Here is a 57,671-nt window from a genome sequence, read left to right as displayed (position 1 = left end):
TGGTGAAAGAAGTGGGTTCAGAACGTGCAATTGTTCACAAATTAGCACCACACTTGGTATTGCCAGAAAAAATGTTGTTGCCTTTAATGGAAAATGGTTCGTATGGAAAATGGTTAACTTCAATTGGGCTAAAAGTGTATGATATTTTGGCACAAGTTACTGATGAAGATAAACGCCAAATGTTAGAGAAAGAAGATGCACTTATATTAGAACCATTACTTCCTACAAAAAACTTGAACGGTGCAGGTTATTACGCCGAATATAGAACTGATGATGCTCGTTTGACTATAGAAAATATCAAAACGAGTTTAAATTACGATACTACAGCTTTAAATTACGCATCAGTAGAAGAATTTATTTATACAGATAAAAAAATTACAGGTGTTGTCGTAAAAGATGCAGTTTCAGGTAGTGAGTTCAAAATAAAATCAAAATATGTGGTAAGCGCCACAGGCCCTTGGGTTGATGATTTAAGAGCAGTAAATAACTCTAATAAAGGCAAACATTTATACCTAACAAAAGGGGTGCATTTGGTTTTTCCGTATGAAAAATTACCAGTACAACAGTCTGTTTATTTTGATATCCCTGATGGTAGAATGATGTTTGCTATTCCTCGTGGAAATACTACGTATGTGGGTACTACTGATACGCATTATACTGAAAATAAAGACAAGGTTAAAACAGATTTAGCTGATGCGATGTATTTAATTTCAGCAGTAAATAATATGTTCCCGACTATAGAATTGAGTTTAGATGATATAGTTTCTTCATGGGCTGGTTTAAGACCTTTGATTCATGAAGAAGGAAAATCTGCTTCCGAGTTATCACGAAAAGATGAGATTTTCACTTCTGATACAGGGTTGATTAGCATTGCAGGTGGCAAACTCACAGGTTACCGTAAAATGGCAGAGCGTGTGGTTGATAGAGTTGTGAAATTAGTCGAAGAGGCAGATTCAACTAAAGAATTAAAATCTTGCCATACAGATGAAATTCCGTTGTGTAAGAATGCTTTTAAAAATGCAAAAGAAGTAAAAGAGTACATTTTAGAAATTACAAGCCGAATACAAGCAGATGGTTTTAAAGCTCATGATGCTTGGTTTTTAGTAACAAATTATGCTAAACAAACTGAAGTTGTTTTAGAAACATATGCTTTAATAAATGATAAAGACATAAAAGTTAGACTAGCAAAAGCAGAACTTTTATTCTGTATTCATTATGAAATGATACAAAATCCGATGGATTTCTTTATTAGAAGAACTGGACGTTTGTATTTTGATATTGAAAGCATTCGTTATTTAATGGATCCTATTCTAGAAGAATTTAAAAAAGTTTTTAAACTCTCAGATAATAAAATAGAAGACTATCGACAAGAATTAGAACATGAGATAGATGAACATTCTAATTTTTCATTAAATCGTGATTAATCTAACTTATCCGTCAAATCTTTAAAAACTCTTTTTGGGTTTTTATCATTGTAGAGTACCTCATAAACTGCGTTTAATATTGGTGTTTTAGATTTGTTTTTTCGACCATTGTTTAGCTTATGTGCACTTTTGGTAGCATAATATCCTTCTGCAACCATTTTCATTTCCATCATCGCACTTTTTACTGTGTAGCCTTTACCAATCATATTCCCAAACATACGATTACGACTAAAAGTAGAATAACCAGTTACTAATAAATCACCTAAATATGCAGAGTTATTAATATTACGTTTCATGTTATGTATTTTTTTAATGTAACGCTTCATTTCTCTAATCGCGTTACTCATTAATACACTTTGAAAGTTATCTCCATACCCTAGACCATGAGCAATACCAGCAGCAATTGCATAAATATTTTTAAGCATAGCTGCATATTCAGTACCAATAATATCGTCAGAAGTTTTAGTTTTAATGTACTCACTACTTAAATGCTCAGCCATTATTTCAGCTTTATGAGTGTCACCACAAGCAATGGTTAAATAAGATAAACGTTCAAGTGCAACCTCTTCAGCATGGCAAGGCCCAGTAATTACACCAATTTTTTTAAACGGAATATCATATTTCTCATGAAAATGTTCACCAACAATTAATCCGGTTTCTGGTACAATACCTTTTATAGCAGAAAATAAACATTTGTTTTCAAGTGAAACAGTAAGTTTAGAAAGTTCAGTTTCTAAAAATGCAGATGGAATAACAAAAATTAATAAATCGGCATTAGTAACTGCGGTATTTATATCATCCGTTAAAATTAATTGCTCTGTATTAAACTCTACAGAACTCAAATAATTGGGGTTATGACCTTGAGTTCTAATGTGTTCAATTGCATCAGAATTTCGCATAAACCAGTGTACGGTATCAACATTTTCAGTCAACATTTTTACGATTGCTGTTGCCCAACTTCCGCCTCCTAAAACTGCAAATTTTAAATCTCTGTTCATAGTTTGTTTTCAAAAAAAAGAAAGGTAATCATTTCTTTTTTTGTTTACCAAAAACTTTATTAGTTTACAAAATTACTTAAAATTGATACATTATAAAACCCTAGTATTCAGAGTCATAAGTTTTTGGCATAAGAATTGCTATTATAAAAAGTGTATTTAAGATATATAAACTTTTAAGTTTTGGTCTTAAATATATTGAGTGATAAGTTAGTAAATGAATAATTAGAGAAAAGTTTTTTAGGTTGGTTGTTGAGACCGCTGTAAGTATTAGTGCTTACAGCGGTTTTTTTATAAAAAATAAGTATATATTTTTTAAGAGATTGGTAAAATTTTAGGGCTAAACTATTAATTACGTTATAATTTAGGTTCATGTTAACAGTACGAATGAAAAATGGTACTTTTGCAACTTGAAAAATGAATATAAATAATGAGCTTTTTTAAAAACTTTACCTCAAACCCTAAAAACGATTTTTTTGCAGGTGTAACAGTTTCATTAGCAATGATTCCTGAAGTGGTAGCATTTGCTTTTGTAGCAAATATCGATCCATTAGTAGCGCTATCTGGAGCATTTATAATTGGTTTAATTACTGCTATTTTTGGTGGTAGGCCAGGTTTAATATCTGGAGCAGCAGGTGCCGTTGCAGTAATTTTTGTAAACCTTATTAGAGAAGGCCATATTAAAGGACTAGAAATGGATATTCCGGTTGATAATATGGGTTACTATTATTTATTAGGTGCTGTAATTTTAATGGGAATAATTCAAATATTTGCTGGAGTTCTAAAATTAGGTCGTTTTGTTCGTTTGATTCCACACTCTGTAATGATGGGGTTTGTTAACGGTTTAGCAATTGTAATTTTTATCGCTCAAGTAAAGATGTTTAGTCATAAAATACCTAATCCTGATCCAAATTCTGTAGATAAATACTTAAGTGTATTTATGCAAGGTTCTGAATTATTTATAATGATTGGTTTAGTATTATTTACTATGGCAATTATTTACTTTTTGCCTAAGTTGACAACTAAAGTTCCTGCAGCTCTAACAGCAATCTTAATTACAACATTTGGCGTTATTTTATTTGATATTGACGTAACAACAGTTGGTTCATACATTAGAGAGGGTGGTGGTGATGGTTTAAAAGGTGAATTTCCAACACCCAATCAAGAACTGTGGCAATTTTTACCTTTTAATTTAGAGACTTTTACATTTATACTTCCTTATGCATTTTTAGCAGCTAGTGTTGGTCTAATTGAAAGTTTAATGACGATGAATTTGGTTGATGAATTAACGGATACTAGAGGTCAAGGAAATAGAGAATGTGTTGCTCAAGGTATGGGTAATATTGCAAGTGGTTTACTTGGCGGTACTGGTGGTTGTGGTATGATTGGGCAAACAGTTATTAATATTAATGCAAAAGGTAGAGGCAGATTATCAGGTGTGGTAATGGCATTAACTTTATTAACTTTTATCTTATTTGCTGATACATATATTGAACAAGTACCTATTGCGGCATTAATAGGTGTAATGTTTATGATGGTTATTGAAACATTTGCTTGGTCAAGTTTCAGAATATTAAAAAAAATACCAAGATCAGATGCTTTTGTTTTAATCGCAGTATCTGCAATTACAGTATTTTTCGATTTAGCAATTGCGGTATTTATTGGCGTAATTATATCAGCTCTTGCATTCTCTTGGGAAAACGCAAAACGTATTCGTGCACGTAAAAGCGTTGATGCTAATGGCGTGAAAACGTATGAAATATTTGGCCCATTATTTTTTGGATCTACAACAGGTTTTAGTGAAAAATTTGAAGTTGCAACAGATCCTGAGGAAGTAGTAATTGATTTTAAAGACAGCCGTATTGCTGATATGTCTGGTATTGAAGCTATTAATAAACTCTCTGAAAGATATCAAAAAGCAGGTAAAAAATTGCACTTAAAACATTTGAGTAAAGATTGTATCAACCTACTAAAAATAGCGGATGATATTGTTGATGTAAATGTGTTAGAAGATCCAACATATAAAGTTGTAGCTGACGGCTTTAATTATGAAGATGAGGATTAATTAATCCCAAAAATTATAAAAATGATGTAGTGGACCATGCCCTTTCCCAAGGGTGTAGTTCACACTTTTATGTATAGCACTTTCTAAATATTCTTTACCTTTTATTACGGCTTTTTGCAATGAAAATCCTTGAGCTAAAAATGCTGTAATAGCTGATGATAAGGTGCAACCTGTGCCATGTGTGTTATTAGTTTTTACTCTTTTTGAAGTAAGCTCTAAAAATTCGTTAGTTTCCTTATTATAAAAAATATCAGTTAATGCATCATTATTAAAATGGCCAGCTTTTAATAAAACAGAAGTATTGTACTTTGTTGCCAATTCATAAGTGAAGAACTTTAATTCAGATTGATTGTTGATTTTTTTGTTTAACAATAATTCACACTCATATTTATTGGGTGTTATAAGTCGTGCAATGGGTAGTAATTCATTTCCAATATGATTAATTGCTTCATTTAGTAAGAGTTTATCTCCTGATGTTGCAACCATAACAGGGTCAACTACTATATTTTTTACTTTGTATTTCTTTAGTGTTTGTACTACACTTGTTATTGTTTCACAAGAATGAAGCATACCTATTTTTACAGCATCTGTTCCAATATCATCTAAAACAGCTTCCATCTGCTTTTCTAAATGAGTAATAGGTATTGGGTGAATATCAATTACACCTACAGTATTTTGTGCGGTTAATGCTGTTATTGCAGATGTTCCGTAACAACCACAGGCACTAAATGTTTTTAAATCTGCTTGTATGCCTGCTCCTCCGCCAGAATCACTTCCTGCAATTGTGAGTGCTCTTGAATAGTTCTTATTTATATTTTCCATGATTCTAAATTATAAGCACTATCCCAAAAAAGCCATTCCATTTTTGAAGCCATTAAGAAGGCATCAGTCATTTTTTTTCTAGTTTCAGTTGTTGATTTATCTGCATAATAATCACAAATTTCAATCGCGTTTTTAACTGCTATACCAAATTCTTCTCCTGCATAGGTAGCTATCCAGTTTTGATAAGGGTTTTCTGATGTGGTTTGAATCTTTAAAATATAATCACCAACTTTTTTATAAATCCAGAAGCAAGGCAATACCGCAGCTAATGTTTCTTCTATAGTAGATAAATTGAATATTTTATTTAAAAAACCTACATACAATAAACATGATGGTGAGATAGGCACATCTTTATTAAAATTAAACTGTTGTAAATAACTGCTGTGAAGTATTTGTTCTACTTGAATGGTATTTGTTGCGAAGCTTAAAAAAGCTTCAACATGCGCAGGTTTCTCTAGTTTAGTGCCGATACCTGCTAATACTTTCCCAAAGTCAGCTAAATAATAAGCATCTTGTTGAATGTAATATTCGAATTTTTCTTGTGGTAAACTACCGTTAGATAGTTCTTCAATAAAAGGGTGTTTGGTGATTTTTTCATAAGTAGGAATCATTTGATTCCAAGTATTCTCACTCCATTTCATAATTATGTGTAGTTTACACAACTGAAAAACGAATGCGAATAAAACAAAAACATTAGTAATGTTTTTAGAAGATAGGCAATTCTCGTTTCCCTTCGTTGCAATTAAACAAATCAGGTTCAAAGGGTAAAATCTCAGCCCAATTAAGAGCTCCCCTAACGATTATTATATTTTATTTATAATGTTCTTAAATATTCAGCAATAGCTCTGGTTTCTTGGTCAGATAGTTTATTGTCGAGCATAACAGCATTATTATATTCTTTTAATAAAGCCTTTGCAATTGGATCTTTTCTCAACATTTCCGTTGGATTTTTCATCATATTCATTACCCAAGTAGCATTTCTTCTTTCGTAAACACCAGATAAAGCAGGTCCAATCAGTTTTTTGTCAGCCATATGGCAAGCTGTACAGACATTTTTGTACTTTGCTTCCCCCTCAGAGGCCAAACCGGAATCAATATCACTTGGAAAAGAAAAATCTTTGTAAGGGCCAATACCTTCATTACTCATGTCAATAGGAGTCTTTTCAACGACTTTTTCCTCTTTTTTTTCGGTTTTAGCACGGTTCATCTCAAAACCACCTTTTTTCTCTTCTTTTTTTTCGCCACAATTTGCTAAAAGTAGGCAAAGAGATAAAGCACCAACTAGTTTTTTCATTATTATAAATAATTTAAGTTACTAAGATAAACAATCTGCTAATTTAATGAAATTCCTTTAAAAAATTAATAGTTCTATGCTCCGTATATGTCATATTGTTTTTGCCAATAAAGCCAACGTGTCCGCCATAATTTGGCATCTCTAAATATAAATTAGAATTTTCTTCTGCTTCTTTTTTAGGGTAACATTCTTTACCTAAAAAAGAATCATTTTTACTGTTGATAATCAGCGTAGGAATTTTAATAGAAGGTAAGAATTGCAAGCAACTAGATTGTGTGTAATAGTCAATAGCATCTTTAAAACCATGTGCTCTACTTGTGTATACATCGTCAAAATCTTTTAATGTTTTTATTTGTGCGATGTCTTCATTTGTAATTTTACTAGGAAAGAGTTGTTGTTTAGCTCTTAATTTATCAATCAAATGCTTTTTAAATCTATTTGCGTAAATTTTATTTCTAGTCGCTAATAATTCTCTTAATGAGCTGTGCAAATCACAAGGTACAGATATTGCAACAGCGGCTTTAATTTCTTTTGGAATCATTCGTTTTTCACCTAAATACTTTAATATCAAATTCCCTCCTAAGCTAAAACCATTTAAATATAACTCTGAGTATTCTTTTTTTTGAAGAATATTTTGAATTACAGCATTTAAATCTCCTGTTGCACCTGAATGGTATGATTTAAATAAAAGATTGGGCTCACCACTACAACTTCTTAAATTAACTGCACAAACATTGTAATTGTTTGCTACAAATTGCTTCGCAATTCCTGTTATATAGGGGCGTTGAGCACTACCTTCTAGGCCATGAATAACAATAGCAACTTTATTTGATTTTTGATCGGTATAACTCCAATCTAAATCTAAAAAATCATTATCAGGTAATATAATACGCTCCCTTTTTTGTATTAGTCCATCAACTTTACGAATTACTCCTGAGTAAATAGTTGATATGTGACCATTCTTAAACAAAAATGGGGGATTGTAATCGGACAAAATTATAGGCATTCTGAACTACTATTTTGGGAAATTTTCTAAAACTTTTATTTGCTCTTCAATTGAACTTTTAAACTCAGTTTTTAAATTTTCAACTAATGTTGAAACAGGTACAATGTCGTCAATTAAAGCAACACCTTGCCCTGCGGACCAAATTGTTTTCCAAGCTTTAGCTTCAGTATCTAATTCTTTACCAAAATCTATTTTTACATCTTTTTTTAAATCCTCTTCAGTAATACCTGCTGCTTTTAAGCTTGCACTCAGAAAGTTTGCGTGTACACCTGATATTGATGCTGTATACGTAACATCACTTGCGCCAGCTTCCACAATCATTTTTCTATATTCATCGGTAGCTCTACTTTCTTCAGTATTTATAAAACGAGTTCCCATATATGCTAGATCGGCACCCATTTGTAATGCAGATGCAACATCTCTACCGGTACTAATACAACCCGATAAAATAATTGTTTTATCATAGAATTTTTTAATTTCAGCAACTAAAGTCATGGGGTTAATTGTACCTGCATGACCACCAGCACCAGCTGCTACTAAAATTAAACCATCAACTCCTGCTTCAGCAGCTTTTTCAGCATGCCTTTTCTTTATAATATCATGAAATACCAATCCGCCATAACTATGTATAGCATCTACAACTTGTGATACTGCACCTAGTGATGTAATAATTAGTGGTACTTTATGTTTTACACATAATTTTAAATCGGCTTCAAGTCTCGGGTTTGTTGGGTGTACTATTAAATTTACACCAAACGGAGCTGCTTTTTTACCTGTAGTATCTTCAAACTCTTTTAAAGTTGTTTTTATTTCAATTAACCATTCTTCAAATCCTTCACTTGAACGTTGATTTAAAGCGGGGAAAGTTCCAACAATTCCATTTTTGCAACATTCGATTACCAAATTTGGACCAGAAATTAAAAACATTGGTGCGGTAACTATAGGTAATGCCAGTTCATTTATAAAAGGTGCTTTATTTTTCATGGTAAAAATTGTTTATATGATAAAAATAACGATATTTTTCTGAGTACTTTGACTTATTATTCAAATCTATAGTATTTTTACAATTATTATGCGTGCATAGCAAAAAAATGTTTTTATGTATTTAAAAGAGTTTGAAATTCGTTGGAGTGATGTTGATGCTAATCGTCATTTGGCCAATAGTGCTTACCTAAATTTTATGAGTCATACACGTATGTCTTTTTTAATGGAAAATGGTTTTTCTCATAAAACAATGGCGGCGCATAATTTAGGGCCAGTAGTATTTCATGAGCATGTGTATTATTTTAAAGAAGCATTCCCTGGTAAGCCTATTAGAGTTTCAATGGAAATAATGGGTATGAGTGAAGATTATAAGTTTTTTGAATTTCACCACAATTTTTATGATTACAAAGGCAGGCATATAGCACATTGTGAGATGATGGGAGCATGGATAGATCTAAACACACGTAAATTAGTTGGAGTATCAGATGAGTTTTTAGAGACTTTTAAAAATATTGAAAAAGCAGAAGGCTATAAAGTATTAACAAAAGAAGATACTCGTAAATTTGCTAAAATACCTAAAGACTTGGCTTAAGTTTCGGTTTTTTACTTACTAAATAAACACCTAAAAGTACGAGCAACATTGCTATTAGTTTTAGGGTACTCAAGCTATCTTTACCTGTAAATATTGCAAAACAAACTCCAATGAGTGGTTGCAAATATGAAAATGCACCTACGGTTGACGCTTTTAATTGTTTTAAGGCAAAAGCATTAAATATGTAAGTGCAAAATGTTGTTCCTAATATTACATACACAATAGCACCTATTATATTTGTTGGAATTGAGTGCCATTCAACTTGAGTAAATTCAGGTATTGTAAATGGTAGTGTGATTACAAAACCGATAGTAAATAACCATTTTAAGGCTAAAAAAGGATGGTATTTTTCAAGTAATTTCTTTACGAGTATTAAATAGATACCGAAAGAAGTCGCATTAATGATAAATAAGAAGTTCCCAAACGGGATATTTGGTGCGTTATTATTAATTTCTGCACCAAATAAGACTAAACTAAGTGCACCAATAAGACCAATAATAACACCAATACCTTTTTGAAAAGTAATTTTTTCTTTAATTAAAAATGCAGATAGAATTACAACGATTATCGGGGTAATAGTAATTAAAACGGCACTGTTAATAGGTGTTGATAATTCTAGCCCTTTAAAGAATGAAAGCATATTAATTGCCATTCCTGTAAGTGCGCAAATTAAAAAGCGGCCCCAATCTTCACGTTCAATTTTTTGTTTAGGAACAAAAGGAGACATTGCCCAAAATAGAATGGTAGCGCCAATTAGTCGAATAAAAATAAAGCCAAAAGGTTTTACATAATTAGGCATAACATCTTTTGCAATAGTATGGTTTAGTGCATAAATAATAGTTGTGCCTAAAGTAGCTAATATGGCTAGCGTTCTTTTGTTCACCCTTGTATTTTTTCTTTAGCCGTAGCAACTACTTTTTTGCTGTTACCAATAAATATCTCTCCATCAACCAAAATAACTGGTCGTTTTAAAAAAGTATAGTGTTCTAAAATATAGTGTTTGTAATCAGCTTCAGAAAGTGATTTTTCTTTTAAGCCTTTTTCTTTGTATAATCGTGCTCTTTTGCTAAATAAAGCTTCATAACTTCCTGCAAGCTTATGCATTTCCTCTAGCTGGTCAGTTGTTATTGAAACTGCTTTAATATCTTGTAATTCAAAACCCTCTAAAGGTTGTAATTCTTTCAGTATTCTTTGGCAGGTGTCACAAGTACTTAAGTGGTATATTTTTTTCATTCAGATAAATTTTGAAGTCTATGAATTCTAGATTTTCACGAAAACATATTTTTGTGTTAATCCTGTTGCAAAGGAACTCATTTCCTGTGAAAAGTTCTATTTTTATGGCTCAATTAAACAATATTATTTTGGAAAAACTATTTGATATTATTCTTAAGAATAGAAAAATTTTATATAAATTTTTAACAAGTACACCTAGAGAACAACTTTTAAATATTCCTGAAGGGTATAGAAATAACATTTGGTGGAATATTGCACATGTGGTAGTTACCCAAGAACTTTTGGTAAATAAATTTAGTGGTCTGCCATTGCGTATTTCTAATGAAATGGTAGAAAAATATAAAAAAGGCACAGTGCCTGATGGTTTGGCAACCGAAGATGAAATTGAATTGGTTGAAGGTTTGTTATTTTCTACACTTGAATTGATGCAACAAGATTATGAGCAAGGTAAATACAAAACGTATACTGAATATACCACAAGTGTAAATATTACTTTGAGTAGTGTTGAAGATGCAATTGCGTTTAATGCATACCATGAAGGTTTGCATACAGGTGCAATTTTATCGTTATTAAAAGTGCAAACAAAATAATATTTATTTCTTCTTAATTTTTAAAGCAAGAAATTTATTTATTTCATTATAAGGCAGGGTTATAATTATTGGACCATCAGCATACGAAGCAACTTCGTATTGGTTGTACAATAATTGTAGCCCTTTTTTTGTAAAACCAATATTTTTAGGCAAGTAAAAACTTTCGTCTTCAAACATAAAGCCTGTGCTGTTAATTGATGCGTTCTGCGGAATATCTTCTTGAATTTTAAATTTAATAGATGCAAAATGTTCAAAATCATTTTTATCACTAAACAATTGCCAATTTTCTAGATAGTCACCTTTCTTTTTGTCAAAATTTAAAAAACGTGTTACACTGTAACCGTGTGCACCACCTGTAAAAATGTAGCTATCAAGTTGAATTGTAATAACATCTTTATTCTCAAAAGTAATAGCTGCTTTTATTGATGCCTCCCAACCAACAGTTTCATCGGAATACATTTTTTTAAGTTCTAAAAAGCCATTTTTAAAAGAAGCTATAGCTTTATCAATAGTTTCTACTTTTATATCATCGTCGTAAAGAAGTTGATTAATAACTTCTCTTTCAAGTTTGTTGTTTATGGTAGTTACTATTGGTAAATCATCAGTAAAATTAAATGTAGAAATTTTTACATCTGGGCAATCTTCACATTTTTGACTTTCAAATTTTAAAGGTTCGTAGTTTAATTGATCTTCATTGTTTTTACAACCAATAGCTATTGTAAGAAGTAAAAATAAAGTTAACTTAATCTTCATGTTTGTTATTTAATATTTGAAAATAATAATCATTGTTCCCCTGCAAAGATAACGGTACATTTGTATGTAAAGATATGCGATATGAATGAAAAAAAATTAAAATTTAATTCAAAAGTAATTCACGGTGGGCAGGCCCCAGATAAAGCATACGGAGCAGTATCTGCTCCCATTTATCAAACATCAACATTTGCAAAACCCTCGCCTACTGTAAACCAAGAGTTTGAGTATTCTAGAGGAGAAAACCCAACAAGAGCAGCTTTAGAAAGAGCATTGGTAAGTATTGAAGATGGTACGCATGCAATGGCTTTTGCTAGTGGTGTTGCCGCAATTGACGCTATTTTAAGGTTATTGAATGCTGGTGATGAAGTTATTGCTATAAATGATTTATATGGCGGAAGCTATCGGTTATTTACAAAAGTTTTTGAGCGTTATAATATTAGTTTTCATTTTGTTAAAATGGATGATGTTTCCAATATTGAGAAACATATTAATGATAAAACTAAATTGGTATGGATTGAAACACCTACCAACCCATTGTTGACTATCGTTGATATTACAAAAATAGCATCGATTACAAAAAAACATAATTTGTTACTAGCGGTAGATAATACATTTGCTAGTCCGTATTTACAACAACCTTTAACTTTAGGAGCTGATATTGTTATGCACTCTATTAGTAAATATATTAGTGGGCATAGTGATGTTATTTCTGGTGCCGTAATTGTGAATGATAAAGAGATTGCTGATAAGCTTTACTTTATACAAAAATCTACCGGTGCAATTTCAGGACCAATGGATAGTTTTTTGGCACTTCGTGGATTAAAAACATTACATGTGCGTATGCAAAGACACTGTGAAAATACGGCTGTAATAGCACGATTTTTAGAAAAACATGATAAGGTAGAAAAAGTATTTTGGCCAGGTTTTGAATCACACCCTAATCATAAAGTTGCAAAAGAACAGATGAAAGATTTTGGCGCTGTAATTTCATTTGTGCCAAAAGGCGGCAATTTTGATGATGCGGTTAAGATTGTTGAAACACTAAATTTATTTGCTTTAGCAGATTCTTTAGGTGGTGTTGAAAGTTTAATTGGTCACCCAGCAAGTATGTCACATGGGAGTATCCCAAGAGAAGAAAGAGAAAAGGTTGGAATAGTTGATGGTTTAATACGTTTAAGTGTTGGAATTGAAGATGTTGAAGATTTAATTGTAGATTTAGATAATGCTTTGAATATTGTGTAATGTTTTTTCTTTTTAAGGACTAATCCTATAAGATATTCAATAAAACCTTAATTAAAGCATAAATTTTATTAAATTTTTAATTATTGACATTTTATTTTGTCATAAATATATAATTTTGGCGTTATATTTTAAATTTAATAATTTAAGAATAAAAACATAGTAGCAACATAATCAAATTAAAGATATGGATGTAAAAATTAAAAACTTTATGAATGAGGTAATTGGTCGTAATGGTCATGAACCTGAATTTATTCAAGCGGTACAAGAAGTTGCTGAAACTGTTATCCCATACATAGCAAAACATAAAATTTACAATGGTAAAAATATTTTACTGCGTATGGTAGAACCTGAAAGATTGGTTTCTTTTAGAGTTGCTTGGGTTGATGATAAAGGAGAAATTCATGTAAATAGAGGTTACCGTATTCAAATGAATTCGGCGATTGGCCCTTACAAAGGTGGTTTGCGTTTTCATCCTTCAGTAAATGCTAGTATTTTAAAATTCTTAGCTTTTGAGCAAGTATTCAAAAATAGTTTAACAACATTGCCAATGGGTGGTGGTAAGGGTGGTTCAGATTTTGACCCGAAAGGGAAGTCAGATGATGAAGTAATGCGTTTTTGCCATGCTTTTATGTTAGAGCTAAATCGTCATATTGGTCCTAATACTGATGTTCCTGCGGGTGATATTGGTGTTGGTGCCAGAGAAATCGGATTTTTATTCGGTATGTATAAAAAAATTAGAAATGAATTTACAGGTGTATTAACTGGTAAAGGACGTTCATGGGGTGGCTCATTAATTCGTCCAGAGGCAACAGGTTATGGTACTGTATATTTTGCACAGAGTATGTTGCAAACTCAAGAAAAAGATTTTGAGGGTAAAAGTGTAGTAATTTCTGGTTCAGGAAATGTGGCACAGTATGCTGCTGAAAAAGCATTGCAATTGGGTGCTAAAATTTTAACGCTATCAGATTCTCAAGGTTATATTTATGATGAAGATGGTATCGATGCTGATAAATTAGCCTATGTGATGGATTTAAAAAACAACCAAAGAGGTCGTATATCTGCTTATGCAGATAAATATGAATCTGCTACTTTTTATGCTGGTAAAACACCTTGGGATGTTAAATGTGATATTGCATTGCCATGTGCTACACAAAATGAATTGAGTGGTGAAAATGCAAAAACATTGATTGAAAATGGATGTATTTGTGTTGCTGAAGGAGCAAATATGCCTTCTACACCTGAAGCTATTCATGAATTTCATGAGGCAAAAATATTATTCGCACCAGGTAAAGCTTCTAATGCTGGTGGTGTTGCCACTTCAGGTTTAGAAATGTCACAAAATTCATTACGTATTAGCTGGACACGAGAAGAAGTTGATGGTCGTTTAAAAGATATTATGAGTGATATTCACGATTCTTGTATTGAATACGGAAAAGACGAAAATGGATATTGTAATTATGTAAAAGGAGCAAATATTGCTGGTTTCGTAAAAGTTGCTGATGCAATGTTAGCACAAGGTGTTATTTAAATAACGTCTTATTTAAATTTTAAAAACGAAGTTTCTATTTAAGAAGCTTCGTTTTTTTGTTTGTAGTTGTTAAGAGCTAATTTTTTTTTCAATTCACTATCTTTGCTTTAACCTGAAATGCTATAATGCAAGTAACCACCAAAGCAATAATTTTATCGGCGCTTAAATATGGAGATACAAGCCTAATTGTAAAAGCATACACCTTGTCTGACGGTGTAAAATCATACTTGTTAAAAGGGGTTTTATCTTCTAAAAAAGGAAAATTAAAAGCAGCTTATTTTCAACCTTTATCACAGTTAGAGATAGTTGCACAGCATAAAAATAAAGGCACATTAGAGAATATTAAAGAGGTGAAAGTAAATTATCATTACCAAAGCTTACATACTAATATTACTAAAAATGCATTAACTTTTTTTCTTGCTGAAATGTTAGGGAATAGCATACATGAAGAGGAAGCTAATCTAGAGTTATTTGGTTTTTTAGAAGCATCATTACAATGGTTGGATACGAATGATCATATATCAAATTTTCATTTATACTTTTTATTAGTGTTAACTAGGTATTTTGGGATATACCCTGATACCTCTGAAATAAATGCCCCATATTTTGATTTAACGGAAGCTAACTTTGTTTACATACCATCTTTAAACCCTTTAGTGTTAGGTGAAAATTTAAATTACTTTAAACGATTTTTGGGCATAAATTTTGATGCAATACATACTATAAAGATGAATAAAAAACATCGTCAAGAGCTTTTGAAAAGTATTATTCTTTATTACGAGTTACATTTACACGGATTTAGAAAACCTAAATCTCTTGAGATATTAAATCAAGTTTTTAGCTAGAATGCATAAAATTCTACTCCTTATTTTTTTTCTAATTTCTGCGTCAAATTGTGCGCAACAAATTACTGTTTTTGATATAGAATCTAATGAGCCTATTTTAAATGTAGCAATTTTTAATGCGGACAAGTCTAAAACTGGGGTTACGGACTTTGATGGTAAATATGATTTATCAATCTTTGAAAGTAATGAACGAATTACATTTAAACATTTAGGTCATGAAATTTTTAAAACAACGAAGAATCAAGTTTTAAAAAAAGATAAAAAAGTATATTTAATTCCGGATGCTGAAGTGCTTGATGAGGTAATAATGTCAATTTCAAAATGGGAACAACAGAAGAAAGGTATTCCTCAAAAAGTGATGTCTATTGATGCAAAGTCTGTTGCATTTGCAAATCCTCAAACCTCGGCAGATTTATTACAACAAAGTGGAAAAGTATTTGTGCAAAAAAGTCAATTGGGTGGCGGTAGCCCTATGATTAGAGGCTTTTCAACGAACAGGTTATTACTTTCTGTAGATGGTGTGAGAATGAATAATGCTATTTTTAGAAACGGTAATCTGCAGAATGTTATCTCTATTGATCCGTTTACAGTAAAAAATACTGAAGTTATATTTGGTCCTGGCTCTGTAATCTATGGCAGTGATGCTATTGGTGGTGTTATGAACTTTCTAACTAATAATGTTGAATTTTCAAATACTGATAACACTACTTTTTCGGGGAATGCTACATACCGTTATTCTACAGCTAACAATGAAAATACCGCACATATAGATTTTAATTTCGGAAAGCAGAAATGGGCTTTTCTAACGAGTATTTCTTATAATAATTTTGATGATTTAAAAATGGGTAAATATGGACCAGATTCATATTTGAGAAAAACATATATTGAAACTATTGACGGTGAAGATTTTGAAGTTGAAAATTCAGACCCTAGAGTTCAAAATCCAACAGGTTATAATCAAATAAATATTTTACAAAAAATTGCTTTTAAGCCAAGTAATAATTGGAATTTAAATTGGAGTAATTACTATTCTGAAACTTCAGATTATTCTAGATATGACCGGTTGATTAGATTGAATAGCGACGAAGATGGTTTGCGATCTGCAGAATGGTATTACGGACCACAGAAATGGTTGATGAGTAAGTTGCAATACAATGAAAATGGAAAAGGTCGTTTTTATGACGGACTAAAAATTACAACCGCGTATCAATTTTTTGAAGAAAGTAGAAATGATAGAGATTTTCAAGATCTTATCAGGTATACGACCAAAGAAAAAGTTGATGCCTTATCTACAAATGTAGATTTTGAAAATAAGCGTATTGGTAATTTACGATTGTATTACGGTGGTGAATATATCTATAATAAAGTCCATTCTGTAGGAAGTCAAGAAGATATTGAAACTAATGAAACTGAAGCTACTTCGAGCAGGTATCCTGATAGCGCAACGTGGCAAACTTTGGCAGGTTATATTACAGGTGAGTATAAAGCAAAACCAAATGTAACACTATTAACAGGTTTGAGGTATAGTTATGTTTGGATATATGCAACTTTTGATGACGCTTTTTATGATTTCCCTTTTGACGATGCGAATTTAAGTACTGGTGCGTTAACAGGAAGTATTGGTGTTAGTTGGTACCCGAAAGCAGATTTACAAATAACAGCAAATGCATCAACAGGCTATAGAGCTCCAAACATTGATGATGTAGGTAAAATATTTGATTCTGAACCAGGTTCAGTTGTAGTACCAAACCCAGACCTTGAACCAGAATATGCCTATAATGGTGAAGTTGGAATTCAAAAAAATATAAAAGATAAAGTGGTTATAAAAGGAACAACTTTTTATACATATTTAGTAGATGCACTTGTTCGTAGAGATTTTGAATTTAATGGAGAAACTGAAATTGAGTACAATGGAGAGTTAAGTAATGTTCAGGCAATGCAAAATGCTGCTAGAGCTTATGTTTATGGTTTTGAATTCGTGCTCGATATAAATTTCAATGAAAATTTATCAGCAAACGGAAATTTAACTTTTACTGAAGGCATTGAAGAAGAAGATGATGGCACAGATTCTCCTGGGCGGCATGTTGCGCCAACTTTTGGTGATTTTCATTTGATCTGGAAAAATCAAAAATTAAAAGCAGATTTATTTTTTAATTTTAATAGTGAAATTCAAGCTTCTGATTTAGCAGTGTCTGAACAAAGCAAAACATATATTTATGCTACTGATGCAGATGGCAACCCATATTCACCTTCATGGCATACTTTAAATATTAGATCTCAGTATACAGTATCACACGCCTTAAGATTAACAGCAAGTCTTGAGAATATTACCAATCAAAGATACCGTAGTTACTCTTCAGGTATTGTTGCTCCAGGTAGAAACTTAATACTGGCTTTAAGTTATTCTTTTTAAATATAATGCATAAAAAAATCCCTGATAATTTAGTTTCAGGGATTCGTGTTATTTTAGTATAAATACTAGTTGTTTATTTTAGCAGCAGTTTTTTTTGCGGTATCTAGAGTTTTAGTACCTGCTTCTTTAGCTGTATTTACAGCATCAGTTCCAGTAGCTTTAGCAGCATCCATAGCATCGTTGCCAGCCTCTTTTGCTGAATTTACAGCATCAGTACCCGCTTCTTTAGCCGAATCCATAGCTTCACTTCCTGCTTCCATAGCCTCATTACCTGCTTCTTTGGCTGTGTCCATAGCTTCTGTTCCAGCTTCTTTTGCAGCGTTTAAAGCTTCAGTTCCTGCCTCTTCTGTAGCTTCCATTGCCTCAGTTCCTGCATCTTTTGCTTTTTCAGCAGCATCTCTACATGATACAAATGATGAACTTAATGCAAGTACTAAAGCGGTGCTTAAAATTACTTTTTTCATTTTTAAAAATTTTGTGTTTATAAATAGTTAACTACTGCAATATACGATAGATATAAATATTTAGATTTCTTTAACATATTTATTTTATGATAATATATGTTTCATTTACAACTAACTGTTATTTATTCAATCTAAATTTATAATTTTGCAAGCTTAAAATGTAGTACCAGAAGTAGTTATTATGAAGTTCGCGGAATACAAAGGATTAAATTTACCAGTAGTAGCAGAAGAGATTTTAAAGTACTGGAAAGAGAATGATATTTTTGAAAAAAGTATCACTACTCGTGAGGGTAAAGAAAGTTATGTTTTTTTTGAAGGTCCGCCTTCTGCAAACGGTATGCCTGGTATTCACCATGTAATGGCGAGAACTATTAAAGATATTTTTCCGCGTTATAAAACCATGAAAGGTTTTCAAGTAAAACGAAAAGCCGGTTGGGATACACATGGTTTACCTATTGAACTTGGTGTTGAGAAAGAATTAGGTATTACTAAAGAAGATATCGGTACAAAAATATCAGTTGAAGAATATAATGCTGCTTGTAAAAAAGCGGTGATGCGTTATACTGATGTTTGGAATAAAATGACTGAACAAGTTGGTTATTGGGTTGATATGGAAGATCCGTATATAACCTACAAGCCTAAGTATATGGAGTCTGTTTGGTGGTTGTTAAAACAGATTTATAGTAAAGGTCTTATCTATAAAGGATATACAATACAACCATATTCACCTAAAGCAGGTACTGGTTTAAGTTCACATGAATTAAACCAACCAGGAACCTACCAAGATGTTACTGATACTACAGTTACAGCTCAGTTTAAAGCTGTAAAAGAAACATTACCACCATTTTTTGATGCTTACGAAGGTGATATTCATTTTATAGCTTGGACGACAACTCCTTGGACCTTACCATCAAACACTGCGTTAACGGTAGGTCCTAAAATTGAATACGTTGTTGTAAAAACATACAATCAATATACTTTTGAACCTATAACTGTGGTTTTAGGTAAGCCTTTAGTTGCAAAACAATTTGCAGGTAAATTTAAATCTGTAGACAATAAAGAAGAATTAGAAAGTTATAAACAAGGCGATAAGAAAATACCATATTTAGTTTTAGATACCATTATAGGTAAAGATTTAGTAGGTATTAAATATGAGCAATTAATAGATTATGTATTGCCATACCAAAACCCTGAAAATGCTTTCAGAATTATATCGGGTGATTTTGTAACTACTGAAGATGGTACAGGTATAGTACATACGGCTCCTACTTTTGGTGCTGATGATGCTTTAGTATCAAAACAAGCGGATCCAGAAATTCCACCAATGTTAGTGTTGGATGAGAATAAAAACCCTGTTCCTTTAGTAGATTTACAAGGTAAGTTTAGACCGGAATTAAAAGAATTTGGTGGCAAGTATGTTAAAAATGAATATTACGATGATGGTGAAGCGCCAGAACGTTCTATTGATGTTGAAATTGCAATTAAATTAAAAGAAGAAAATAAAGCTTTTAAGGTTGAGAAGTACGTTCACAGTTATCCTAACTGCTGGCGTACGGATAAGCCAATTTTATATTATCCATTGGACTCTTGGTTTATAAAAGTAACGGATGTTAAGGATCAAATGTTTGCATTGAACCAAACGATTAATTGGAAACCAAAAGCTACTGGAGAAGGTAGGTTTGGTAATTGGTTAGCTAATGCAAATGACTGGAACTTATCTCGTTCTCGTTATTGGGGAATTCCGTTACCAATTTGGAGAACAGAAGATGGTAAAGAAGAAATAATGATTGGTTCTGTCTCAGAATTAAAATCAGAAATGCAAAAAGCTTTAGACGCAGGCATTTTAGAAAAAGATATATTCGATGATTTTATTGTCGGAGATATGTCTGACGAAAACTATGAGAAAATAGATTTACATAAAAATATAGTTGATCAAATTACTTTAGTTTCAACCTCAGGTAAACCAATGAAACGTGAGAGCGATTTAATTGATGTATGGTTTGATTCAGGTTCAATGCCATATGCACAATGGCATTACCCATTTGAAAATAAAGATTTAATTGACGATAATAAAACATTCCCGGCAGATTTTATAGCAGAAGGTGTTGATCAAACTCGTGGTTGGTTTTATACCTTACATGCAATTGCAACAATGGTTTTTGATTCCGTTGCTTATAAAAATGTAGTTTCTAATGGTTTGGTTTTAGATAAAGAAGGTAAAAAAATGTCTAAGCGTTTAGGTAACGCTACAGATCCTTTTGAAACTATGGATACTCATGGTGCCGATGCTACACGTTGGTACATGATATCAAATGCAAACCCATGGGATAATTTGAAGTTTGATATAGAAGGTATTGCTGAGGTTAAACGTAAATTCTTCGGCACCATATACAATACCTATTCATTCTTCGCTTTATATACTAATATTGATGGTTTTGAGTATAATGAAAGTGATATAGCTTTAAATGAAAGACCTGAGATTGATCAGTGGATTTTATCTGAATTGCATACATTAATTAAAACTGTTGATGAAGCTTATGCGGATTATGATCCAACGAAAGCAACGCGTGCAATATCAGAGTATGTACAAGAAAATTTAAGTAACTGGTATGTGCGTTTATGTAGAAGACGTTTCTGGAAAGGCGAATATGAGCAAGATAAAATATCAGCATATCAAACCTTATATACTTGTTTGGTTACAGTGGCAAAATTATCAGCTCCAGTAGCACCATTTTTTATGGACAGACTTTACAAGGATTTAACCAATACAACACATACAGAAAATTTTGAAAGTGTACATTTGGCTGATTTCCCAGTTTACGATGAAAAAATTGTAAATAAAGAGTTAGAAAGTAAAATGGCAAAAGCGCAAACAATTTCATCTTTAGTACTTTCTATTCGTCAGAAAGAAAAGATAAAAGTGCGTCAGCCATTGCAGAAAATTATGATTCCTGTTTTAGATGAAAAACAAAAAAATGAGATTGTTGCTGTATCAGATTTGATTAAATCTGAGGTAAATGTTAAAGAAATTGAGTTGTTAGATGATGCTTCTGGCATATTAGTGAAGCAAATTAAGCCAAATTTTAAGGTTTTAGGTCCTAAATTTGGAAAAGATATGAAGCTGGTAGCCAGTGTGGTAGCTAATTTTGATCAGGAAGATATCCAAAAAATTGAGCAACAGGGCGAAATTTCAATTGAAATTAACAATAAAAGTAGTATTTTACACCTACAAGATGTAGAGATTTCATCTCAAGATATTGAAGGTTGGTTGGTAGCAACATCGGGGCCTATTACGGTTGCACTTGATGTTACTATTGATGATAATTTAAGAAAAGAAGGGATCGCTAGAGAGTTAGTTAATAGAATTCAGAATTTAAGAAAGGATTCTGGTTTTGAAGTGACTGATAAAATAGAAGTAAAGATATTGAAAGACGGTTTAGTCGAAGAAGCTGTAAATAGTAATTTAGATTATATAAAGACAGAAACATTAACTGCTGAATTGAATTTTGAAGAAAAATTAGAAAATGGTATGGATATTGCCTTTGATGAGGTAAATACCAAATTGTTTATCCAAAAACACTAAAAACTATGGTTGAAGATTTAAAAATTAGATACTCTGATAAAGATTTAGCAGAATTTAAAGTGCTTATTTCAGATAAGATTGAAAAAGCAAAGAGTCATTTAGAGCTTTTAAAAAGTTCTTACATGAATGATGGTAATAATGGTACCGATGATACATCGCCGACATTTAAAGCTTTTGAAGAAGGTTCGGCTACGATGAGTAAAGAAGCAAATACACAATTAGCTATTCGTCAAGAAAAATTTATTCGTGATTTGAAAAATGCAATGCTTCGTATTGAAAACAAAACTTATGGTATTTGTAGAGTTACTGGTAAACTTATAAATAAAGAACGTTTAAAATTAGTACCGCATGCAACACTTAGTATTGAGGCTAAGAATATGCAGTAATATATTTTTCTAAATTATTTAAGACCTATTTGAGATACAAATACCGTAGGGTTGTATAGCTATAGGTCTTTATTTTTTTTTACTTATATTTTATAATATGAGATATTTTATTATTGTTTTGTTTTTTTTCACATGGTCTGTAAATGCCCAAAAAATTGTTCAAAAAACAATAATAAATCCTAATGAAACTTCAATACTTGTCAATGCTGATAATTGTTTTGATGTTAAAATTGAAACAGCTAAAAGCAATAAAATTATTGTTGAAGCTAAAATGGCTGGAGAATACAGTAATAATCTTTCTTTAAATATTCATGAAGAAGATAAAACATTGTTAGTTGAAACAAGTTTTAATGCGAATTTTGAAATTCCGAATGATAAATTGAGTGCCCATAAAGTGGTTTCAATTGCTTTAAAAATTACCGTTCCTGAAAATTTAGATGTGACTATTTACGGTACTGATGCTAATGTTACGGCAAAGGGTATGTATAAAAATATAAATATAGCATTAAATGATGGTCGTTGCGTACTTAATGCTGTAAAAAATAGAGCATTTGTTAAAACACATAGTGGTACAATTGAAGTACACGCTAAGTCAGGAAAATTTAATACAATAGCTAAATACGGAGAAATTTTCTCCGATAAATTACCGGTAAGTAATCTGCAATATGATTTGAGTACAATAACAGGTAATATCTATATTCATAAAATCAATTAATATGGTTATTTTTACGCCTGTTATTTAAGAAAGCATGAATTTAAAAAAATCGTTACTACTAGTAGCAATTATATTACTAGTTGATCAAGTTAGCAAAATATATGTAAAAACTCATTTTACTTATAATGAAACTGTTGAGGTTTTTTCTTGGTTTAAGTTAGTTTTTATTGAAAACTCAGGAGCTGCTTGGGGGACTAAGTTGAGCGATTTTTTGCCAATTTCAGATGAATCAGGAAAACTAATCCTTACGGTATTTCGTTTGTTTGCAGTAGCAGGTATTGGATATTGGTTATACGATACAGTGGTTAAAGGCTTGCCAAAAACACTTTCAATTGCTGTTGCTTTAATTTTTGCCGGTGCATTAGGGAATATTTTAGACTCTGTTTTTTACGGTTTAATTTTTAGTGAAAGTACTTATGGTGGTGCTATAGCTAGTGCATTTACAGATCAGCCATATGGAAGTATGTTTCATGGTAAAGTTGTAGATATGCTTCATTTTCCATTTATTGAAAATACTGTTTGGCCAGATTGGATTCCTTTTTTAGGAGGAAAAACGTTTAGCTTTTTTGAACCTGTTTTCAATATAGCAGATATGGCAATTAGTACGGGTGTTGGTATTCTATTAGTTTTTAATAAAAAAGCTTTTACAAGACCTGAAGATGAACATCAAAAAGAATAAATTTCTTTTGGTGTAACACAATAGTTTAATGGAATATCAGTAGGTAAAATATCATCAATACAATCAGTAGCTTCAAAAAAAGACAGTCCTATTTTTATAACATCATTATTACAAGCATTTAAAAACCTATCATAATACCCTTTTCCGTAACCAACTCTATTTCCAGAGCGGTCAAAAGCTAAAAGTGGAATAAATACAACTTCAATTTTTTTTGTTTCTATTTCAATACCTTCTACTGGTTCAGGAACATTCCATTTATTTGTTTTAATCAGTGTGCTATCTGTTAATAGAAAGTGTTGTAACTCATGTGGATTAATCATTTTAGAAAGAATGACATTCTTGTCTTTACCCTGTAGTATTGAAAGTATGTAATTGGTGTCAACTTCTTTTTTTTCTACAATACTCAGGAATATATGGTAATAACTTAAATTCCATATAGGTAATTGTAAAATTTGGTTGGAGATATCCAGACTTAGATCTGAAATTTGATCTGATGATAGAATTTTTCTTCGTTTGGTATAATGTATTCTTAGGTCTTTTTTATTCATATAAACCCTAAGTTAAATAATACAATTATTTTTTTGTAGTAACTGTAACATATATTTTAAACAATAACATTGATGTTAGATATGCTCCTAAAGTTATGATGTAGTTTTCCATAATGTTTATGTTAAATGTTTTCGATTATAAATGTAAATAAAAAATCAGTACAAGTCGTTTATTGTCATATTTTATCGATGAAATGCATAATTTTTAATCAGGTGATTCTTGGTGATTTGTTTACTGTGTATATAAATTTCTGTAAATCAATAGTTTATATTTGGTTGTTGAATAATTTTTTAATGATGAAAATTTACTAATTTTAAAGCTTAAAATTAGTAATTACTTAAATTTATGTGTGTTTAAAAATAAAATTCACAAATTTCACCTTCACAATTTGTGAGTGTTGTTTGGTGTTGATTTTGTTTGTTGTTATTAATTAAGTCAATTAAGCGTTAATATTTGTGAAAAATTATAGTGTTTTGTAAAAAGACAGTATTTTAACCGTATTTATTTTTTTTGATGATTCATAGATAATTTAATGCAAGAACCTTCATTACAATTACAGCTTAGTACGTTACCAGAAACACCTGGAGTTTATCAATTTTTCGACATTGATGAAAAAATACTTTATGTAGGTAAAGCAAAAAATTTAAAAAAAAGAGTTACTTCGTATTTTACTAAAAATCATGAAGTTGGTAAAACCCGTGTTCTTGTAAAAAAAATTAAAAGTGTTAAGCATATTAATGTTCCTACGGAATCTGATGCTTTGTTGCTTGAAAATAATCTTATAAAAAAATACAAGCCAAGGTATAATGTTTTATTAAAAGATGATAAATCATATCCGTGGATTTGCATTAAAAAAGAACGTTTTTCACGTGTCTTTTATACCCGTAAACTTATAAAAGACGGATCAGAATATTTTGGTCCTTATACGAATATGAAAACGGTTCGTACACTTTTAGATTTAATTAAAAGTGTTTACCCGCTTCGTACTTGTAACTATGATTTGTCACAAGAAAAAATTGATGAAGGCAAGTTTAAAGTTTGTTTAGAGTATCATTTAAAAAATTGTAAAGGCCCTTGTGAAGATTATCAATCTTTAGAAGAATATCAAAGGCAGATTAGTGAAATTCGAGAGATTTTAAAGGGTAATTTCAAATCATCAATACAATATTTTAAAAAACAAATGACAGTGTTGGCTTCAGATATGAAATTTGAAGAAGCTCAAGATATCAAAGAAAAGCTTGATGTTTTAGAAAACTATCAAGTGAAGACTACAATTGTAAATCCTAGAATTAATAATGTTGATGTTTTCTCAATTATTTCTGATGATGCTTTTGCGTATGTAAATTTTCTGCAATTATCTCACGGGTCAATTATAAGGTCGCATACCTTAGAATTAAAAAAGAAATTAGATGAAACTGATGAGGAATTATTGGCTTTAGCAATAGTGGAAATACGCCAAAGATTTAAATCATTATCACGAGAAATATTTGTTCCTTTTAAAGTAGATGTAGCTGCAGAAGTTAAAATTACAATACCTAAGTTAGGAGATAAAAAACGAATTTTAGAGCTTTCTGAGCGTAATGCAAAATTATTTAGGCAAGAGCGTTTTAATCAAATCAAAATAATTGATCCTGATAGGCACACAAAAAGACTTATGGGGCAAATGAAAAAAGATCTTCATTTGTCTGAAGAGCCTACGCATATTGAGTGCTTTGATAATTCAAATATACAAGGTACAAACCCAGTAGCAGCTTGTGTTGTTTTTAAAAATGGAAAACCATCAAAAAAGGATTATAGGCATTATAATATAAAAACAGTTGTAGGTCCTGATGATTTTGCGTCTATGCAAGAGGTGGTTTTTAGAAGATATAAAAGACTGTTAGAAGAAGAGCAACCATTACCACAACTTATTGTGATTGATGGTGGAAAGGGTCAATTGTCTTCAGCATTAAAAAGTTTAGATGTTTTGGGTTTGCGTGGAAAAATTGCTATTATCGGAATTGCGAAACGTTTAGAGGAGATTTATTTCCCAGGTGATTCAATTCCATTATATTTAGATAAGAAATCAGAAACATTAAAAATTATTCAACAATTAAGAAACGAAGCACATCGCTTTGGGATTACTTTTCATAGACAAAAGAGAAGTATTGGAGCTATCAATTCTGAGTTGGAAAATATTGAGGGTATTGGTCAAAAAACAATAGAAGAATTATTGAAAAAGTTTAAATCTGTCAAAAGAATTAAAAATGAATCTTTAGAAAATTTAGCATCTACAATAGGTATGTCGAGAGCAAAAAAAATATATGAAACGTTTCATTAGTAAGTCAAATTTTAATGTGTAAAAAACTTTATTTTTTAATAGTACTTTTTCCTTTTTTCTTAGTTCAAGCTCAAGAACTTAAAAAAAACGAAGACCTTAAAGTTGGTTTAGTGTTAAGTGGTGGTGGAGCTAAAGGTTTTGCGCATATAGGAGCTTTAAAAGTAATTGAAGAAGCGGGTATTAAAATTGATTATATTGGGGGTACAAGCATGGGTGCCATAGTTGGTGCATTATATGCTGCGGGTTATTCTGCACATCAGTTAGACTCTATATTTAAAGTTACGGATTTTAATAAACTTATTCAAGACGAACTACCGCGTAATGCAAAAACGTTTTATGAGAAAGAAGATTCTGAGCGATACGCGCTTACACTTCCATTTAATAAGTTCAAAGTCTCATTCCCTTCTGCAATTTCAAGAGGGCAAAGTGTGTATAATATTTTAGTGAAATTTTTGTATCATGTTAAAGATATAAATGATTTTAATGAGTTGCCAATACCTTTCTTTTGCGTTGCTACCAATGTTGAAACAGGTGATCCGGTTGTTTTAGATAAGGGGTATTTGCCTGAAGCTATTATGGCTAGCGGTACATTTCCTTCTCTTTTTGAGCCTACTGAAATAGATGGTAATGTTCTAATTGATGGTGGTGTTGTAAATAATTACCCTGTAGATGGCGTAAAAAAAATGGGTGCAGATGTGATTATTGGTGTTGATGTTCAGCATGGGTTGTCAAATAGAGAAACACTTTCTTCTGCAACTGAAATTTTACTACAGATAAATAACTATCGTACCGTGGCTGATATGGTAGAAAAGTCTAAGAAAACAGATATTTATATTAAGCCAGATATGGAAAAATATTCTGTGATAGATTTTGGGTTGACCGATGAAATAATTGACAAAGGAGAAGTTGCAGCACGTAAAAAAATTGCTGCATTACTAGAATTAGCCAAAAAGCAAAATGCAGACATTAGACCAAAAAAGAATATTAAAGAAGTAGAAAATTTAATTATAAATGATCTAATAATTGAGGGGAGTGATAATTATTCAAGAGGTTATGTAAAAGGAAAATTGAGGGTGTCACCTGATGATGAAATCACATTTGAAAAATTATCACAAGGAATTAGTAATTTATCAGCTACAGGTAATTTCAAAACTATTAGATATTATTTGAATTCTGAAGAAGATAAAACTAATCTTGATATAAAATTAAGAGAAAATTCGACAAAAACTTTTTTGAAAGCTGGTTTACACTATGATAACTTTTTAAAAAGTGCTGCAATATTAAATCTAACAAAAAAGAATGTGTTTTTTGATGATGATGTAGGGTCTTTTGATTTGATTTTGGGTGATAATATTAGGTACAATTTAGAGTATTATATTGATAAAGGTACCTATTGGAGTATAGGCTTTAATTCTAGTTATGTTGACTTTAGTTATGATGTGCCTTATTCTGTTTTAGAATCTAATTATGACATACCAGAGGCACCAACTATTAATGAGATTGATATTGATATTACAGATGTAACAAATCAATTTTATTTGCAAACCGTTTTAAAAGAGGAATTTGCTTTTACTATAGGGGCTGAACACAAATTTTTAAAGTATAGCACAGATACATTAAGTGACAATGAAGATGAAACTATAGAAACAAATACAGAAGATGGTAAAACATATTTTGAGAAAAGTAACTTTTTTAATGGATTCGCTCAGGTGTTACTAGATACTTATGATGATAAATATTTTCCCACTAAAGGCTTGTATATAGAGGGTGATATACATTACTATATTGCGTCTTCAGATTTTAATAATAATTTTAAAGATTTTTCAATAACTCAAGGTAAGGTAGGTGTTGCTTTTCCAATAATGAAAAATTTATCATTAAATATAGAAACTGAAGGAGGTTTTAAGTTAGGTACTTCGCCGGTTACATCTTTTGACTTTATGTTGGGTGGTTTTGGCGCAAGACAAATAAATAATTTTATTCCTTTTTTAGGATATGATTTTATAAATATACCGGGCAATAGTTATATTAAATCATATGCTAGTTTTGATTATGAGGTATCAAACAAAGCACATTTGTTAATGTCTTTAAATTTCGCAAATGTTGATGATGATCTTTATAGAACGGGAGAGTGGTTCACATTACCAACATATTCAGGTTATGGTGTAGGTTGTGGTTGGGAATCTTTTATTGGTCCTGTTCAAGTCATTTACACATGGTCTCCAGAGCGTGATAGTAATAATATCTTTTTTAGTGTAGGTTATTGGTTTTAATATTTGTTTTGAGATTTTATTATTAGGACTTTTTAAGTCTTATTTGTGTTTGAAAAAACTTAATTTTCTTAAGCATTTATTAATTTTAAAGATACAACTATAAAATACTGTTAAGAGTATAGTTAAAGTCCGTTAAAACTAATTTCTAAACAAATCCTTTGTATTAACTTTGAGGTCAAATAAGGGGTGGTTCCCTTATAACTTTAAGTATTGGTTTTTCATAATTTAAAGTTTGGTTGGTTATTTAGGGAAAGCCCAGTGAAAACACTGGGCTTTTTTTGTGCTTAAAATTCATGAAATATTAAAGTAAAGCAATACTTTGGAATAAATTTTGTTTAACTAAATGTAAAGTATACGTGGTGAAAGTGATTTTTAGTATTTTTACTATAGTATGGTTGCAAAACAAAATTCATACGGAATGAAAAATTTTATAACAATATTTCTTGTAATTTTCACTATTTCGCTTTCTGCGCAAGAAAAGGCGTATAAAACAGGTGAGTGGTTGAAGTTTAGAATTCATTACGGAATTTTTAATGCTAGTGAAGCTACATTGCATGTAACTACTGATAAATTAGATGGAAAGAATGTGTACAAAATTCACGGTGAAGGCAAAACTACAGGCTTAGCTAGAGCTTTTTTTAGGGTTGATGATGTTTATCAAAGTTATATAAACCCAGCAAATGGTCACCCATATAAGTTTATTAGAAAAATAAATGAAGGTGGTTATACTAAAGACGTTGAAATAAATTTTAATCATCAAAAAAAATTAGCTGTTTTAAATGATAAAAAGAATGACAAGAAAATGAATTTTGACATTCAAACAGGTGTTCAAGATTTAATCTCAGCTTTTTACTATATCAGAAACAAATATGAAATCTCAGACTTGACAAAAAATGACTTTATACAATTAGATATGTTATTTGATGATGATGGTGTTTTTCCGTTTAAGCTAAAATACCTAGGTAAAGAGATTCTAAAAACTAAATACGGAAAAGTCGAATGTCTAAAGTTTAGACCTTACGTTCAGTCTGGCAGAGTTTTTAAAGAAGAAGAAAGTTTGTCATTATGGGTTTCTAATGATAAAAATAAAATTCCAGTTAGAATCAAAGCAGATATTGCAGTTGGTTCTATTAAAGCAGACTTAGATGGTTACAATGGTTTAAAAAATCAATTTAAAATAATAATGGACTAATTATTATTGCCCTAATAATGAATATTGTTTTAGCTGCAACAAAGTAAGAGATTAGATTTAATTCTATCTTAATTCTTTACACTATTTTTGTTAGTGTGTTTTCCCCAGTCAGTTAATTAAATTTTTTTCCTTTTGAAAAATAAAAACGATATTGATTTACAAATCTCTAAACTAGAAGAGAAATATAAAAATTCAGGCCAAGATTTAGGTGCTTATTTAGATGGACTCCTATATTCAAAATATCTAACTTATTGGGATTATATTCATTTAGATACATTACTTAGCTTACAAATACCAAGAACACATTTCCCTGATGAAGAAATCTTCATCATGTATCATCAAATTACAGAGCTGTATTTTAAATTGATTTTGCATGAGCAAAAACAGTTAGTTGATGACAAAACTCAAGATGTTGATTTTTTTATAGAAAAGGCAAGACGTATCAATAGTTATTTTAAAGTATTGATTTCCTCATTTAGTGTAATGATAAATGGAATGGAGCGTGAGCAATTTTTACAATATAGAATGGCATTGCTTCCTGCTAGTGGTTTTCAATCCGCTCAATATAGGATGATAGAACTGTACTCTACACCAATGAAAAATTTAGTGCATTATACAGAGCGAGAACAATTTTCTTCAAAAGATGAAATTGAAGATTTGTATGAGCATATTTATTGGAAAAAAGGAGCAACAGATTTAAAAACGGGTGAAAAAACATTAACACTTAAACAATTTGAGTACCGTTATACACCACGTTTAATTAGAATAGCAAAGCAAGTAGAAAACAACACTATTTATGCTAAGTACCAGAATTTGTCATTAAAAGATCAAGAAAATGAAACTTTAAAAAAAGCTTTAAAAGATTTAGATAGTAATGCAAATATTAATTGGCCCTTAATGCATATGGGTTCCGCATATAAATATTTGTCAAAAGAGAAAAAAACATATGACTCCACAGGTGGAACAAATTGGAAAGACTATTTACCGCCAAGTTTTCAAAAAGTAATATTTTTTCCAGAACTATACACTAAAGATGAGTTAAATGATTGGGGAAAACAATGGATAGACCATATCTTTAACCCTGAAAAAAGTTTATAATAGAGAATGCAGAAGTTTTATTTACTAATATTAAGTGGATTTTTATTTGTTGCTTGTGGCGAAAAGCAAGCAGATAAAAAAGATATTGAAAAGGTAGAAGTTATTGAAGCTCCAATTGTTAATGAAGCTTACGGCTTTAATTTGGATAATTTTAATGTTTTAAAAGATACCATAAGAAGTGGTGATAGCTTTGGCGACTTAATGTTAACAAATAAAGTTGATTACCAAAAGATATTTAAAGTTTCAACAGATTTAAAAGATACATTTGATGTTCGTAGAATTCGTATTGGTAAACCATACGCAATTTTAAAATCTAAAGACACCTCTGAAATTGCTCAATACTTTATTTATGAAAATGATAAAATAAATTATACAGTTGTTGATTTACGTGATTCTGTAACTGCATATAAAAGCAAAAAAAATGTCAAGTATGTTGAGAGAGTTGCATCGGGTGTTGTTACTTCAAACCTGTCAACAGCAATTAATGATCAGGGTATTGATTATATGGTAACTAATAATTTATCAGAAATTTATGCATGGTCAATTGATTTTTTCAGACTTCAAAAAGGCGATAAGTTTAAAGTAATTTATAAAGAAAAATATATTAACGATACTATTTATGCTGGGGCAGAACCAATCGAGGCTGCGTATTTTGAGCATAATGGTGAAACATTCTATAGTTTTGCTTATCAAATAGATTCACTTAAAAATATTACAGAATATTATGATGATGAAGCAAAAAATTTAAGAAGAGCTTTCTTAAAAGCTCCAGTTGAATTTAGTAGAATATCATCACGATACAATTTAAATAGAAGAATTGCTTATTACGGTTATAAAGTCCGACCACATAAAGGAACGGATTATGCAGCACCACTGGGTACACCAATTTTGGCAACAGCAAGTGGAACAGTTATAGAGTCTACTCGTCGTGGTGGTAACGGTAAGTTTGTTAAAATAAAACATAACGGAACGTATAGTACACAGTACCTGCATATGAAAGCCCAAAATGTAAAAAAGGGGCAGTACGTTAAGCAAGGTGATGTTATCGGTTGGATAGGAATGACCGGTAATTCAGGTGGTCCACATGTATGTTACCGTTTTTGGAAAAATGGTAAACAGGTAGACCCATTAAGAGAAAAGTTACCTGTTGCTGACCCTATAGCAGATTCTTTAAAAACAGATTATCTAAAACATATAGCACCTATAAAATCTAAACTAGATAGTATAGCGTATCCAATAACTGAAATAGACGAACAATTAATAACAGAAAATTAAATGTCACTACAAAGCACCAACCCAACAACAACTCAAGCCTGGAAAAAATTAACTGCTCATTTTGAAAAAACAAATGCTGAAGAACTTAAAAGTTTGTTTAATGCAGATTCGAATAGAGCTGAAAACTTATCTATTAAATGGAATGACTTTTTAGTTGATTATTCTAAAAATAGAATATCTAATGAAACTTTAGACTTGTTGCAAGAGTTAGCTGAAGAGTTGAACTTGAAAGATGCTATTCAAAAATATTTTGATGGTGATATAATTAATAAAACAGAAGGTAGAGCTGTTTTGCATACAGCTTTAAGAGCTAAAGAAAGTGATACTGTTTTAGTTGATGGTGAAAATGTAATGCCTGAAGTATTTGAGGTAAAAGAAAAAATAAAAACTTTTACTGAAGCTATTATTTCAGGAGAAAAAAAAGGATATACAGGTAAAGCATTTACCGATGTAGTAAATATTGGTATAGGTGGTTCAGACTTAGGGCCTGCAATGGTAGCACAAGCATTAAAGTTTTATGAGAATCATTTAACAATGCATTTTGTTAGTAATGTTGATGGTGATCATGTATATGAAACATTAAAGGGTCTTGACCCAGAAACGACATTATTTGTAGTAGTTTCAAAGACATTTACAACTCAAGAAACTTTAAGTAATGCTACGACTATAAAAAAGTGGTTTTTAAAGCACGGAACTCAAGAAGATGTTGCTAAACATTTTGCAGCGGTATCAACAAACACAGAAAAAATAGCAGCATTTGGTATTGCTTCTGAAAATGTTTTCCCAATGTGGGACTGGGTTGGAGGTCGTTTTTCTTTATGGAGTGCTGTAGGTTTATCAATAGCTTTAGCTGTTGGATATGATAATTTTAATGATTTATTATCAGGTGCTAATGAAATGGATGAGCACTTTAAAACTTCAGAATTTGAAAATAATATTCCAGTTGTATTAGCATTAGTGAGTGTTTGGTACAATAATTTTTATGGGGCAGAAACTGAAGCTATTATTCCTTATACACAATATTTAAGTCGTTTTTCGGCTTATTTACAACAAGGTATTATGGAAAGTAATGGTAAAAGTGTAGATAGAGCAGGGAATCCAGTAGACTATCAAACGGGAACTATTATTTGGGGTGAACCAGGAACCAATTCACAACATGCATTTTTTCAATTAATTCACCAAGGAACAAAAATCATACCAACAGACTTTATAGGGTTTAAAAAATCACTACATGGTGATATTGATCATCATAACAAATTAATGGCTAACTTTTTTGCACAAACCGAAGCTTTAATGAACGGTAAAACGGAAAAAGAAGTCAGAGATGAACTTTCTAAAAAAGGAATGGGAGCTGAGGAAATGGAAGCGTTAATTCCGTTTAAAATTTTTAACGGGAATAATCCCACAAACACCATTCTCATTGAAAAACTTACCCCAAAAAGTTTAGGTTCACTTATTGCCTTGTACGAACATAAAATATTTGTTCAAGGTATAATTTGGAATATTTTTAGCTATGATCAATGGGGTGTGGAGCTAGGAAAACAGCTTGCAACTACAGTTTTAACAGATATTGAGGCTTCACAAATTAGTAATCACGATTCCTCTACGTTGAATCTTTTGCAAAATTTTAAGAAATAATTGTCAATAATATTATTTCTTAAGGAAATATATAAAATCTAGGTTCTATAAGTGTTTAGTAATGGTTTTTAAGTTAAATTTAACTATAATTATTTAACGTTTTGTTAATGTTCAAGTGTAATTAAAGCTACACTTTTGCAAACGAAAACTAAAACTAAAACATTTAGAAAATGAGAAAAATGTATTTCGCAATTTTTGCGTTTTTAACGACAGCAATTGCTTTTTCACAAGGAACAATTACCGGTACAATTGTCGATGGAGATATGGGTGATCCATTACCAGGTGCAAATGTAATGGTTCAAGGAACATCTAATGGTGTTGCGACAGATTTTGATGGTAAATTTACTATAGAGGTTGCTTCAGGTGAAGGAACGTTAGTGGTATCTTACATTGGTTATGTAAGTAAAAAAGTATCTTTTACAAAAACAGGAAATATTGGTAATATTTCTTTAGAATCTAACTCAGAAGAACTTGGAGAAATTGTAGTTGTTGGAGGAGGACTAATTGATTTGGCAGATGACCGTCAAACTCCAATAGCAGTATCTACTATTCCAGCATCTGTTATTCAAGAAAAAATTGGTACTCAAGACATCACAATGACAATGGTGAATACACCATCTGTTTACGTAACAGGGCAGTCAGGAGGATTTGGTGATTCTAGTATTTCTGTTCGTGGTTTTGAACAAGATAATACTGCGTTCTTATTAAATGGTCAACCAATTAACGGAATGGAAGATGGTTTAATGTATTGGTCTAACTGGTCTGGTTTAACAGACATTGCTAAAGCGGTACAAATTCAAAGGGGATTAGGGTCTTCGAAACTTGCAATTTCTTCAGTTGGTGGAACAGTAAACTTTGTGACTAAAACCACTGAAATGAGAGAAGGTGGTTTTGCTTATGCAGGTATTGCAAACGATAATTATTTGAAAACTACAGTAGGTTATAATTCAGGAATAAGTAAAAAAGGCTTTGGTGTTAGTGTAATGTTTACTCACTGGCAAGGAGATGGATACAATGATGGTACTTTTGGAGAAGGGCAAAATTATTTTATCTCATTTGGGTATAAAGTAAATGAAAAGCATAATTTAAACTTTTTAATTACTGGAGCTCCTCAATGGCATGATCAAAACTATACTAAAGCAATATCAGAATATTTAGAGTATGGTAAAAGATATAATGGGAATTACGGTTATTTAAATGGTAGTTATTTATCTCAAAGAAGAAATTTTTATCATAAACCAGTTGCAAACCTTAACTGGGATTGGACTATTAGTGATAAGTCTAGTTTATCTACTGTTTTATACGCATCTTGGGGTCGAGGTGGTGGAACTGGAAGTTATGGAAACGGTCCTTCTTATATAGATGGAGGTGTTAATGATGATGATGGTCTTATCAACTGGGATAACGTTGTGGATTATAATTCAACTGTTGATGATGGCATAGGTAATGGAGCTACTTATACTGGTTCTGCACTTAGGGCTAGTATGAATAATCATGCTTGGTATGGAATAGTTAGTAATTATGAGACAGAATTATCAGAGAACTTAACTTTTAATGTTGGAGCTGACTTAAGAACGTATAAAGGAACTCATTTTAGACAATTAGTAAATCTTTTAGGATTGAGTGGTTTTGATGAAGGCGGAATTAGTGCACAATATTCTGATACCTATATTGTATCTAGTACATTTAAAGCTTCACCTTGGTCTTCATTAGGTAATTTTGCAGATGAAGATGAAAGAATTGCTTATGATTACGATGAAAGAATTAACTATGGAGGTTTGTTCTCTCAGATAGAATACGGAACAGATAATTTTTCAGCATTTTTTCAAGGAGCTATATCTAACCAATCTCACGTAAGATGGGATAGATTTAATTATATTGAATCTGAAGAAGAATCTGAGAAAATAAATAATTTTGGATTTAATATTAAAGGAGGTTCTAGCTATGTTATTAATGACTCTAATAAAGTGTATGTGAATGCAGGTTATTATTCACGTCAACCATACCATGATAATATATATCTAAACTATACAAATGAAGTTAACCCTTTAACTGAAAATGAAAAAATATTAGGTTTTGAGGCTGGTTATTCATTTGCTACTCCAGGATTTAAAGCAAATTTAAATTTATATAGAACTTCTTGGAAAGATAGAGTAACATCTTCAAGTGAAACAGATGATGACACTGGAGAGTTAATTTATGAAACTGATGAAGGTGTTGAGCAATTACACCAAGGTATTGAATTAGACTTTACAGGTATGCCTACAAATAATTTAAAGATTAACGGTTTCTTATCAATAGGTGATTGGAAATACGTAGGTGATGCACAAACAACAACAAGAGATGAAGATAGAAATGTATTAAGTGTTGAAACTTCTGATGTTGATGGAGGTAAAGTTGGTAATGCTGCTCAATTTACTGCAGGTTTAGGATTAGACTATCAAATAATTAATAACCTATCTATTGATTCGGATTATAGATTTTATGATAATTTATATGCTGATGTTGGAGCTATTAAAGAAAATTTAGAATTACCTTCATTTGGTCTTTTAGATGCAGGTGTGACTTATACAATGTTATTAGGTGAAGAAAAAAATAAGTCTTTAAACATTAGAATGAATGTAAATAATGTTTTGAATACTGAATATATTTCTGAATCAGGAACTGCAGAATTTGTTGAAGATGGCACTGAAACATTCCAAGGATTAAATACAAATAATGAAGTTTATTTTGGTTATGGAACTACTTGGAACTTAAGTTTACGTTATAAGTTTTAATTAAAACTTATAAATAAATTTTCAAAACCCTGCTAAATGGCAGGGTTTTTTTATGCTGAAATTTTAGTATTTTTGACAATTAAAAATATGAAACATATGTACGAGATAATTTATAACTTACACTCCTTTTTTGCTTATGCTGTATTGGCAATTTTAGTAATTGCAATTGTTAATGCTGTATCAGGATTAAAGTCAAAAAGAATTTTTAATTTAGAAAAAGATTTTAGAATTAGCCTTTTTGCACTTATTCTATCTCATTTACAGTTAACTGTTGGTGTAATATTATATTTTGTTTCACCAAAAGGTTACAACGCTATAATGGAGCTAGGTATGTCGGGTATGCCTTCTGCAACAAGGTTGTTAGCTGTAGAGCATCCATTTATAAATATTATAGCAGTAGCTTTGATTACAGTGGGTTGGTCAAGACATAAAAAATTTATGGAAGGCGATAAAAAGTTTAAATCTATCGCTATATTTTACGGCATAGGTTTAATTCTTTTTTTAAGTAGAATTCCATGGGGACAATGGTTCTCTTAAACTATTATACTATTTGAATACTATAAAAAGAGTCTATTATTGGGCTCTTTTTTCTTTTATGATATACATATAAACAGGAAAATGATCACTATATCCACCAACATAACTTCCACCTGCATAAGTTCGTAATGGGTAACCTTTATATCTCCCTTTTGTATCTAATAAATAAGGAGGATTGAAGACATTAGCTTTCCAGAAAGTATAGGTTTCTCTATTTTTAGAAAGTAAAGTGTTTGTGAAAAATAATTGATCGAATAAATTCCATTTATCTCTGTAAGCTAACGAGCCAATTCCTTTTTTATATAATCGTTCCATAGGATTAAATAAATCATTTTCTTCTAATTTTTTCCGCCTACCTTTTGTTCTTAATATCTTTTTTAAACTATCACTAGTGGGATCATCATTTAAGTCCCCCATACTTATAATTTTTGCATTGGCATCTGTTTTTACTATAGAATCTATAATTCGCTTGTTTAGTTTTGCAGCTGCAATTCTATTAGGTTTGCTTCGTGCTTCTCCTCCACTTCTTGATGGCCAATGATTCACAATAAAATAAAACTGTTCATCATCTAAATAGCCACCAACCACTAATTGATCACGCGTATAATCTCTAAACCCATCGGCATTTGATAATAATAATCTGTGACTTTTAAAAGAACTAGGTATAAAAGCTTCTTTCTTATACAGTAACGCTACATCAATTCCTCGTTCATCAGGTGAATCAAAATGTATAATCCCGTAGTTTTTATGTCTTAAATTTTCATGATTTATTAAAGCTTCAACCACTTGTTGATTTTCAACCTCACAGATGCCAATAATATCTGGTGATGTTTTTGTTTTTTCTGCTCCTATTTCAGAAATAACTTTTGATATTGTTTTAATTTTTCTATTAAAACGTTCTTCGGTCCAATGGTCTTTTCCCTCAGGAGTTCTATCGTCATCAAAAGTTAAACTATCATTTTTAGTGTCAAAAAGATTTTCAACATTATAAAAAGCAATCGTTCTTATTTGATATGTTTTTTCTTGAGCCATTAAATGAATGGTGAATAAAAAGGAGAATAGTATAAATGTCAGTTTCATTTCTAGCAGAATTTTCTTTATAAAACTACATATATTACATCAATTTCTTAAAAAAAAGTTAAATTTTATGTATATTGCCATTGAACTAACCATTCTGCATGCGATATATAATCGTTTTTTACTGTCTTACATTTCATATTAATGTATTATTTGCACAATCAACATCCATAATATTGGGTGAAATTCGGGATGCACAATCTAAAGAAATTTTAAAAAATGTTTCTATCAATTTAGAGAATGATTTAACCATCTTTAAAAATAATGAACAAGGAGCTTTTGCATTAAAAACAAAGCTCGTAGAGGAACAAATATTAATCATTTCACTTTCTGATTATACTACAAAAAGAATTCCTGTATTTATCGATGAAAATTTGATTGAGCTCGGTGTTATTTATTTAGGCCGAGATATATCGATAGAAAAAAACGATAATCTAATAACACTTACTGATGCAGAATTGCATGATGATGAAGTTAGTTCAAACAGTGCTGGTTTATTGCAAGCTACAAGAGATATTTTTCTAAACAAAGCAGCTTTTGATTTTGGACAAGCATTTTTTAGAGTTCGTGGTTACGATTCTAAACAAAGTAAAGTATTGATTAATGGCACAGAAATGAATAAATTCTATGATGGTAGACCTCAGTGGAATAATTGGGGAGGGTTAAATGATGTAACCAGAAATCAGCAATTTACTAATGGCCTACAAGCTTCAGTATATAGTTTTGGAGGGGTACTGGGTGTTACGAATATTGATACTAGGCCCTCTAAAATGCGCTCTGGTTTGCGGTTGTCATCATCTGCATCAAATAGAACCTATGGTGCCAGAATTATGGCAACTTATACTGCTCCAATTAGTAAAAAAGGATTAGCATATAGTATTTCTGGTTCAAGAAGATGGTCAAAAGAAGGATATATTTCAGGTACGTTATATGATGCTTATTCATTTTTTGGAGCTTTAGAATATAAGATTAATGATAAAAATAGTTTCTTGTTTACAAGTATGTTGGCATCGAACCGTAGAGGAAGATCATCAGCAATTACAGAAGAAGTATTTAATTTGGTTGGTAATAAATACAATCCTTATTGGGGTATCCAAAACGGCAAAATTAGAAATTCAAGAGAGCGAAAAATTGCAGAGCCAATAGTAATGTTTAATCACTTTTTTGAAACAGATAAGCTAACATTAACTACAGGAGTTTCATATCAAACAGGAGAGAATACCAGAAGTCGATTGGGTTACTATGATGCTCCAAATCCTGACCCAACTTATTACCGTTACTTACCTAGTTTTTATTTAAATAGTTCGTTAGGTGCTAATTTTTTGAGTGCAAACACTGCTAAAGTTGGTTTTATTAAAAACCCTCAATTAAATTGGAATCATATTTATACCGCAAATAGCCGAGAAAAAGCGGCTTATGTTTTGTATGATGATGTAATAAAAGATACTAAAACTTCATTAAGCACAGTTGGTAATTTTACTTTCAATAATCAAATTTCATTAGATTTTGGTTTATCATACCGAAAATTAAAATCTAAAAACTACGCCTTAATAAATGATTTGTTAGGAGCAGATTATCATGAAGATATTGATACTTTTTCTAATACGTTGAACGATATAAATAGTGAAATAAATAAAACTGAAAATGACATATTTAATTATAATTACACTATACGTTCAAATGAAAATAATGCATTTGTTCAATTTAAATATGAGCTTAATAAATGGAAAGTATTTTTAAGTGTAAATTATAAAAACACTAATCATCAAAGAGATGGTTTATACCAAAATGAACGTTTTATTGATAACTCATTAGGTAAAAGTGATAAAATTAAATTTTCAGATTACGGAATTAAGACAGGGCTTACCTATAAATTAAATGGTCGAAATTGGTTGCAAGCAAATGGAGCAATCTTAAATTTAGCACCAACCTTGCAAAATGTATTTATAAATCCTAGAGAAAATAATTTAACGGTACCTGATTTAACTTCTGAAAAAATAACAACAATTGATGCATCTTATTTTTTAAGATTTCCAAAACTTACAGGAAGATTTACAAGTTTTTACACCCGTTTTCAAAACACTACAGATATTAATTTCTTTTTTGTTGATACAGGTGTAGGTTCAGATTTTGTTCAAGAAGTACTTACGGGTTTAGATAAACTACATATGGGAACAGAACTTGGGTTAGAATATCAATTATCACCAGCGGTTCAATTAACTGCAGTAGCGGCTGTTGGTAAATACGTGTATGCGAACAACCCCTCAGTCACCATTAATTTTGATACGTCAGGTGCTGAAGAAGACCTGATTAATTTAGAGGGAGCTATAGCTTTAGGTGAAGCAAAAATTAAAGATTATAAACTTGCTCAAGGCCCACAAAAAGCATTCGCATTAGGTATAAATTACCGTGACCCAAAATATTGGTGGGCAGGGCTAACCGCTAATTATCTAGCCAATAATTACGCAAATATATCAACCATAACTCGTACACGAAGTTTTTATATAGATCCTGAAACTGGTCAAAACTTTGCAGATGCAACTGAAGAAAATGTAAATGCTTTACTTGCTCAAAAATCATTAGATAATTTTTACCTTTTAAATGTTGTAGGTGGTAAATCTTGGTTGAAAAATGGTAAATATATTAGTGTTTTTGCTAGTGTAAGTAATGTTTTTGATGCTGTATTTAGAACTGGTGGGTATGAACAAAGTAGAAATGGTAATTACGGTCAGTTAAAACAAGATAATTTAAGCGGTAGGCCATCATTTGCACCCAAGTATTGGTATGGTTACGGTCGCACATATTTTTTAAATTTTTCAATAAGTCTATAAAGTATGGGTTTTAAAAAATATCAACTTTTTATTTATGTCATTTGTATTTTACTATGCATAAGCTCTTGTGTGAAAGATCGTAGTTTTAAAAATTTAGAGCCAAATTGTATAGATGATGTAGGTGTAAATACAACATATGATATTGTGAAAAGTTTGTATGTAAATGAAACTATTCAAATACAAGAAGATTTAATTATTGAAGGGTATGTAATTTCTTCAGATGAAGCTGGTAATTTTTACAGTGTGCTTCATTTTCAGGATAAGGCTAGTGATCCAACTGCAGGTTTTCAAATAGAAATTGATCTTCGAGATACTTATTTATTTTATCCAATAGGTACAAAAATTAGCATAAAGCTAAAAGGTTTGTATTTAGGTCAGAGTAATGGAATTTATTCTTTGGGTGGAGTGTTTAGTGCCTTTGGTAATGCTTCTGTTGGTAGATTACCTGCTACAGTTATTGATGAACATATTTTTGTGATGTGTGATGCTGAAGAGGTTTTAGAGCCAACAAAATTATCTTTAAGTGAATCAATAGATGCTTATGTGAATACGCTGGTGTCATTTGATAATACAGAGTTCGTTTTAGAGGAGGTTGGCCAACCTTTTGCTATAGAAACAGAAGAAACTACAAGAAGCCTAATTGACTGTGACGATAATCAACTTGAGTTATTGAACAGTGGTTATTCTGATTTTCAAGCGATGCAATTACCAGATGGAAGTGGGGAGGTTAAAGGAATCTTACACAAAGAAAATTTAAATTACTATTTGATTATCCGAGATTTAAATGATATTAATTTTAATAATGATCGTTGTGAAGATGTAATTGATGAATTTACATCTGACGAGATATTCATTTCAGAAATTGCCGACCCTAATAACAATGCAGATGCTAGGTTTATAGAACTCTATAATACCAGTGAAGACACCTTAAGTTTAAAAGGCTGGACTTTAAATAGATATACAAATGCTAATTTAGAAGTAGGTTCTAGTATAAACTTAACAGGTCAATTTATTGCACCTAAAAGTACTTTTGTTGTTGCTACGGATAGTATTGTATTTAATACAGTTTATGGTGTTACGGCAAATTTAGAGGGTAATACAGGTAGTGCTGCAGATTCAAATGGAGATGATAATATAACGCTTGTTGATCCATTTGGAAAATTAATAGATATTTTTGGCATTGTAGGTGAAGATGGTTCTGGTACAAACCATGAATTTGAAGATGGTAGAGCATTTAGAAAGGAAGCTGTTACCAAATCAAACCCCATATACACCTTTGCCGAATGGGAAATATATAATGACACTGGAGATTCAGGCACCATAAATTTGCCACAAAATGCACCAGATGGTTATACGCCAACTATTCGTTGATTTTTATACTGCTATTTATTTTATTTAAATCGGCAGGAGTAATGGGTTTTACAATATAATCTTGAACAATAGGATAACCTTTTACCATTTCAATTTCAGAAGCACTAATAGATGAGCTAAGTACAACTATGGTTATATTTTCTTTGTTTTTAATTTTTGCTTTTTGAAAATTTTCTAAAAACTCCCACCCGTTCATTATAGGCATGCTTAGATCTACAAATATAATAGCGGGTATTTGTTGGTCTTTTTCGCTAGCAGTAATTAGTGCTTCAATTGCTGATTTTCCATTATCAAACTCCTTAATTTCTTGGCTGTAATCTATTTCAGCCATTAATTTTTTAGAAATAAAAACTATAATAGGGTCGTCATCTATAAAATAAATAAGCTTATGATTTTTTTCCACAATTTAATTATTTGTTTAATGTAATAGTGAATGTTGTACCAACATCTATTTTGCTAGTTACAGAAATATTGCCACCCATAGCCTCAACTTGATTTTTTGTAATATAAAGGCCAACGCCTCTTGCATCTTTATTACGATGAAAAGTTTTATTCATTCCAAAGATATTTTTTCCCGCAACATTTAAATCGATACCCCTACCATTGTCTATAAAATCAATTTTTGTCTTATTACCATAAGTTTTTGATTTTACTGTAATGACTGGTTTACGTTGGGGTGCACTATAATTAAGGCTATTTGAGAATAAATTTAATAAAATACTATCTAAATAAGCAGGAACAACGGTAACTTCTACATTTGGCGGAACATCAAAAATACTTGTTGCTTCTTTCTTATTGAATTTTAAGCTAATATTGTTTTTGACATTTTGTAATACTTTTAAAAGATTTACTTGTGATAATTTCTCTTCAATATTTGTAGTATCACTTGATTGTGTAACCTCATTTAAATTGTAAACAGTACTGTTTAAACTATCTGTAGCACTTTTTAACATTGCTAAAATTTGTGTTTTCTGGTCTTCATTTTTTTCATCAAGAAGTAATCTAGTTAATACAGATAGATTGGTAGAATGTGCTCTTAAATCATGTGAAACCATATGAGCAAAATTGGTCAAATTATTGTTTTGCTCACTGGTAATATTGGCGTATTGTTTAAGTTTTTTTTCTGCTATTTTTTCCTTTGTTACATCAACACAAACACCAACAGCTTTGTATGTTTTACTGTCAATTTCAGAAATAAATGTTAGCGTAGCCTTTAATGTTCGCACTTGATTATTAGGAAATAAAACCCTGTAATGAATTGTATTGGTTTTTGATGTTATTTCATTTTTATACTCCGTAAATAAGTTTTCAATAACATCAACATCATCAGGATGAATAGATTTTTTCCATCTTGCAAATAGACTACCGTTGTAATTGTTTTTATCAATGTTGTGAAGTTCAAAACAAGTGTCATCCCATATCGCAAGTTTATCGTTTAAATGAAATTCCCAAGTGGCAACTTTTGATACAGTTACAGCTCTCTTTAGTTGTTCAGCTGCTTCTCTATATTTTAATTCTTCTAACTTAAATTCGTTTATATCTTGGCATATACCATAAATTCTAACACATTGTCCATCTATAAACTCAGCTTGGCCTTTTGTTCTAATCCAAATCTCTTTTCCTTTGGCAGTAATCATTATTACCTCTTCGTCCCAAGGAATGTTTTCATTTACTGCTCTGTTAGCTGCTTCATAAATTTTATTACGATACTCTCCTTCCTTAAAATGCTCAAAGCATTCTTCATAAGTGCTTGGAGTGTAACCTGGTTCTACTTCGTGAATAATATTTACCATTTTAGTCCAAAGAACTTTATTGGTTTTAAGATCAACTTCCCAAGCTCCCGTTCGAGCAACTTTTTGAGCATCATCTAACAAACTTTCCATGTTGTTAGATTCTGTCATTGTTAATTCTGCTATTACTCCAGTAATTCTTTTGTTTGAAACGCGAGGCCTTATATTATATTTTACACAAACAGGCTGGCCATTATTCAATTGGATACTTTTTCCATTTGAAATTTGACTTTCACCATTGATAGCACCTGCTAATTTTTCTTGAAAGCATTTTGGGAAATTTGGCATAGCTTCAAAAAAATTTTCCCCTAAAATAGAATTTAAAGGTGTTTTATATACTGACTCCCATTTTTTTGAGCATGATAAAAAATTGAGATTTTCATCTAGTATAGCAATTGGTGATGTTGCATTTTTAACAAATGCTTCATCTTTATTAAGATGTGAGAAGGTTTCTGAGACTTTCATTTTGGCATTTTATTAAAATTAGTAAAATGTTGTAAATGGGTTGAGTTTAATAGTTGACTTTTAGTTAATTAACTCTATAATACGAAATTAATTTAAATACTCACCAATTACAGTGTCAATTTTTTCAGAGGTAATAGGTTTAATCAAATAATTAGTAACTGAGCTATATTCTTTTACTTTTTCTAGATCGCGAGGATCTAGTGAAGAGCTTATGATATAAATAGCTACATATGTTCTATTGGCATTTGGAATTTTAATAAAATCCTCTAAAAAATCCCATCCATCCATAATTGGCATATTTAAATCTAAAAAGATAATTTGAGGTAATGGTTTATTTTGTTTCAATAAATCTTTTAAACCATTAATAGCTTCAAAACCATTTTTAAATACAATAATTTCGTTACAAAAACCTACTTTTTTGAGAATTTTTTTAATTCCGAATACGCATATTGGATCATCGTCAATAACGCAAGCACGTTCAATTTTATTCATAATACTGGGGGGTATTTTGGTTATAAACCTTTTTTAAAGATTAAATTAAATGTTGTTCCTTTATTAACTTCACTAGTAAGGCTTATACTTCCGCCCATAGCTTCAATTTGATTTTTTGTTATAAATAATCCGATTCCTCGAGCATCCTTGTGGGTGTGAAATGTTTTGTACATTCCGAATAGTTTTTTACCATGCCGTACTAGATCTATACCTTGCCCATTATCTTTAAATTCTAATTGAATGCTAGTTTTATTGATGTCTTTAACTTTTATACTAATCTCCAACTTTCGGTTAGGAGAACTATATTTTATACTATTTGTAAATAAATTTAATAATATGCTATCTAAATAGGCAGGAACAACTTGAACTTTTTTATCTGTAGGAACCTCAATTATGCAATTAGCATTTTTTTCTCTTATTAAAGCACTAATGTTGTGTTGAACAGCTTTTATCGCATTATTAAAATTAACACTTTTTAATTTGTCTTCGGTGTTTGTTGAAATTTGCACAACATCATTTAAATGGTATACTGTATCATTTAAACTTTCAGTTGCATCTTTAAGCATTCTTTTAAGATCTTGTATTTCATCTTCATTATTTTCGTCTAACAAAAACTTAGTTAACATTGATAAGTTTGATGAATGTGAGCGTAAATTATGAGAAACTATATGTGCAAAATTTAATAAACTTTTATTTTGGTTTTTAGTAACTGTGTTTAATTTTTTGGTTTTATTTTCAGCATTAATTCTCGAGGTAATATCTGAAATTTGAGTTAATAAATGTGAAACTTCGCCTTTAAAATTTCGAATAGCTGTAACTGTTAAAATAGCGTAAACTATAGCCCCATCTTTATCTATATATCTTTTGTCTATTTGATAATTATCAATCTCTCCCTTTTTAAGTAGTTCTAATCGATCAAACCCCTTTGTAAGATCTTTGGGATGTGTAATATCTTGAAAATTTTTATTTAGTAAATCATCTTTTGAATAGCCAAAACTTTCGCAAATACTATCATTAACATCAATCCATGTGTTTTCTAATGATACCAATGCCATACCAATTGATGAATTTTGGAAAACACCTTTAAAAGATTTTTCGTTTTTCGATAATTTTAATTGGCTAACTTTTAATTGTGTAATATCCCAATTTGTACCTACCAAACGTGTAATGTTACCAAACCCATCTTCGATAGTTGTAAATTTTGATTTGATATATCGTATTTCATCTCCAGTAGGGCTTATTTTAAAAACAGTATTAAACATATTCAAGACATCTAATGTTGTACTCAAATCTTTAATGTCGTTTTGTATACCATTATTACACAAGCGTTCTTTCCATGCAGTTAATATCCCTTTTGTATTTTTTTCTTTAAGATTGATATTGTACATTTCGTACATATTATCATCCCAAATAAGATTATCGTTTTTAACATCATATTCCCAAATACCAATTTTTGCTGTTTCTGTAGCTACTTTTAATCGGTCAGAGGTTTTTTCAAATGCAATTTGTTGTTTTTTGTATTTATCAATATTTTGAAATGTTCCAAAAACACGAACACATTTATTATTAATTATTTCAGGCTTGCCTTTTGCTCTGATCCATATATCATTGCCTTTTGCCGTTGTAATTTGTAATTCTTTTTCCCAAGAAATTCCTTCATTAATAGCATTATTTATGGCGTTAGTAATTGTCTCTCTATGAATTCCTTTTTTATAAAAGTTAATTCCTTCATCAAGATTAGGAATGTAATCTAACCCAACCTCATGAATTACTTTGGTCTCATCACTCCAGTATATTTGGTTAGTTGTTAAATTAAGCTCCCAACTACCAATTTTAGCAACAGATTGTGCTTGTATTAATAGTTCTTCTTTCTTCTTTTTTTCTGTAATATCATCTGCAATTACAACTGCACCAGTTATGCGGTTATCCTCGTCTTTTGTAGCACTAATTTTCCAATTAAACCAGGCTCTTTGATCGTTCTTACATTCAAAATTTTCTATAAGAGAATTTTCTCCATTAATTATAGATAGTATTAAATGATAAACATCTTCCGGAATACTAGCAATTGATTTGATGTTTGTGTTTTCTTGACGTTCTTTCCTTGTGATTCCAAATTTTTTGTACCAAGAAATAGAATAATCTTTTACATAAAGATCTAGATCTACAATAGCAATTGCAAGGGGGATATCTTTAAGCGAATATGTAAAGGTTAATAAATCCAATTTCAGTTTTTGTTTTAAAGATAAGATTTTTTAATTTTAGTAGGAAAAGACTTAATCTGTTGTTAGGCTGAATATTAAATTATTTATATTCTTTTTAAGATAAAAAGGAGAAAAAACTTCTTTTGAATTTAAATTTGGCTAATAATTAACTATTTTTTATTTAGAATAGTAATTAAAATTTGATTTTTAATAGGTAAAAACTATTGATTTATTGTTTTATGGTATTGATTAACCAAATTAAATTTGGCAATCTGCAATATATTTACATTAATAATAAAGTTCATTATTATAAAATTAGCTTTTAATGAATTATAATAAGAGTTTTTTAAATTGGTTATTAATAAATAAAAAGTAATGCTATGAGTAATATTTTTTTTAATGAAATAAGAAACGGAAATGCTGATGCAGTGTCAAAAATGTTATCAGAAAATCCAGAGCTATTAAATAGTGTAGATCAACGTGGATCATCACCATTAATATTAGCAACATATTATGAACAACAAAAAATTACTGAATTGTTACTTGAAAAAGGTGCGCCAATTGATAGTAGAGATTCTGTTGGTAATACAGCATTAATGGGTGTGAGTTTTAAAGGATATTTAGGTCTTGCAAAGTTATTAATTGAAAATGGAGCCAATGTGAATGTTATTAATTCAATGGGTTCAACATCATTAAGTTATGCAGCAACATTTAATAAGCCAGAAATTGCCAAATTATTATTAGCAAATGGTGCAGATGCTTCAGTAAAAGATGCACGAGATAAAACAGCTTTAGATCATGCTAAAATGCAAAATTTTACCGAAGTAATAGATTTGTTATCTGCATAGATTTAATTATATTTCATATACTAAAGGCTCAAAATTATAGATTTTGAGTCTTTGTTTTTTTTTATTGAAAACACTTAACTTTATTAAAAAATTTATAATGTCTGAATTAAAAATAGCATTAATACAAACTTCTTTAGTTTGGGAAAACCCTCAAGCAAATAGATCGATTATTTCAGATAAAGTAAAAAAAATTAAAGATTCGGTTGACTTAATTATTCTTCCTGAAATGTTTACAACAGGCTTTACCATGAGTCCAGAGCATATAGGTGATAATGAAGGAAGCTTAACTATTGATTGGTTACTCAAAATCTCTTCAGAAAAAAAATCTGCTATAACTGGGAGTATAATTTTTTTAGAAAATGGAAACTTTTATAATCGGCTATTCTTCATAAAGCCAACTGGTGAAATTCAAACTTATGATAAAAAACATACTTTCACCTTAGCAGGTGAAGATAAAGTTTTTAAAGCAGGCAATATGAAGACAATTGTAACGTATAAAGGTTTTAAAATTTGTCCGCTAATTTGCTATGACCTTAGGTTTCCTGTTTGGGCAAGAAATGTAGAAAATTACGATGTGTTGCTATATGTTGCTAATTGGCCAAAAATTAGAATTAATGCATGGGATATTCTTTTAAAAGCAAGAGCAATAGAAAATATGGCCTATTGTATTGGTGTAAATAGAGTTGGTGAAGATGATTTAGGACACAAGTATTCAGGGCATAGTGCTGTTTATGACGCTTTAGGTAATACAATAACTTTTTCAACGAGCGAAGAAATTGTTTATGCGATATTAGAAAAAGAGCATATTGTTTCCTGTAGAAAAAAAATGAAGTTTTTAAATGATAAAGATGATTTTACTTTAAAAGACTAAAATTATATTTCTCTTCCCAATTAGCACGCATTTCAATTATTTTTGGTGAATGACTCACACGCTCGGGTTGTATATTTTTTAAATAGTTACCTGTATCCCATTTTCTATTATTGTTGTCATCAGAAATTACTCTGACTAAATAGTTGCCTGGAGTAAGGTTTGAAAAATAAAACGATTTAGGTTCTGTTGCATATAATTCTCTTTTCTTAACCCCTTTTTCATCAGTTAGTTGAACAATTACAGGGTACGTTACTTCGCCACTAAGTTCAAGTTCTAAGTTCCCAAAATCTGCATAACTTTTAGTGGTTAGGTTAAAAACTATAGTATCATTTGTGTTACCAAAAAAGTCTTCAAATAAACAAGGGTAAATTGCAAGACGATAAGCTTCGTTAGGCTCTTTTTCAAAATTTATTCCAAGACTATTGCTTAAAGTATCTAAAACTGTAGAATACTCAACATCAAGTGAATCTTTATTTATTAATTTTATTTTACTATCATCAATACGGGTAATTGGAGTATTTACAGCTATTGAAAAATTATCTTTAAAACCAATGGCGCCTGAGAAATTTGGTTTCAATTCAAAAGAATCAACACCTACTTTTCTGCTTTTGATAGTAAAGGTATCTTTCTGCTTAAGCTTTTCATTAGTAACGGTAAATTGTAATGAGTCTAAATCGTAAGGGGTAAACCAAAAATTAAGGGTGTCTTTATCAGGTTGTTTTGCAATTTTTGTACGAATAGAGTCAGGTATTATTGATAAAGGTTTTATTTTAATATCTTCATAATTACCTTGATACCCAAATACTATTTTATTTTTAGATTCATATTTTGGTACAGATATTGCGTAGTTTGGTTCTTCCTTAAAGAGTGTAAGTAAATAAGTTTCATCAGTAGGTAATGTAATTGTGTCATTTAAAAATGCAATTTTATCAGAACCTTGATCAAAAACATTATTCTTGCTCTCATCTTTCACACCAAACAAAGCATATTTACCTTTTTTAAGATTTTTTAATTCAAAAAGGAATGTACTATCTAGCGTATTTGTAATATGATTCGGAGGTCTTTTAAATACCGTAGAATCATTATAAGTGCTATCTATTTCATATAACATTATACTTAAGTAAGAGTCAACTTCTTTATTATAAGCATCTTCAACAACGCCTTTTAATGACAACGAATCAATATAAGTTCCGGTAGAGAATATATAGGTAAAAAAACTATTTGGGTTTCCCTCATTATTATCAACAATGCTTTGTCCAAAATTAAAAGTATAAGTAGTATTTGGTTTGAGTGTATCTTTTATAAAAACCTCAACATATTTTTGAGCAGTACTTGAAGGTGTTATTGTTGGTGTATACTTCAGTGGTGGCGAGACTATTAGCTGATTTGTAACATCATTAAGTTTAACGTATTCATCAAAGTAAAGGCGAAATTTTTTCCCTTTAAAATTAAGAGACATATTCTTTGGTTCAGCCTTAGTTAATTTTGGCGGAATAATATCTTTTATGCCTCCTGAAGGAGTACCTGTAACAGCACATTGATATAATGAGAATGCTGCTAAAACTAAAAACACGCAAGCTAATATTCGTCTAATCATAATACTTTTGAAAGTCTTAAAAAAACAAAGAAACAACTAATTTAATAAAACGCAATTTTGTAATACCATTAAATCACCAAACAAAACGTTAAGTTTTTTCAACCATTGCCATGGTAAGAAAATAAATAGTAACACTGTTTTCTGTTTTAAAAGCATTTGCACAAGCTTCTAAAGTAGCCCCAGTTGTTACTACATCATCTACAATCAATATGTTTTTATTTTGAACCGTTATCTCATTATTTAATTGAAACAGATTTTGATTGTTTTGCCATCTCAGAAATCTATTTTTTTTAGTTTGGGTTTTTGTATTTCTAGTTTTAATTAAAGCATTTTCTTCGTATTTTATATTTAAATGTGTTGCAACTTGTTTCGCAAAATTTGAAACCTGATTATAACCACGCTTGTTTAATTTTTTTTTATGTAGGGGTACAGGAACCACTAAATCAATTTTTTGCAAAATAGGATCGTTTTTCAATAAAGTTCCACACCAATCTCCTAAAAAGTCTCCAATTTGCTCTTGATTTTTGTATTTTAGGTTATGAATTAAGTTTTTTACAATTCCATTATGAGTAAAAAATAAGAATGAAACTGCTTTTTTTATGACTACTCTACCATAAAAAATGCGATCAAATGAATTTTCTTTGTGAAAATTCTGTTCGGTAAGTGGTATTTGGTTTCGACAAACGGTGCATAATGTCCGTTCACCTTTGCGTAAATATGCATTACATCCAAAACACCCTATTGGTACTAGGATTCTGTTAATATCATTTACTATCTTTACAAACCAATTATTCATGAACTTGTATAATTAAAATCAAAAAAACCTACTTAACCTTTAAAATGGACTCTCAAGATACTAAAATCAATTATAAAATAATTCTCGCTGCGATGGTAGCTACAGTAATAGGCATATTAATTGCCTTTTATTATAGCCATACCCAGGCAGTTACTAAAATTAGCTTTTTAGAAGAAGAGAAATTGATTTTAGTAAAAGACCTTACTTTAATGAAAACTGAAGTTGATAGACTTTCAACTGCTAATGAAGTTAATGAAATTGAACTTCAAGATTCTAAATATAAAATTGAACAATTATTAGATTCTGTCGGTAGTTTAAATTTCACAGTTGCAAAGTTGCGTGAGTATAAAAAAGAATTTCGTCAAATGGAATTGCTTCATGATAGTCTAAAACTTAAGAATAATTCGTTACGGTATAATAATAGTGTTTTGGCTAAAAAATATAATGAGACCAAGGCAAAAATTGATTATTTAGAAAGCGAGAGTGCTACTTTAGCTGAAGCTGAAGCGGCTCTAATTCAAAAAAATAAAAGGCTTAATGAAGAGTTAAAAATAAAAAGCTATTTGCGTATGCAAGAAGCTGAGGGGGTTTCCTATAGAGTGCGTAGTGGTGCTGTTACACAAACCAATAAGGCAATATCAGTTTCTAGATTAAAAGGTTGTGTTACTATCGTGGAAGACGTAAATGTGATTCATGAAGAAAAAGTAATATACTTACAATTTTTAGACCCAAATAAGAAAGTAATTGAACATAAATCAACGAGTATAAATATTAACGGTAATATTTATAGTAAAAAGGTTATGTTTGAGTTTGATGGTAAAAACATACCAGTTTGTGATAATATTCAAGTGCCTGAAGGTTCATTACAACCAGGTTTGTATACTTTAAATATCTTCGAGAATCAAAAATTACTGCAGAGTACAGAATTTGTTTTAAAATAAATTATTTCATTTTAGGGTAATATTCTATTTTTGCCACATGGCAAATCAAGACGATAAATTTAAAAAAGTGATATCTCATGCTAAGGAGTATGGATACGTTTTTCAATCTAGTGAAATATATGATGGTTTAAGTGCGGTTTATGACTATGCTCAAAACGGTGCTGAACTAAAAAAGAACATTCGTGAATACTGGTGGAAAGCCATGGTTCAAATGAATGATAATATTGTAGGTATTGATGCGGCAATATTTATGCATCCAACTACATGGAAAGCTTCCGGTCATGTGGATGCTTTTAATGATCCACTTATAGACAATAAAGATTCTAAAAAAAGGTATAGAGCCGATGTTTTAGTTGAAGATTATACTGCAAAAATTGAAAATAAAATTGAGAAAGAGGTTAAAAAAGCTGAAAAGCGTTTTGGTGAATCTTTTGATAAAAAGCAATTTTTAGAAACGAATCCAAGAGTGGTTGGTTATCAAGAAAAAATTGATACGATATTGAAACGTTTAGGGAAATCATTAGAGAATGAAGATTTAGTTGATGTTCGTAACCTTATTGATGAATTAGATATCGTTTGCCCAATTTCAGGTTCTAAAAACTGGACAGATGTTAAGCAGTTTAACTTAATGTTTGGAACTAAGCTAGGCGCATCTGCTGATAGTGCTATGGACTTATATTTAAGACCAGAAACGGCTCAAGGTATTTTTGTGAATTTTTTAAATGTGCAAAAAACTGGGCGTATGAAAATTCCTTTTGGTATTGCTCAGGTAGGTAAAGCTTTTCGTAATGAGATTGTTGCCCGTCAATTTATTTTTCGTCAGCGTGAATTTGAACAAATGGAGATGCAATTTTTCATTCAGCCAGGTACACAGCAAGAATGGTATGAAAAGTGGAAGGAAAATAGAATTAAATGGCACCTTTCTTTAGGTATGGGTGAAGAGAATTATCGTTTTCATGATCATGAAAAATTAGCACATTATGCTGATGCCGCGGCAGATATCGAATTTAAGTTTCCATTTGGTTTTAAAGAATTAGAGGGTATTCATTCAAGAACAGATTTTGATTTATCACAGCATGAAAAATTCTCTGGTAAAAAATTACAGTATTTTGATAATGACTTGAAGAAAAATTATGTGCCTTATGTAGTTGAAACTTCAATAGGTTTAGATCGTATGTTTTTAGCAGTTTTCTCAAATTCTTTAGAAGATGAAGAATTAGAAAATGGAACAACAAGAACAGTTTTAAAATTGCCTGCAGTTTTAGCACCAACTAAAGCAGCAATATTCCCATTATTAAAAAAAGATGGTCTTCCAGAATTAGCACATGAAATCGTGAATGATTTAAAATGGGATTTTAATGTTTTTTATGACGAAAAAGATGCTGTTGGTAAACGTTATAGAAGACAAGATGCTAACGGAACACCTTTTTGTATTACTGTAGACCACCAATCTTTAGAAGATAAAACAGTTACTATTCGACATAGAGATACAATGGAGCAACAACGAGTTGCTATTTCAGATCTTAAAGAAATGATTAGTAAAGAAGTTGATATGAAAGAATGGTTGATGAAAATGAACTAATTTTTTTATTGAAAAAAATGTAAGAGCCTGAAATTGAATATTTCAGGCTTTTTTTGTACTTTAAGTTAAATTTACAATCTAATAATTTTAACAATAAAAAGACTACAAATTAGTTTTGTATATTTATCCTATATGATATCGACAATCGTTAAATAGTTTTTATCTATTAAAAAAATAATTTTAATAGATTTAATTCTTATAATTTAGCAGTAGTTAGTTATATAAAATATATTCAATTTTAAAAACAGTTTTATTATGGAAAATAAATCACATTCTCACTCAGCTTCTGATGGAAAAGCATGGGATGTTAATGAATCAGCAGCTCAATGTCCATTTTTAAATGGGGAATTAAATCAAGCAGCAGGTGGCGGTACAACAAACCGTGACTGGTGGCCAAACTCATTAAATTTAAATATTCTAAGGCTTCATTCTTCTAAGTCTGATCCTATGGATAAAGACTTTAATTATGCAGAGGCTTTTAAATCTTTAGATATTGAGGCTGTTAAAAAAGATTTATTTGAATTAATGGAAGATAGTCAAGAATGGTGGCCGGCCGATTATGGTCATTATGGTCCGTTTTTCATTCGTATGGCATGGCATAGTGCAGGTACTTACCGTATTTCCGATGGTCGTGGTGGAGCAAGTTCTGGTTCACAACGTTTTGCACCTTTAAACAGCTGGCCAGATAATGCTAGTTTAGATAAGGCACGTTTATTAATATGGCCTATCAAACAAAAATATGGTAAAAAAATATCTTGGGCAGATTTAATGATTTTAGCTGGTAACTGTGCTCATGAATCTATGGGATTAAAAATGTTTGGTTTCGCAGGTGGTCGTGAAGATATTTGGCAACCAGAGGAAGATATTTACTGGGGTTCTGAAACAGAATGGCTAGGAAACAATAAAAGATATGAAAAAGAAGGTGAAGATTTAGAGAACCCACTAGGTGCGGCACATATGGGGTTAATTTATGTAAATCCAGAAGGTCATAACGGTAACCCTGATCCTGTTGAAGCGGCACATTATATTCGTGAGACATTCGGTCGTATGGCAATGAATGATTATGAAACCGTTGCTTTAATTGCAGGTGGTCACACATTTGGTAAAACTCATGGTGCAGCAGATCCTGAAAAATATTTAGAGTCTGAACCAGCTGCTGCAGGTATTGAACAACAAGGTTTAGGTTGGAAAAATAATTTTGGTACTGGTAAAGGTGCTGACACTATTACAAGTGGTTTAGAAGGTGCTTGGACTCAAACACCAACGAAATGGAGTCATTACTTTTTTGAAAACTTATTTGGTTACGAATGGGAATTAACTAAAAGTCCAGGTGGTGCACACCAATGGAAACCAAAAGATAATGCAGGTGCAGGGACTTTTCCTGATGCGCATGATCCAACAAAAACGCATGCTCCATTTATGTTAACGACAGATTTGTCTTTACGTATGGATCCTGCTTATGAAAAAATATCAAGAAATTTCTTAGAAAATCCTGAGGAGTTTGCTGATGCTTATTCTCGTGCTTGGTATAAATTAACGCATAGAGATATGGGGCCAGCTGAACGTTATTTAGGTTCAGAAGTACCAACAGAAGAATTAATTTGGCAAGATCCAGTACCAGCTGTAGATTTTGATTTGATTGACGATAAAGATATTGAAGATTTAAAAGCTAAAGTATTAGCTTCTGGTATATCAATTTCAAAACTAGTTAGTACAGCTTGGGCTTCTGCTTCAACTTATAGAGATTCAGATAAACGTGGTGGCGCTAATGGTGCACGTATACGTTTAGCTCCTCAAAATAATTGGAGAGTTAATAACCCTGCTCAACTAAAAGAAGTCTTAAGTGTACTTGAGGGTATTCAAAATGAATTTAATGAAGCACAAGCAGGAAACAAAAAAGTAACTTTAGCTGATTTAATTGTATTAGCAGGTACTGCTGGTGTTGAACAAGCGGCTAAAAATGGAGGTTTTGATTTAACTGCGCCATTTATGCCAGGTAGAACTGATGCAAGTCAAGAGCAAACAGATGCTGAAGCATTTGAAGTATTAGAGCCTATTGCTGATGGCTTCCGTAACTATACAAGACAAAAATTTAGTGTATCTGCTGAAGAATTGTTAGTCGATAAAGCACAATTAATGACATTAACAGCACCTGAAATGAGTGTTTTAGTTGCTGGTCTACGTGTATTGAATGCTAATTTTGACGGTTCTGCTCACGGAGTTTTCACAAAACAAAAAGATGTTTTATCTAATGATTTCTTTGTAAACTTATTAGATATGAGAACTACTTGGAGTGCAACATCTGAAGATGATACTATTTTTGAGGGTAAAAATAGAACTAATGGTGATGTATTATGGACAGGTACTAGAGTTGATTTAATATTTGGTTCAAATTCAGAATTAAGAGCTATTGCAGAAGTTTATGCTTGTGAAGACGGTAAAGAGAAATTTGTGAAAGATTTTGTAGCTGCTTGGACAAAAGTTATGAACTTAGATCGTTTCGATTTAAAATAGTAAGTAGTAAAATGTTTTTATATAAAAAGGGTGACTTATCGTTAAGTCACCCTTTTTTACTTCAATAATTCTTTTCATAAAATTCATTCAAATCTTTTAATGTAGCATTTTTTAAAGTTTTACCTTTTACTCTTTCTTTATAGATTGTGCCTTGATATTTTGTTTTGAAATTTTCAATTAGCATTCCGTGATATGGTAAACCTTCGCTATCGTAAGTAATCGAAGAAATCGCTTCAAAATCTTCATTATTATTTTGTTCTTTGAGCTTTAAAAAAGCATTAGCTGCTGAATAATCTGACGGCCCTAACTTGGTATAATATTGCCCTAAGAAATCACTTTTGTAAGTTTCCAAATATTTTTGGGTGTAAAGTAAATCTTCGTTCCATTTTTTTATTGGAATTATAGTGTCATTCTTAATACTGTATATTATTGTTAAGTTGGCCAATTCATTTTTTATTTTAGAACGGAAAATTTTGTCATCATATGTGAATGATATAGTACCGTTTTTAGCTGTTATTTTAATTTTCGGGTGTATAGTCTCTGTAACTGTATAGCCGGTGTCTGTGGCTATAATCTTAATAGCATTGGCATAATGCATAGCAAACACATATAAAGACAAAGATTGAGTTATACCATTTTTTAATGTTTTTTTAGAAAAATTATGTTTTGAAAAATCAAATTCTATACCATCAAAGATTTTACCGTTTTTGTAAACTGACTTTATTGGGGGATCAAGTTTTAATTCTTCATCATAATTTATAGAAGTCTCATCTCTATCATAAATAGTTGTTGGCTCTGAATATTGATATTGTTTTTTCTCTAAAGGTCTTTTTCTGTAATAAGTAGCATCTCCCTTAGTAGTCTCATTCCAGTATTCATCATAATATGTAGTACTTTTTTCTTGAGCCATGCCAATAAATACAGATAATATTAAAATACAGATTATATAACTTTTTTTAGAAATCATAATTTGGTTAATTTATTGTAGTAAACCAAATATATAAATTAAAAAACCCTTTACAG

The 57,671-nt window shown here is 30.8% G+C and carries 46 protein-coding genes and 1 riboswitch (1 of these 47 running past the window's edge); of the genes, 27 read left to right on the top strand and 19 right to left on the bottom strand.

All coding sequences use genetic code 11. The features are described from left to right. Positions 1–1,424, top strand: partial view of a glycerol-3-phosphate dehydrogenase/oxidase gene (locus KO500_RS04695; RefSeq protein ID WP_215955343.1) — the 3' portion only. The gene continues 244 nt to the left of window position 1, outside the view; the window shows 1,424 of its 1,668 coding nt (coding positions 245–1,668); its start codon lies beyond the left edge, outside the window; its stop codon occupies positions 1,422–1,424. Here KO500_RS04695 and KO500_RS04690 read toward each other — a convergent pair. After that, positions 1,421–2,422: an NAD(P)H-dependent glycerol-3-phosphate dehydrogenase gene (locus KO500_RS04690; protein ID WP_215955342.1), complete on the bottom strand. Its 1,002-nt coding sequence runs from the start codon at positions 2,420–2,422 to the stop codon at positions 1,421–1,423. The genes KO500_RS04695 and KO500_RS04690 overlap by 4 nt on opposite strands. Before the next feature lie 427 nt (positions 2,423–2,849). Here KO500_RS04690 and KO500_RS04685 point away from each other — a divergent pair, with 427 nt between their 5' ends. Continuing rightward, on the top strand, positions 2,850–4,484 hold the full coding sequence (locus tag KO500_RS04685; protein WP_215955341.1) for a SulP family inorganic anion transporter: 1,635 nt from the start codon (positions 2,850–2,852) through the stop codon (positions 4,482–4,484). Here the strand turns inward: KO500_RS04685 and thiD are convergent, their stop codons facing one another. The 5 genes from thiD to KO500_RS04660 all read right to left on the bottom strand — a co-directional run bounded on the left by thiD (position 4,485) and on the right by KO500_RS04660 (position 8,590). Continuing rightward, the gene (thiD, locus tag KO500_RS04680) at positions 4,485–5,306 is read right to left on the bottom strand and encodes a bifunctional hydroxymethylpyrimidine kinase/phosphomethylpyrimidine kinase (RefSeq protein ID WP_215955340.1); all 822 of its coding nucleotides are present in this window, start codon (positions 5,304–5,306) and stop codon (positions 4,485–4,487) included. Beyond that, complete coding sequence (gene tenA, locus KO500_RS04675; RefSeq protein WP_215955339.1) at positions 5,294–5,947, bottom strand: thiaminase II; 654 nt, start codon at positions 5,945–5,947, stop codon at positions 5,294–5,296. Before tenA ends, thiD begins: the two co-directional genes overlap by 13 nt. A 70-nt stretch (positions 5,948–6,017) precedes the next feature. Further along, a riboswitch (TPP riboswitch) is annotated at positions 6,018–6,111 on the bottom strand. A gap of 9 nt (positions 6,112–6,120) precedes the next feature. Then, a complete protein-coding gene (locus KO500_RS04670; RefSeq protein ID WP_215955338.1) occupies positions 6,121–6,600 on the bottom strand; it encodes a c-type cytochrome in 480 nt (159 codons plus the stop codon). Positions 6,601–6,643: 43 nt separating this feature from the next. Beyond that, complete coding sequence (locus KO500_RS04665; RefSeq protein ID WP_215955337.1) at positions 6,644–7,606, bottom strand: YheT family hydrolase; 963 nt, start codon at positions 7,604–7,606, stop codon at positions 6,644–6,646. Between the two features lie 9 nt (positions 7,607–7,615). Then, complete coding sequence (locus KO500_RS04660; RefSeq protein WP_215955336.1) at positions 7,616–8,590, bottom strand: NAD(P)H-dependent flavin oxidoreductase; 975 nt, start codon at positions 8,588–8,590, stop codon at positions 7,616–7,618. Between the two features lie 115 nt (positions 8,591–8,705). Between KO500_RS04660 and KO500_RS04655 the strand changes: the two genes are divergently transcribed. After that, the gene (locus KO500_RS04655; RefSeq protein WP_215955335.1) at positions 8,706–9,182 is read left to right on the top strand and encodes an acyl-CoA thioesterase; all 477 of its coding nucleotides are present in this window, start codon (positions 8,706–8,708) and stop codon (positions 9,180–9,182) included. On the opposite strand, the gene KO500_RS04650 is transcribed toward KO500_RS04655, so the two are convergent. Continuing rightward, entirely contained in the window at positions 9,166–10,065 is a 900-nt protein-coding gene (locus tag KO500_RS04650) for a DMT family transporter (protein ID WP_215955334.1), read from the bottom strand. The two genes, KO500_RS04655 and KO500_RS04650, sit on opposite strands and share 17 nt — an antisense overlap. Then, complete coding sequence (locus tag KO500_RS04645) at positions 10,062–10,415, bottom strand: arsenate reductase family protein (RefSeq protein ID WP_215955333.1); 354 nt, start codon at positions 10,413–10,415, stop codon at positions 10,062–10,064. The genes KO500_RS04650 and KO500_RS04645 overlap by 4 nt, the downstream gene beginning before the upstream one ends. A 128-nt stretch (positions 10,416–10,543) precedes the next feature. On the opposite strand from KO500_RS04645, the gene KO500_RS04640 reads away from it, so the two are divergent. Next, the gene (locus tag KO500_RS04640; RefSeq protein ID WP_215955332.1) at positions 10,544–11,005 is read left to right on the top strand and encodes a DinB family protein; all 462 of its coding nucleotides are present in this window, start codon (positions 10,544–10,546) and stop codon (positions 11,003–11,005) included. A gap of 3 nt (positions 11,006–11,008) precedes the next feature. Here the strand turns inward: KO500_RS04640 and KO500_RS04635 are convergent, their stop codons facing one another. Next, positions 11,009–11,758 carry a DUF3298 and DUF4163 domain-containing protein gene (locus tag KO500_RS04635; protein WP_215955331.1) on the bottom strand — a complete coding sequence of 250 codons (750 nt, stop codon included), beginning with the start codon at positions 11,756–11,758 and terminating at the stop codon, positions 11,009–11,011. Positions 11,759–11,839: 81 nt separating this feature from the next. Between KO500_RS04635 and KO500_RS04630 the strand changes: the two genes are divergently transcribed. The 4 genes from KO500_RS04630 to KO500_RS04615 all read left to right on the top strand — a co-directional run bounded on the left by KO500_RS04630 (position 11,840) and on the right by KO500_RS04615 (position 17,786). After that, positions 11,840–13,000 (top strand): trans-sulfuration enzyme family protein, encoded by a 1,161-nt coding sequence (locus tag KO500_RS04630; RefSeq protein ID WP_215955330.1) that lies wholly within the window; start codon positions 11,840–11,842, stop codon positions 12,998–13,000. Between the two features lie 184 nt (positions 13,001–13,184). After that, positions 13,185–14,528: an NADP-specific glutamate dehydrogenase gene (gdhA, locus tag KO500_RS04625; RefSeq protein ID WP_215955329.1), complete on the top strand. Its 1,344-nt coding sequence runs from the start codon at positions 13,185–13,187 to the stop codon at positions 14,526–14,528. Between the two features lie 125 nt (positions 14,529–14,653). After that, on the top strand, positions 14,654–15,373 hold the full coding sequence (recO, locus tag KO500_RS04620) for a DNA repair protein RecO (protein ID WP_215955328.1): 720 nt from the start codon (positions 14,654–14,656) through the stop codon (positions 15,371–15,373). Position 15,374: 1 nt separating this feature from the next. Continuing rightward, positions 15,375–17,786, top strand: coding sequence for a TonB-dependent receptor (locus tag KO500_RS04615; protein WP_215955327.1), 2,412 nt, complete (start codon positions 15,375–15,377; stop codon positions 17,784–17,786). 65 nt (positions 17,787–17,851) lie between these two features. Here the strand turns inward: KO500_RS04615 and KO500_RS04610 are convergent, their stop codons facing one another. Continuing rightward, positions 17,852–18,250 carry a hypothetical protein gene (locus KO500_RS04610; protein WP_215955326.1) on the bottom strand — a complete coding sequence of 133 codons (399 nt, stop codon included), beginning with the start codon at positions 18,248–18,250 and terminating at the stop codon, positions 17,852–17,854. Positions 18,251–18,431: 181 nt separating this feature from the next. Here KO500_RS04610 and ileS point away from each other — a divergent pair, with 181 nt between their 5' ends. The 4 genes from ileS (at position 18,432) to KO500_RS04590 (ending at position 23,613) form a co-directional block, all read left to right on the top strand. Next, positions 18,432–21,833, top strand: coding sequence for an isoleucine--tRNA ligase (gene ileS, locus KO500_RS04605; protein ID WP_215955325.1), 3,402 nt, complete (start codon positions 18,432–18,434; stop codon positions 21,831–21,833). 5 nt (positions 21,834–21,838) lie between these two features. Continuing rightward, complete coding sequence (locus tag KO500_RS04600) at positions 21,839–22,219, top strand: TraR/DksA family transcriptional regulator (RefSeq protein WP_215955324.1); 381 nt, start codon at positions 21,839–21,841, stop codon at positions 22,217–22,219. A 97-nt stretch (positions 22,220–22,316) separates the two neighbouring features. Continuing rightward, a complete protein-coding gene (locus KO500_RS04595) occupies positions 22,317–22,934 on the top strand; it encodes a hypothetical protein (protein ID WP_215955323.1) in 618 nt (205 codons plus the stop codon). A gap of 34 nt (positions 22,935–22,968) precedes the next feature. Continuing rightward, positions 22,969–23,613, top strand: a complete 645-nt coding sequence (locus tag KO500_RS04590; RefSeq protein ID WP_215955322.1) for a lipoprotein signal peptidase — start codon at positions 22,969–22,971, stop codon at positions 23,611–23,613. Here KO500_RS04590 and KO500_RS04585 read toward each other — a convergent pair. After that, complete coding sequence (locus tag KO500_RS04585) at positions 23,601–24,161, bottom strand: 5-formyltetrahydrofolate cyclo-ligase (protein WP_215955321.1); 561 nt, start codon at positions 24,159–24,161, stop codon at positions 23,601–23,603. The genes KO500_RS04590 and KO500_RS04585 overlap by 13 nt on opposite strands. Before the next feature lie 533 nt (positions 24,162–24,694). Here KO500_RS04585 and uvrC point away from each other — a divergent pair. The 8 genes from uvrC to KO500_RS04545 all read left to right on the top strand — a co-directional run bounded on the left by uvrC (position 24,695) and on the right by KO500_RS04545 (position 37,272). Then, complete coding sequence (gene uvrC, locus KO500_RS04580) at positions 24,695–26,482, top strand: excinuclease ABC subunit UvrC (RefSeq protein WP_215955320.1); 1,788 nt, start codon at positions 24,695–24,697, stop codon at positions 26,480–26,482. 14 nt (positions 26,483–26,496) lie between these two features. Beyond that, a complete protein-coding gene (locus KO500_RS04575; RefSeq protein WP_215955319.1) occupies positions 26,497–28,755 on the top strand; it encodes a patatin-like phospholipase family protein in 2,259 nt (752 codons plus the stop codon). A 418-nt stretch (positions 28,756–29,173) separates the two neighbouring features. Next, the gene (locus KO500_RS04570) at positions 29,174–29,947 is read left to right on the top strand and encodes a DUF3108 domain-containing protein (protein WP_215955318.1); all 774 of its coding nucleotides are present in this window, start codon (positions 29,174–29,176) and stop codon (positions 29,945–29,947) included. Between the two features lie 132 nt (positions 29,948–30,079). Next, the gene (locus KO500_RS04565) at positions 30,080–31,045 is read left to right on the top strand and encodes a tryptophan 2,3-dioxygenase family protein (protein WP_215955317.1); all 966 of its coding nucleotides are present in this window, start codon (positions 30,080–30,082) and stop codon (positions 31,043–31,045) included. A gap of 6 nt (positions 31,046–31,051) precedes the next feature. Continuing rightward, positions 31,052–32,320: a peptidoglycan DD-metalloendopeptidase family protein gene (locus KO500_RS04560; RefSeq protein ID WP_215955316.1), complete on the top strand. Its 1,269-nt coding sequence runs from the start codon at positions 31,052–31,054 to the stop codon at positions 32,318–32,320. After that, positions 32,321–33,958 (top strand): glucose-6-phosphate isomerase, encoded by a 1,638-nt coding sequence (gene pgi, locus KO500_RS04555; protein WP_215955315.1) that lies wholly within the window; start codon positions 32,321–32,323, stop codon positions 33,956–33,958. It begins immediately after the preceding gene. A 170-nt stretch (positions 33,959–34,128) separates the two neighbouring features. After that, entirely contained in the window at positions 34,129–36,735 is a 2,607-nt protein-coding gene (locus tag KO500_RS04550; RefSeq protein ID WP_215955314.1) for a TonB-dependent receptor, read from the top strand. Positions 36,736–36,831: 96 nt separating this feature from the next. Then, positions 36,832–37,272 (top strand): hypothetical protein, encoded by a 441-nt coding sequence (locus KO500_RS04545; protein ID WP_215955622.1) that lies wholly within the window; start codon positions 36,832–36,834, stop codon positions 37,270–37,272. 36 nt (positions 37,273–37,308) lie between these two features. Here KO500_RS04545 and KO500_RS04540 read toward each other — a convergent pair whose 3' ends face one another. Continuing rightward, a complete protein-coding gene (locus KO500_RS04540) occupies positions 37,309–38,352 on the bottom strand; it encodes an endonuclease/exonuclease/phosphatase family protein (RefSeq protein WP_215955313.1) in 1,044 nt (347 codons plus the stop codon). 98 nt (positions 38,353–38,450) lie between these two features. On the opposite strand from KO500_RS04540, the gene KO500_RS04535 reads away from it, so the two are divergent. Together KO500_RS04535 and KO500_RS04530 are read left to right on the top strand one after the other, a co-directional pair. Next, positions 38,451–41,180, top strand: a complete 2,730-nt coding sequence (locus KO500_RS04535; RefSeq protein ID WP_215955312.1) for a TonB-dependent receptor — start codon at positions 38,451–38,453, stop codon at positions 41,178–41,180. Between the two features lie 69 nt (positions 41,181–41,249). After that, positions 41,250–42,551: a DUF5689 domain-containing protein gene (locus tag KO500_RS04530; RefSeq protein WP_303487795.1), complete on the top strand. Its 1,302-nt coding sequence runs from the start codon at positions 41,250–41,252 to the stop codon at positions 42,549–42,551. Here the strand turns inward: KO500_RS04530 and KO500_RS04525 are convergent. From KO500_RS04525 to KO500_RS04510, 4 genes are all read right to left on the bottom strand, one after another. Then, positions 42,541–42,954, bottom strand: coding sequence for a response regulator (locus KO500_RS04525; protein ID WP_303487793.1), 414 nt, complete (start codon positions 42,952–42,954; stop codon positions 42,541–42,543). The genes KO500_RS04530 and KO500_RS04525 overlap by 11 nt on opposite strands. Positions 42,955–42,961: 7 nt before the next feature. Continuing rightward, on the bottom strand, positions 42,962–44,806 hold the full coding sequence (locus tag KO500_RS04520; RefSeq protein WP_215955310.1) for a PAS domain-containing sensor histidine kinase: 1,845 nt from the start codon (positions 44,804–44,806) through the stop codon (positions 42,962–42,964). A gap of 87 nt (positions 44,807–44,893) precedes the next feature. Next, positions 44,894–45,298: a response regulator gene (locus KO500_RS04515; RefSeq protein ID WP_215955309.1), complete on the bottom strand. Its 405-nt coding sequence runs from the start codon at positions 45,296–45,298 to the stop codon at positions 44,894–44,896. A 20-nt stretch (positions 45,299–45,318) separates the two neighbouring features. Continuing rightward, positions 45,319–47,520, bottom strand: a complete 2,202-nt coding sequence (locus KO500_RS04510; RefSeq protein WP_215955308.1) for a PAS domain-containing sensor histidine kinase — start codon at positions 47,518–47,520, stop codon at positions 45,319–45,321. Between the two features lie 359 nt (positions 47,521–47,879). On the opposite strand from KO500_RS04510, the gene KO500_RS04505 reads away from it, so the two are divergent. Both KO500_RS04505 and KO500_RS04500 read left to right on the top strand, forming a co-directional pair. Then, complete coding sequence (locus tag KO500_RS04505) at positions 47,880–48,347, top strand: ankyrin repeat domain-containing protein (RefSeq protein ID WP_215955307.1); 468 nt, start codon at positions 47,880–47,882, stop codon at positions 48,345–48,347. Positions 48,348–48,444: 97 nt separating this feature from the next. After that, positions 48,445–49,218, top strand: a complete 774-nt coding sequence (locus KO500_RS04500) for a nitrilase family protein (RefSeq protein WP_252732422.1) — start codon at positions 48,445–48,447, stop codon at positions 49,216–49,218. On the opposite strand, the gene KO500_RS04495 is transcribed toward KO500_RS04500, so the two are convergent. Both KO500_RS04495 and KO500_RS04490 read right to left on the bottom strand, forming a co-directional pair. Then, positions 49,202–50,815: an Ig-like domain-containing protein gene (locus KO500_RS04495; protein WP_215955306.1), complete on the bottom strand. Its 1,614-nt coding sequence runs from the start codon at positions 50,813–50,815 to the stop codon at positions 49,202–49,204. The two genes, KO500_RS04500 and KO500_RS04495, sit on opposite strands and share 17 nt — an antisense overlap. An 88-nt stretch (positions 50,816–50,903) precedes the next feature. Then, positions 50,904–51,611, bottom strand: coding sequence for a ComF family protein (locus KO500_RS04490; RefSeq protein WP_215955305.1), 708 nt, complete (start codon positions 51,609–51,611; stop codon positions 50,904–50,906). 44 nt (positions 51,612–51,655) lie between these two features. On the opposite strand from KO500_RS04490, the gene KO500_RS04485 reads away from it, so the two are divergent. The 3 genes from KO500_RS04485 to katG all read left to right on the top strand — a co-directional run bounded on the left by KO500_RS04485 (position 51,656) and on the right by katG (position 56,648). Continuing rightward, positions 51,656–52,552, top strand: coding sequence for a hypothetical protein (locus tag KO500_RS04485; RefSeq protein ID WP_215955304.1), 897 nt, complete (start codon positions 51,656–51,658; stop codon positions 52,550–52,552). A 37-nt stretch (positions 52,553–52,589) separates the two neighbouring features. Further along, positions 52,590–54,134: a glycine--tRNA ligase gene (locus KO500_RS04480; protein WP_215955303.1), complete on the top strand. Its 1,545-nt coding sequence runs from the start codon at positions 52,590–52,592 to the stop codon at positions 54,132–54,134. Positions 54,135–54,389: 255 nt separating this feature from the next. Further along, positions 54,390–56,648: a catalase/peroxidase HPI gene (gene katG / locus KO500_RS04475; RefSeq protein ID WP_215955302.1), complete on the top strand. Its 2,259-nt coding sequence runs from the start codon at positions 54,390–54,392 to the stop codon at positions 56,646–56,648. 61 nt (positions 56,649–56,709) lie between these two features. Here katG and KO500_RS04470 read toward each other — a convergent pair whose 3' ends face one another. Beyond that, a complete protein-coding gene (locus KO500_RS04470) occupies positions 56,710–57,615 on the bottom strand; it encodes a hypothetical protein (RefSeq protein WP_215955301.1) in 906 nt (301 codons plus the stop codon). Positions 57,616–57,671 lie beyond the last annotated feature (56 nt).

This window comes from Cellulophaga baltica, assembly GCF_018861125.1.
Classification (GTDB): Bacteria; Bacteroidota; Bacteroidia; order Flavobacteriales; family Flavobacteriaceae; genus Cellulophaga; species Cellulophaga baltica_A.
This window is presented reverse-complemented; position numbering and strand designations above follow the sequence as displayed.

What these genes read in the sequence shown, in the direction of transcription:
- KO500_RS04655 (WP_215955335.1), top strand. Translation starts at nt 8,706, where the DNA reads ATGTATTTAAAAGAGTTTGAAATTCGTTGGAGTGATGTTGATGCTAAT.
- KO500_RS04685 (WP_215955341.1), top strand. Translation starts at nt 2,850, where the DNA reads ATGAGCTTTTTTAAAAACTTTACCTCAAACCCTAAAAACGATTTTTTT.
- tenA (WP_215955339.1), bottom strand. Translation starts at nt 5,947, where the DNA reads ATGAAATGGAGTGAGAATACTTGGAATCAAATGATTCCTACTTATGAA.
- KO500_RS04545 (WP_215955622.1), top strand. Translation starts at nt 36,832, where the DNA reads ATGTACGAGATAATTTATAACTTACACTCCTTTTTTGCTTATGCTGTA.
- KO500_RS04490 (WP_215955305.1), bottom strand. Translation starts at nt 51,611, where the DNA reads ATGAATAATTGGTTTGTAAAGATAGTAAATGATATTAACAGAATCCTA.
- KO500_RS04505 (WP_215955307.1), top strand. Translation starts at nt 47,880, where the DNA reads ATGAGTAATATTTTTTTTAATGAAATAAGAAACGGAAATGCTGATGCA.
- KO500_RS04590 (WP_215955322.1), top strand. Translation starts at nt 22,969, where the DNA reads ATGAATTTAAAAAAATCGTTACTACTAGTAGCAATTATATTACTAGTT.
- KO500_RS04690 (WP_215955342.1), bottom strand. Translation starts at nt 2,422, where the DNA reads ATGAACAGAGATTTAAAATTTGCAGTTTTAGGAGGCGGAAGTTGGGCA.
- KO500_RS04645 (WP_215955333.1), bottom strand. Translation starts at nt 10,415, where the DNA reads ATGAAAAAAATATACCACTTAAGTACTTGTGACACCTGCCAAAGAATA.
- KO500_RS04535 (WP_215955312.1), top strand. Translation starts at nt 38,451, where the DNA reads ATGCGATATATAATCGTTTTTTACTGTCTTACATTTCATATTAATGTA.
- recO (WP_215955328.1), top strand. Translation starts at nt 14,654, where the DNA reads ATGCAAGTAACCACCAAAGCAATAATTTTATCGGCGCTTAAATATGGA.
- uvrC (WP_215955320.1), top strand. Translation starts at nt 24,695, where the DNA reads ATGCAAGAACCTTCATTACAATTACAGCTTAGTACGTTACCAGAAACA.
- KO500_RS04520 (WP_215955310.1), bottom strand. Translation starts at nt 44,806, where the DNA reads ATGAAAGTCTCAGAAACCTTCTCACATCTTAATAAAGATGAAGCATTT.
- KO500_RS04515 (WP_215955309.1), bottom strand. Translation starts at nt 45,298, where the DNA reads ATGAATAAAATTGAACGTGCTTGCGTTATTGACGATGATCCAATATGC.
- KO500_RS04600 (WP_215955324.1), top strand. Translation starts at nt 21,839, where the DNA reads ATGGTTGAAGATTTAAAAATTAGATACTCTGATAAAGATTTAGCAGAA.
- KO500_RS04615 (WP_215955327.1), top strand. Translation starts at nt 15,375, where the DNA reads ATGCATAAAATTCTACTCCTTATTTTTTTTCTAATTTCTGCGTCAAAT.
- KO500_RS04635 (WP_215955331.1), bottom strand. Translation starts at nt 11,758, where the DNA reads ATGAAGATTAAGTTAACTTTATTTTTACTTCTTACAATAGCTATTGGT.
- KO500_RS04610 (WP_215955326.1), bottom strand. Translation starts at nt 18,250, where the DNA reads ATGAAAAAAGTAATTTTAAGCACCGCTTTAGTACTTGCATTAAGTTCA.
- KO500_RS04500 (WP_252732422.1), top strand. Translation starts at nt 48,445, where the DNA reads ATGTCTGAATTAAAAATAGCATTAATACAAACTTCTTTAGTTTGGGAA.
- KO500_RS04670 (WP_215955338.1), bottom strand. Translation starts at nt 6,600, where the DNA reads ATGAAAAAACTAGTTGGTGCTTTATCTCTTTGCCTACTTTTAGCAAAT.
- KO500_RS04585 (WP_215955321.1), bottom strand. Translation starts at nt 24,161, where the DNA reads ATGAATAAAAAAGACCTAAGAATACATTATACCAAACGAAGAAAAATT.
- KO500_RS04485 (WP_215955304.1), top strand. Translation starts at nt 51,656, where the DNA reads ATGGACTCTCAAGATACTAAAATCAATTATAAAATAATTCTCGCTGCG.
- thiD (WP_215955340.1), bottom strand. Translation starts at nt 5,306, where the DNA reads ATGGAAAATATAAATAAGAACTATTCAAGAGCACTCACAATTGCAGGA.
- katG (WP_215955302.1), top strand. Translation starts at nt 54,390, where the DNA reads ATGGAAAATAAATCACATTCTCACTCAGCTTCTGATGGAAAAGCATGG.
- gdhA (WP_215955329.1), top strand. Translation starts at nt 13,185, where the DNA reads ATGGATGTAAAAATTAAAAACTTTATGAATGAGGTAATTGGTCGTAAT.
- KO500_RS04665 (WP_215955337.1), bottom strand. Translation starts at nt 7,606, where the DNA reads ATGCCTATAATTTTGTCCGATTACAATCCCCCATTTTTGTTTAAGAAT.
- KO500_RS04570 (WP_215955318.1), top strand. Translation starts at nt 29,174, where the DNA reads ATGAAAAATTTTATAACAATATTTCTTGTAATTTTCACTATTTCGCTT.
- KO500_RS04495 (WP_215955306.1), bottom strand. Translation starts at nt 50,815, where the DNA reads ATGATTAGACGAATATTAGCTTGCGTGTTTTTAGTTTTAGCAGCATTC.
- KO500_RS04575 (WP_215955319.1), top strand. Translation starts at nt 26,497, where the DNA reads ATGTGTAAAAAACTTTATTTTTTAATAGTACTTTTTCCTTTTTTCTTA.
- KO500_RS04560 (WP_215955316.1), top strand. Translation starts at nt 31,052, where the DNA reads ATGCAGAAGTTTTATTTACTAATATTAAGTGGATTTTTATTTGTTGCT.
- KO500_RS04480 (WP_215955303.1), top strand. Translation starts at nt 52,590, where the DNA reads ATGGCAAATCAAGACGATAAATTTAAAAAAGTGATATCTCATGCTAAG.
- KO500_RS04595 (WP_215955323.1), top strand. Translation starts at nt 22,317, where the DNA reads ATGAGATATTTTATTATTGTTTTGTTTTTTTTCACATGGTCTGTAAAT.
- KO500_RS04470 (WP_215955301.1), bottom strand. Translation starts at nt 57,615, where the DNA reads ATGATTTCTAAAAAAAGTTATATAATCTGTATTTTAATATTATCTGTA.
- KO500_RS04630 (WP_215955330.1), top strand. Translation starts at nt 11,840, where the DNA reads ATGAATGAAAAAAAATTAAAATTTAATTCAAAAGTAATTCACGGTGGG.
- KO500_RS04540 (WP_215955313.1), bottom strand. Translation starts at nt 38,352, where the DNA reads ATGAAACTGACATTTATACTATTCTCCTTTTTATTCACCATTCATTTA.
- KO500_RS04550 (WP_215955314.1), top strand. Translation starts at nt 34,129, where the DNA reads ATGAGAAAAATGTATTTCGCAATTTTTGCGTTTTTAACGACAGCAATT.
- ileS (WP_215955325.1), top strand. Translation starts at nt 18,432, where the DNA reads ATGAAGTTCGCGGAATACAAAGGATTAAATTTACCAGTAGTAGCAGAA.
- pgi (WP_215955315.1), top strand. Translation starts at nt 32,321, where the DNA reads ATGTCACTACAAAGCACCAACCCAACAACAACTCAAGCCTGGAAAAAA.
- KO500_RS04660 (WP_215955336.1), bottom strand. Translation starts at nt 8,590, where the DNA reads ATGAAAAATAAAGCACCTTTTATAAATGAACTGGCATTACCTATAGTT.